This window comes from Rhizobium jaguaris, from assembly GCF_003627755.1.
Classification (GTDB): Bacteria; Pseudomonadota; Alphaproteobacteria; order Rhizobiales; family Rhizobiaceae; genus Rhizobium; species Rhizobium jaguaris.
Window position 1 is genome coordinate 1139773 of sequence record NZ_CP032694.1, and the last position, 54565, is coordinate 1194337.

Annotated in this window: 58 protein-coding genes and 5 pseudogenes (2 of these 63 running past the window's edge); 30 read left to right on the forward strand and 33 right to left on the reverse strand. The window is 59.9% G+C overall.

What is annotated here, in order from left to right:
• On the forward strand, window positions 1-498 hold the 3' portion of the coding sequence (locus CCGE525_RS05485; protein ID WP_120703404.1) for a sigma-54-dependent Fis family transcriptional regulator. 1398 nt of this gene lie to the left of the window's left edge; the window shows 498 of its 1896 coding nt (coding positions 1399-1896); its start codon lies off the left edge, out of view; the stop codon is at window positions 496-498.
• 45 nt (window positions 499-543) lie between these two features.
• On the opposite strand, the gene dxs is transcribed toward CCGE525_RS05485, so the two are convergent.
• The 4 genes from dxs to CCGE525_RS05505 all read right to left on the reverse strand — a co-directional run bounded on the left by dxs (window position 544) and on the right by CCGE525_RS05505 (window position 4934).
• Window positions 544-2460 (reverse strand): 1-deoxy-D-xylulose-5-phosphate synthase, encoded by a 1917-nt coding sequence (dxs, locus tag CCGE525_RS05490; RefSeq protein ID WP_120703405.1) that lies wholly within the window; start codon window positions 2458-2460, stop codon window positions 544-546.
• Window positions 2461-2585: 125 nt separating this feature from the next.
• A complete protein-coding gene (locus CCGE525_RS05495; protein WP_120703406.1) occupies window positions 2586-3509 on the reverse strand; it encodes a pirin family protein in 924 nt (307 codons plus the stop codon).
• A 229-nt stretch (window positions 3510-3738) separates the two neighbouring features.
• Window positions 3739-3990: an exodeoxyribonuclease VII small subunit gene (locus tag CCGE525_RS05500; RefSeq protein ID WP_104825003.1), complete on the reverse strand. Its 252-nt coding sequence runs from the start codon at window positions 3988-3990 to the stop codon at window positions 3739-3741.
• Between the two features lie 2 nt (window positions 3991-3992).
• Entirely contained in the window at window positions 3993-4934 is a 942-nt protein-coding gene (locus CCGE525_RS05505) for a histone deacetylase family protein (RefSeq protein WP_120706270.1), read from the reverse strand.
• A 169-nt stretch (window positions 4935-5103) separates the two neighbouring features.
• Here CCGE525_RS05505 and CCGE525_RS05510 point away from each other — a divergent pair, with 169 nt between their 5' ends.
• Window positions 5104-5505 (forward strand): acyl-CoA thioesterase, encoded by a 402-nt coding sequence (locus CCGE525_RS05510; protein WP_120703407.1) that lies wholly within the window; start codon window positions 5104-5106, stop codon window positions 5503-5505.
• Between the two features lie 74 nt (window positions 5506-5579).
• Here CCGE525_RS05510 and CCGE525_RS05515 read toward each other — a convergent pair whose 3' ends face one another.
• The 3 genes from CCGE525_RS05515 to CCGE525_RS05525 are packed head-to-tail and all read right to left on the reverse strand — an operon-like array spanning window position 5580 to window position 7451.
• The gene (locus tag CCGE525_RS05515) at window positions 5580-6143 is read right to left on the reverse strand and encodes a biotin transporter BioY (RefSeq protein WP_120706271.1); all 564 of its coding nucleotides are present in this window, start codon (window positions 6141-6143) and stop codon (window positions 5580-5582) included.
• 28 nt (window positions 6144-6171) lie between these two features.
• A complete protein-coding gene (locus CCGE525_RS05520; protein ID WP_120703408.1) occupies window positions 6172-6774 on the reverse strand; it encodes an energy-coupling factor transporter transmembrane component T family protein in 603 nt (200 codons plus the stop codon).
• Entirely contained in the window at window positions 6774-7451 is a 678-nt protein-coding gene (locus CCGE525_RS05525) for an energy-coupling factor ABC transporter ATP-binding protein (RefSeq protein WP_120706272.1), read from the reverse strand. The genes CCGE525_RS05520 and CCGE525_RS05525 overlap by 1 nt, the downstream gene beginning before the upstream one ends.
• 81 nt (window positions 7452-7532) lie before the next feature.
• Here CCGE525_RS05525 and CCGE525_RS05530 point away from each other — a divergent pair, with 81 nt between their 5' ends.
• Window positions 7533-8726, forward strand: a complete 1194-nt coding sequence (locus CCGE525_RS05530) for a winged helix-turn-helix domain-containing protein (RefSeq protein ID WP_120703409.1) — start codon at window positions 7533-7535, stop codon at window positions 8724-8726.
• 300 nt (window positions 8727-9026) lie between these two features.
• Here CCGE525_RS05530 and ribB read toward each other — a convergent pair whose 3' ends face one another.
• Together ribB and aroC are read right to left on the reverse strand one after the other, a co-directional pair.
• Window positions 9027-10130, reverse strand: a complete 1104-nt coding sequence (gene ribB, locus CCGE525_RS05535) for a 3,4-dihydroxy-2-butanone-4-phosphate synthase (RefSeq protein WP_120703410.1) — start codon at window positions 10128-10130, stop codon at window positions 9027-9029.
• Between the two features lie 11 nt (window positions 10131-10141).
• A complete protein-coding gene (aroC, locus tag CCGE525_RS05540; protein ID WP_120706273.1) occupies window positions 10142-11239 on the reverse strand; it encodes a chorismate synthase in 1098 nt (365 codons plus the stop codon).
• Window positions 11240-11548: 309 nt separating this feature from the next.
• Here aroC and CCGE525_RS05545 point away from each other — a divergent pair, with 309 nt between their 5' ends.
• Window positions 11549-11809 carry a DUF1344 domain-containing protein gene (locus CCGE525_RS05545; RefSeq protein WP_120706274.1) on the forward strand — a complete coding sequence of 87 codons (261 nt, stop codon included), beginning with the start codon at window positions 11549-11551 and terminating at the stop codon, window positions 11807-11809.
• A gap of 32 nt (window positions 11810-11841) precedes the next feature.
• On the opposite strand, the gene CCGE525_RS05550 is transcribed toward CCGE525_RS05545, so the two are convergent.
• From CCGE525_RS05550 to CCGE525_RS05560, 3 genes are all read right to left on the reverse strand, one after another.
• Window positions 11842-12438 carry a histidine phosphatase family protein gene (locus tag CCGE525_RS05550; protein ID WP_120703411.1) on the reverse strand — a complete coding sequence of 199 codons (597 nt, stop codon included), beginning with the start codon at window positions 12436-12438 and terminating at the stop codon, window positions 11842-11844.
• 18 nt (window positions 12439-12456) lie between these two features.
• Window positions 12457-13275, reverse strand: coding sequence for an enoyl-ACP reductase FabI (gene fabI / locus CCGE525_RS05555; protein WP_120703412.1), 819 nt, complete (start codon window positions 13273-13275; stop codon window positions 12457-12459).
• 122 nt (window positions 13276-13397) lie between these two features.
• A complete protein-coding gene (locus CCGE525_RS05560; protein WP_120706275.1) occupies window positions 13398-14570 on the reverse strand; it encodes a DnaJ C-terminal domain-containing protein in 1173 nt (390 codons plus the stop codon).
• A gap of 462 nt (window positions 14571-15032) precedes the next feature.
• Between CCGE525_RS05560 and CCGE525_RS05565 the strand changes: the two genes are divergently transcribed.
• Entirely contained in the window at window positions 15033-16037 is a 1005-nt protein-coding gene (locus CCGE525_RS05565; RefSeq protein ID WP_120703413.1) for an ornithine cyclodeaminase family protein, read from the forward strand.
• Between the two features lie 29 nt (window positions 16038-16066).
• A complete protein-coding gene (locus CCGE525_RS05570; protein ID WP_120703414.1) occupies window positions 16067-17590 on the forward strand; it encodes an HAL/PAL/TAL family ammonia-lyase in 1524 nt (507 codons plus the stop codon).
• 15 nt (window positions 17591-17605) lie between these two features.
• Here CCGE525_RS05570 and CCGE525_RS05575 read toward each other — a convergent pair whose 3' ends face one another.
• On the reverse strand, window positions 17606-18064 hold the full coding sequence (locus CCGE525_RS05575) for an RT0821/Lpp0805 family surface protein (protein ID WP_120703415.1): 459 nt from the start codon (window positions 18062-18064) through the stop codon (window positions 17606-17608).
• Window positions 18065-18127: 63 nt separating this feature from the next.
• On the opposite strand from CCGE525_RS05575, the gene pdxH reads away from it, so the two are divergent.
• Window positions 18128-18748: a pyridoxamine 5'-phosphate oxidase gene (gene pdxH / locus CCGE525_RS05580; RefSeq protein ID WP_120703416.1), complete on the forward strand. Its 621-nt coding sequence runs from the start codon at window positions 18128-18130 to the stop codon at window positions 18746-18748.
• A 119-nt stretch (window positions 18749-18867) separates the two neighbouring features.
• On the opposite strand, the pseudogene CCGE525_RS05590 reads toward pdxH, so the two are convergent.
• Window positions 18868-19913: pseudogene (locus CCGE525_RS05590) on the reverse strand (polysaccharide deacetylase family protein).
• Window positions 19914-20141: 228 nt separating this feature from the next.
• Between CCGE525_RS05590 and CCGE525_RS05595 the strand changes: the two are divergent.
• Entirely contained in the window at window positions 20142-21443 is a 1302-nt protein-coding gene (locus CCGE525_RS05595; protein ID WP_120703418.1) for a D-alanyl-D-alanine carboxypeptidase family protein, read from the forward strand.
• A 112-nt stretch (window positions 21444-21555) separates the two neighbouring features.
• Window positions 21556-21861 (forward strand): nucleoside triphosphate pyrophosphohydrolase family protein, encoded by a 306-nt coding sequence (locus tag CCGE525_RS05600; RefSeq protein ID WP_120706276.1) that lies wholly within the window; start codon window positions 21556-21558, stop codon window positions 21859-21861.
• Window positions 21862-21890: 29 nt separating this feature from the next.
• Here the strand turns inward: CCGE525_RS05600 and tldD are convergent, their stop codons facing one another.
• The gene (gene tldD, locus CCGE525_RS05605) at window positions 21891-23306 is read right to left on the reverse strand and encodes a metalloprotease TldD (protein ID WP_120703419.1); all 1416 of its coding nucleotides are present in this window, start codon (window positions 23304-23306) and stop codon (window positions 21891-21893) included.
• Between the two features lie 63 nt (window positions 23307-23369).
• Window positions 23370-24001, reverse strand: a pseudogene (locus CCGE525_RS05610) (invasion associated locus B family protein).
• 338 nt (window positions 24002-24339) lie between these two features.
• Here CCGE525_RS05610 and coxB point away from each other — a divergent pair.
• The 7 genes from coxB (at window position 24340) to CCGE525_RS05640 (ending at window position 30691) form a co-directional block, all read left to right on the forward strand.
• Entirely contained in the window at window positions 24340-25230 is an 891-nt protein-coding gene (gene coxB, locus CCGE525_RS05615; RefSeq protein WP_120703420.1) for a cytochrome c oxidase subunit II, read from the forward strand.
• A 14-nt stretch (window positions 25231-25244) separates the two neighbouring features.
• On the forward strand, window positions 25245-26939 hold the full coding sequence (ctaD, locus tag CCGE525_RS05620; RefSeq protein ID WP_120703421.1) for a cytochrome c oxidase subunit I: 1695 nt from the start codon (window positions 25245-25247) through the stop codon (window positions 26937-26939).
• A gap of 57 nt (window positions 26940-26996) precedes the next feature.
• Window positions 26997-27956 (forward strand): heme o synthase, encoded by a 960-nt coding sequence (locus CCGE525_RS05625; protein WP_120703422.1) that lies wholly within the window; start codon window positions 26997-26999, stop codon window positions 27954-27956.
• Window positions 27953-28093, forward strand: a complete 141-nt coding sequence (locus tag CCGE525_RS38235; RefSeq protein WP_162950095.1) for a hypothetical protein — start codon at window positions 27953-27955, stop codon at window positions 28091-28093. Before CCGE525_RS05625 ends, CCGE525_RS38235 begins: the two co-directional genes overlap by 4 nt.
• Before the next feature lie 9 nt (window positions 28094-28102).
• Window positions 28103-28714 (forward strand): cytochrome c oxidase assembly protein, encoded by a 612-nt coding sequence (locus tag CCGE525_RS05630; protein WP_120703423.1) that lies wholly within the window; start codon window positions 28103-28105, stop codon window positions 28712-28714.
• A 61-nt stretch (window positions 28715-28775) separates the two neighbouring features.
• Complete coding sequence (locus CCGE525_RS05635) at window positions 28776-29654, forward strand: cytochrome c oxidase subunit 3 (protein ID WP_120703424.1); 879 nt, start codon at window positions 28776-28778, stop codon at window positions 29652-29654.
• Between the two features lie 407 nt (window positions 29655-30061).
• Complete coding sequence (locus tag CCGE525_RS05640; protein WP_245472092.1) at window positions 30062-30691, forward strand: MBL fold metallo-hydrolase; 630 nt, start codon at window positions 30062-30064, stop codon at window positions 30689-30691.
• Window positions 30692-30781: 90 nt separating this feature from the next.
• On the opposite strand, the gene CCGE525_RS05645 is transcribed toward CCGE525_RS05640, so the two are convergent.
• On the reverse strand, window positions 30782-31432 hold the full coding sequence (locus tag CCGE525_RS05645) for a chloramphenicol phosphotransferase CPT family protein (RefSeq protein ID WP_120703426.1): 651 nt from the start codon (window positions 31430-31432) through the stop codon (window positions 30782-30784).
• A gap of 272 nt (window positions 31433-31704) precedes the next feature.
• Between CCGE525_RS05645 and CCGE525_RS05650 the strand changes: the two genes are divergently transcribed.
• From CCGE525_RS05650 to rnhA, 5 genes are all read left to right on the forward strand, one after another.
• Window positions 31705-32124 carry a DUF983 domain-containing protein gene (locus CCGE525_RS05650; protein ID WP_120703427.1) on the forward strand — a complete coding sequence of 140 codons (420 nt, stop codon included), beginning with the start codon at window positions 31705-31707 and terminating at the stop codon, window positions 32122-32124.
• Between the two features lie 7 nt (window positions 32125-32131).
• The gene (locus tag CCGE525_RS05655; protein ID WP_120703428.1) at window positions 32132-32878 is read left to right on the forward strand and encodes an SURF1 family protein; all 747 of its coding nucleotides are present in this window, start codon (window positions 32132-32134) and stop codon (window positions 32876-32878) included.
• 163 nt (window positions 32879-33041) lie between these two features.
• Complete coding sequence (gene ispH, locus CCGE525_RS05660; protein ID WP_120703429.1) at window positions 33042-34049, forward strand: 4-hydroxy-3-methylbut-2-enyl diphosphate reductase; 1008 nt, start codon at window positions 33042-33044, stop codon at window positions 34047-34049.
• A gap of 198 nt (window positions 34050-34247) precedes the next feature.
• Window positions 34248-35213, forward strand: coding sequence for a homoserine kinase (locus CCGE525_RS05665; protein WP_120703430.1), 966 nt, complete (start codon window positions 34248-34250; stop codon window positions 35211-35213).
• Window positions 35210-35650 (forward strand): ribonuclease HI, encoded by a 441-nt coding sequence (gene rnhA, locus CCGE525_RS05670; protein WP_120703431.1) that lies wholly within the window; start codon window positions 35210-35212, stop codon window positions 35648-35650. Before CCGE525_RS05665 ends, rnhA begins: the two co-directional genes overlap by 4 nt.
• Window positions 35651-35898: 248 nt before the next feature.
• On the opposite strand, the gene CCGE525_RS05675 is transcribed toward rnhA, so the two are convergent.
• From CCGE525_RS05675 to CCGE525_RS05685, 3 genes are all read right to left on the reverse strand, one after another.
• The gene (locus CCGE525_RS05675; RefSeq protein ID WP_120703432.1) at window positions 35899-36120 is read right to left on the reverse strand and encodes a hypothetical protein; all 222 of its coding nucleotides are present in this window, start codon (window positions 36118-36120) and stop codon (window positions 35899-35901) included.
• 67 nt (window positions 36121-36187) lie between these two features.
• A complete protein-coding gene (locus CCGE525_RS05680; RefSeq protein WP_120703433.1) occupies window positions 36188-36598 on the reverse strand; it encodes an SRPBCC family protein in 411 nt (136 codons plus the stop codon).
• Complete coding sequence (locus CCGE525_RS05685) at window positions 36595-36918, reverse strand: ArsR/SmtB family transcription factor (RefSeq protein ID WP_120703434.1); 324 nt, start codon at window positions 36916-36918, stop codon at window positions 36595-36597. Before CCGE525_RS05685 ends, CCGE525_RS05680 begins: the two co-directional genes overlap by 4 nt.
• Window positions 36919-37105: 187 nt before the next feature.
• Between CCGE525_RS05685 and CCGE525_RS05690 the strand changes: the two genes are divergently transcribed.
• On the forward strand, window positions 37106-37390 hold the full coding sequence (locus CCGE525_RS05690) for an acylphosphatase (RefSeq protein ID WP_120703435.1): 285 nt from the start codon (window positions 37106-37108) through the stop codon (window positions 37388-37390).
• Between the two features lie 88 nt (window positions 37391-37478).
• Here CCGE525_RS05690 and CCGE525_RS05695 read toward each other — a convergent pair whose 3' ends face one another.
• Complete coding sequence (locus CCGE525_RS05695) at window positions 37479-38105, reverse strand: TetR/AcrR family transcriptional regulator (RefSeq protein ID WP_120703436.1); 627 nt, start codon at window positions 38103-38105, stop codon at window positions 37479-37481.
• A 153-nt stretch (window positions 38106-38258) separates the two neighbouring features.
• Between CCGE525_RS05695 and CCGE525_RS05700 the strand changes: the two genes are divergently transcribed.
• Window positions 38259-39290, forward strand: a complete 1032-nt coding sequence (locus CCGE525_RS05700; protein WP_120703437.1) for an aldo/keto reductase — start codon at window positions 38259-38261, stop codon at window positions 39288-39290.
• Window positions 39291-39373: 83 nt separating this feature from the next.
• Here the strand turns inward: CCGE525_RS05700 and CCGE525_RS05705 are convergent, their stop codons facing one another.
• Window positions 39374-40678 (reverse strand): COG3904 family protein, encoded by a 1305-nt coding sequence (locus tag CCGE525_RS05705; protein WP_162950131.1) that lies wholly within the window; start codon window positions 40676-40678, stop codon window positions 39374-39376.
• A gap of 417 nt (window positions 40679-41095) precedes the next feature.
• On the opposite strand from CCGE525_RS05705, the gene CCGE525_RS05710 reads away from it, so the two are divergent.
• Window positions 41096-41404 carry a Dabb family protein gene (locus CCGE525_RS05710; protein ID WP_120703439.1) on the forward strand — a complete coding sequence of 103 codons (309 nt, stop codon included), beginning with the start codon at window positions 41096-41098 and terminating at the stop codon, window positions 41402-41404.
• 32 nt (window positions 41405-41436) lie between these two features.
• Here the strand turns inward: CCGE525_RS05710 and CCGE525_RS05715 are convergent.
• The 6 genes and pseudogenes from CCGE525_RS05715 to CCGE525_RS39525 form a co-directional block, all read right to left on the reverse strand.
• Window positions 41437-42122: pseudogene (locus tag CCGE525_RS05715) on the reverse strand (GNAT family N-acetyltransferase).
• Window positions 42119-42613, reverse strand: coding sequence for a MarR family winged helix-turn-helix transcriptional regulator (locus CCGE525_RS05720; protein WP_120703440.1), 495 nt, complete (start codon window positions 42611-42613; stop codon window positions 42119-42121). The pseudogene CCGE525_RS05715 and the gene CCGE525_RS05720 overlap by 4 nt, the downstream one beginning before the upstream one ends.
• Before the next feature lie 206 nt (window positions 42614-42819).
• Window positions 42820-43722 (reverse strand): metal ABC transporter solute-binding protein, Zn/Mn family, encoded by a 903-nt coding sequence (locus CCGE525_RS05725; RefSeq protein WP_120706277.1) that lies wholly within the window; start codon window positions 43720-43722, stop codon window positions 42820-42822.
• A 20-nt stretch (window positions 43723-43742) separates the two neighbouring features.
• Window positions 43743-44615 (reverse strand): metal ABC transporter permease, encoded by an 873-nt coding sequence (locus CCGE525_RS05730; RefSeq protein ID WP_120703441.1) that lies wholly within the window; start codon window positions 44613-44615, stop codon window positions 43743-43745.
• Window positions 44612-45394, reverse strand: a complete 783-nt coding sequence (locus CCGE525_RS05735) for a metal ABC transporter ATP-binding protein (RefSeq protein ID WP_120703442.1) — start codon at window positions 45392-45394, stop codon at window positions 44612-44614. Before CCGE525_RS05735 ends, CCGE525_RS05730 begins: the two co-directional genes overlap by 4 nt.
• Entirely contained in the window at window positions 45391-45519 is a 129-nt protein-coding gene (locus tag CCGE525_RS39525; protein WP_281024644.1) for a hypothetical protein, read from the reverse strand. Before CCGE525_RS39525 ends, CCGE525_RS05735 begins: the two co-directional genes overlap by 4 nt.
• A 177-nt stretch (window positions 45520-45696) precedes the next feature.
• On the opposite strand from CCGE525_RS39525, the gene CCGE525_RS05740 reads away from it, so the two are divergent.
• Together CCGE525_RS05740 and CCGE525_RS05745 are read left to right on the forward strand one after the other, a co-directional pair.
• Entirely contained in the window at window positions 45697-45942 is a 246-nt protein-coding gene (locus CCGE525_RS05740; RefSeq protein ID WP_120703443.1) for a type II toxin-antitoxin system ParD family antitoxin, read from the forward strand.
• Window positions 45943-46251, forward strand: a complete 309-nt coding sequence (locus tag CCGE525_RS05745; protein ID WP_120703444.1) for a type II toxin-antitoxin system RelE/ParE family toxin — start codon at window positions 45943-45945, stop codon at window positions 46249-46251.
• A 50-nt stretch (window positions 46252-46301) separates the two neighbouring features.
• On the opposite strand, the gene CCGE525_RS05750 is transcribed toward CCGE525_RS05745, so the two are convergent.
• Both CCGE525_RS05750 and CCGE525_RS05755 read right to left on the reverse strand, forming a co-directional pair.
• Window positions 46302-46787, reverse strand: coding sequence for a peroxiredoxin (locus CCGE525_RS05750; protein WP_120703445.1), 486 nt, complete (start codon window positions 46785-46787; stop codon window positions 46302-46304).
• An 82-nt stretch (window positions 46788-46869) separates the two neighbouring features.
• On the reverse strand, window positions 46870-47712 hold the full coding sequence (locus CCGE525_RS05755; protein WP_425375886.1) for a protein-disulfide reductase DsbD domain-containing protein: 843 nt from the start codon (window positions 47710-47712) through the stop codon (window positions 46870-46872).
• Window positions 47713-47918: 206 nt separating this feature from the next.
• Between CCGE525_RS05755 and CCGE525_RS05760 the strand changes: the two are divergent.
• The 4 genes and pseudogenes from CCGE525_RS05760 to CCGE525_RS05770 all read left to right on the forward strand — a co-directional run.
• Window positions 47919-48395 (forward strand): annotated as a pseudogene (locus tag CCGE525_RS05760) (YqgE/AlgH family protein); the annotation flags it as partial.
• 26 nt (window positions 48396-48421) lie between these two features.
• Window positions 48422-48487, forward strand: a pseudogene (locus tag CCGE525_RS39805) (hypothetical protein); the annotation flags it as partial.
• A 63-nt stretch (window positions 48488-48550) separates the two neighbouring features.
• The gene (locus CCGE525_RS05765) at window positions 48551-48742 is read left to right on the forward strand and encodes a CsbD family protein (protein WP_120703448.1); all 192 of its coding nucleotides are present in this window, start codon (window positions 48551-48553) and stop codon (window positions 48740-48742) included.
• A gap of 141 nt (window positions 48743-48883) precedes the next feature.
• Window positions 48884-49936: a zinc-binding metallopeptidase family protein gene (locus CCGE525_RS05770; RefSeq protein ID WP_120703449.1), complete on the forward strand. Its 1053-nt coding sequence runs from the start codon at window positions 48884-48886 to the stop codon at window positions 49934-49936.
• 63 nt (window positions 49937-49999) lie between these two features.
• Here CCGE525_RS05770 and CCGE525_RS05775 read toward each other — a convergent pair whose 3' ends face one another.
• The 3 genes in view from CCGE525_RS05775 to CCGE525_RS05785 are tightly spaced (at most 50 nt apart) and all read right to left on the reverse strand, a layout consistent with a single transcriptional unit that may run on beyond the window.
• Window positions 50000-52912: a sensor domain-containing phosphodiesterase gene (locus CCGE525_RS05775; RefSeq protein ID WP_120703450.1), complete on the reverse strand. Its 2913-nt coding sequence runs from the start codon at window positions 52910-52912 to the stop codon at window positions 50000-50002.
• Complete coding sequence (locus tag CCGE525_RS05780; RefSeq protein ID WP_120703451.1) at window positions 52909-53523, reverse strand: GNAT family N-acetyltransferase; 615 nt, start codon at window positions 53521-53523, stop codon at window positions 52909-52911. The genes CCGE525_RS05775 and CCGE525_RS05780 overlap by 4 nt, the downstream gene beginning before the upstream one ends.
• Before the next feature lie 50 nt (window positions 53524-53573).
• Window positions 53574-54565 carry the 3' portion of a M16 family metallopeptidase gene (locus CCGE525_RS05785; protein ID WP_120703452.1) on the reverse strand. It continues 307 nt past the right edge of the window, so 992 of the gene's 1299 nt are visible here — the last part of the coding sequence; its start codon lies beyond the right edge, outside the window; its stop codon occupies window positions 53574-53576.

The window sequence follows — 54565 nt, forward strand, 5'->3', positions numbered from 1 at the left end:
AACCGCGACCTTGAGCGAATGGTCACCGAGCGGCTGTTCCGCGCCGACCTGTACTACCGGCTCAACGCCTTCACCGTGCATCTGCCTCCGCTCAGAGCACGCAGCGATTTTGCAGCGATTGTGCGCTATCTGATGGAGAAAATGGCGCCCGGCATGCCTGTGACCGATGCAGCGATCGCCAATCTCTCGATGAGGCACTGGCAGGGCAATATCCGCGAACTAAAGACGGTGTTGCAGCGAGCGCTGGTACGGCGACGTACCGATTATATCGATGAGGATTGCTTTGACGAAGCCGTGCCTGCCTTAAATTCGTCTGAGGACTGCTGCGAGGAATGCCGGCGCCGCCCGCTCAGCCGTGCGAAATGCCAGGAGATACGCTCGGTCTATCGCAGGACCAATGAGAACGTCTCGCAGACCGCCCGCGCCCTCGGCCTTTCCCGGACGACGGTGTACAAACATGTCGGCTCACCGCAGGGATATCGGACGCTCGTGGAATAGGCGCCCGACGGCACGAGCACGGATTCGGCTGTTCTGAGCCGCTCCTTACCCAGCCGCACCGACAATGCGGCTACGACCCAGCGCCTTGAACACCGTCTGCACGATGCCGGCCCGGTCTAGACCGGCTTTCGCGTTCATGACCTCGGGCTTGGCCTGTTCCATCCAGATGTCCGGCATCACCAGCGTGCGAATCTTCAGCCCGTTGTCGAGCAGGCCTTCGGTGGCGAGGAACTGCATGACCTGACTGCCGAAGCCGCCGACCGAGCCTTCCTCGATGGTGATCAGTACCTCGTGGTGGCTGGCAAGCTGGCGGATGAGATCGTGGTCCAGCGGCTTGGCGAAGCGAGCGTCGGCAACCGTCGTCGGCAGGCCGGCGGCATCAAGATCTTCCGCGGCGACGAGACTGTCGGCGAGACGCGTGCCGAAGGACAGCAACGCTACTTTCGAACCCTGCTTGACGATGCGGCCCTTGCCGATCTGAAGAATTTCACCGCGTTCCGGCAGCTCGATGCCGACGCCTTCGCCGCGCGGATAACGGAAGGAGATCGGGCCAAGATCGTAGGCAGCCGCCGTGCGCACCATATGCTTCAGTTCCGCTTCATCGGAGGCGGCCATGACCACGAAACCGGGCAGGGTGGCGAGAAAGGCCGTGTCGAAGGAACCGGCATGAGTCGGTCCGTCGGCGCCGACGAAACCGGCGCGGTCGATCGGGAAGCGCACCGGCAGACCTTGGATCGCGACATCATGCACCACCTGGTCATAGGCGCGCTGCAGGAAGGTCGAATAGAGTGCCGCGAACGGCTTGAAACCCTCGGCGGCTAGGCCGGCTGCGAAAGTAACGGCATGCTGCTCAGCAATGCCGACGTCGAAACAGCGGGCCGGGAAAAATTCCTGCAGCTTGTCGAGGCCGGTGCCGTTCGGCATGGCGGCGGTGATGCCGACGATTTTGTCGTCCAGCATGGCTTCCTGCACCAGAGCATCGGCGAAGACGCTGGTGTAGCTCGGTGCGTTCGGCTTGACCTTGGCCTGGGCACCGGTGATGACGTCGAACTTGTTGACGCCGTGATATTTGTCCGCCGCTGCTTCGGCAGGGGCGTAGCCCTTGCCCTTTTGCGTCACGACATGGATCAGCACCGGGCCCTGTGCATGGTCCCGTACATTACGCAGCACCGGCAGCAGGTGGTCGAAGGAATGACCGTCGATCGGGCCGATATGATAGAAACCCATCTCCTCGAACATCGTCCCGCCGGTGACATAGCCCCGCGCGTGTTCCACGGCGCGGGTGATGGCGCGGTCGACATTTTTGCCGAGGTAGGCGGTCAGCTTTTTGCCGAAATCGCGAAAGCCCATATAGGTGCGGCCGGAGGCGAGGCGAGCGAGATAGGCGCTCATGGCCCCGGTCGGCGGTGCGATCGACATGTCGTTGTCGTTGAGGATGACGATCAGCCGGGCGTCGAGGGCGCCGGCATTGTTCAGCGCCTCATAGGCCATGCCGGCCGACATCGCGCCGTCGCCGATAACTGCAATGACGCGGCGATCGGTCTTGTCGAGTTCGGCGGCGACCGCCATGCCGAGACCGGCGGAGATCGATGTGGAGGAATGCGCCGCACCGAAGGGATCGTATTCGCTCTCCGCGCGGCGAGTAAAGCCGGAAAGCCCGCCTTCCTGGCGCAGCGTGCGGATGCGCTCGCGACGGCCGGTCAGGATCTTGTGCGGATAACACTGATGGCCGACGTCGAAGATCAGGCGATCGTTGGGCGTGTCGAAGACATTGTGGATGGCGATGGTGAGTTCGACGACGCCGAGGCCGGCGCCAAGATGTCCACCCGTGCGCGATACCGCATCGATCATCTCGTCGCGGAGTTCGCGGGCGAGTTGCGGCAAGTCTCGGTCCTCCAGCTTTCGCAGGTCGGAAGGATAGTGGACCTGGTCCAGCAGGGGTGTCTCTGGCATGTGTGTCAAGGCTGAAGCCTCTTTCTTGCTATTCTTGGGCGGCAGCCCGCCTTTATCTCAAAACAGATTGCGGCAAAAGGCGCCGAATTCAAGGAGTTCCTGAACAAGAAACATTTGGCATTGTTATGAACTCGTTAGCTTTCCGGCAAAGGAATAAACTCTTCCTCGTCTCCCGGCACGATGTCGAAACGGCCGGTGCGCCATTCTTCCTTGGCCTTTTCGATGCGTTCCTTGGAAGATGACACGAAATTCCACCAGATATAGCGCTTCGAATTGAGCGCTGCACCACCAAAAAGCATAAGATGACAGCCATTTTCGGCTGTCTCGAGGGTGATGGCGTCGCCAGGGCGGAAGACGAGGAGCTGATCCTGTTCGAAACGGTCGCCGGCAACAAGAAGCGAGCCGGAGAGAATATAAACCGCACGCTCCTCATGGCCCGCGCCGAAGGGAAACTTCGTGCCGGGCTGAAGCTGAAGGTCGACATAGAGCGTGTCTGAGAAGACCTTGACCGGCGAAGTCACGCCCTCGAAACTGCCGACGACCACGCGGCCCATCGCGCCGCCTTCTTCGATCAGCGGCAGGTCGCTTTTTTCAGTATGGGCAAAGGCTGGGTCGATCTCTTCCTTGTCGTCCGGCAGGGCAAGCCAGGTTTGCAGGCCGGATATCGACAGCGGATGGCCGCGCAGATTATACGGCGTGCGCTCGGAATGCACGATGCCGCGCCCAGCCGTCATCAGGTTGATGTCGCCGGGACGAATGACCTTTTCCGTGCCCAGGCTGTCCATGTGCCGGATTTCCCCGTCAAAAAGATAGGTGACGGTCGACAGGCCAATATGCGGATGTGGCCTCACATCCACCGCTTCGTCGGGTCTGAGCACCGCCGGACCCATACGGTCAAAGAAGATAAACGGCCCCACGAGCCGCCGCCGGCTGCTCGGGAGCGCGCGGCGGACGGAAAAGCCGCCGAGATCCGTCGTGCGCGGAATGATGAGATGCTCGATTGCGTCGCAGGCGAAGGTATCGCCGGGCAGTGGATCTTTGCCAGGAAAGAACGACATGGCGGGATCTCCATTGAGTTGCGGATTAACTTAGCCGGAAAGAGGAATAAGCGATAGCCGAAGCTGCCGAGATACCGAAGCGTGAGGTTTGCCTACCGAAAGGCACAGATGGTCGCATCATCGCCTGCTTTGCTCTTCGATACCAAGTATTGGCCGTCATGGCAGGGAGTCCAGCCGCCGATGGTCTCGCTCGACGCCGCTAGCGGTAGGTCCTGGCGAGCGTTGTGCCTTACTGTCCGTCCAGCGGCTCCGTCCCCTGCGGCTTGCCGGCCCGGTCGAGCCTGATCTTCTCGATGCGGTTCTCGGCCGCCGAGAGCAGGGCTTCGCAATGTTTCTTCAGCGCTTCGCCGCGCTCGTAGATGGCGATGGATTCGTCGAGCGCCACGTCGCCGCGTTCCAACCGCGCCACGATGCTTTCGAGCTCCGCCACGGCCTTTTCGAAGGAATAGCCGGACACATCCACTTTGGCGCTTTCGCTCATCGTCAACCCTTCATCATGCGCAGAATATGCAAGCCCGCCGATTCGGCGAGCCCTTCCAGATCATAGCCACCTTCGAGCAGGCTGACGACCCGGTTCTTCGCGCTGCGGTCGGCAGCTTCCAGGATACGCCCGGTCGCCCAGTCGAAATCCTCGCCCATCAAGTTCAGTTGCGCGAGGGGATCGCGATGGTGGGCGTCGAAGCCGGCGGAGATGATGATGAGGTCGGGGCGGAAATCATCGAGCGCCGGAAGGACTCGCGATTTGAAAGCCTCCCGGAAATGGTCGCCGCCGGTATTAGGCGAAAGCGGCGCGTTGACGATGGTATTATGCGCGCCGCGCTCGTCCTTTTTGCCGGTGCCGGGGTAAAGCGGCATTTGGTGGGTCGAACAGAAGAGCACCGACGGGTCGTCCCAGAAGATGTCCTGGGTGCCGTTGCCGTGGTGCACGTCCCAATCGACGATGGCGACACGCTCGGCCCCGTGAACCTTCTGGGCATGACGGGCGGCGATCGCCGCGTTGTTGAAGAAGCAGAAGCCCATGGCCTTGGTCTTCTCGGCATGGTGTCCGGGCGGGCGGGCCGCGACGAAGACGTTGTCGGCCGCACCCGAGAACACGTCGTCGACCGCCGCCATCGCGGCACCGACGCCGTGCAGTACCGCCTGCATCGTCTTCGGGCTGGCATAGGTGTCGGCCTCGAGCTGGTTGATTTCGCCCTCGTCGCCGCTATCAGGTATCGAGCGCAGGACGAAGGTCAGATGTTCTTCCGGATGCGCGAGCAGAACGGCGTCCTCATTGGCGAGCGGCGCCTTGCGCCGGTCCAACCGCGCGAAGTTCGGGTGCTCCAGCGCAATATTCAGCGACCGCAGCCGGTCAGGCCTCTCCGGATGACCCGGAGGGGTAAGGTGTTCAAGAAAGATCGGATGCTCGTAAAGACGTGTGCTCATGAAACCAAATCTATAGACCAGATATGACATCTGCTACAGGGACATGGGCAGTATCACCATAATGTCAACAATCCATCTTAACCACGTTAAGTGACCGCCCGTTTACTTCCTGAAGCGCGATGTTAAGCTTTCATTAAGGTGAGAGGCGCGCCGGCCAGGGTTTTGCGTGATGATGAATGTAGAACGATCCGATGTCATCGAGATGCGAGTACCGCCTCGCGATGTCGACAGGCACGGGCAGATGTTCATCGCCTCCTATATCTCCCAGGCGGAGACAGCATTGTCGAAATTCTGGCGCGCCCGGCCGCTGGTCAGCGACGAGCCCACCTATATCCCCACCAAGGCCTCCTGCTCGCTGCATCGGGCGCTGCGCTATGACGATCTCGCCCGCTTTTCGGTCAGCGTCAACAAGATCGGCGGCAAGTCCATCGGCTTCCTGGTCATGGTCGAAACCGGCAACGAACTGGCGGCGGAGGTGGAAATCCTCTGGTTGGCGGTGCGCGGCGAGGAACATGATCCCGTGGCACTGCCCGAAGATACCCGCGACTGGCTCTACAAATACCTGGACTGACTTCTTAGTTGATCACGATCCTGTCCGAAAACCGTTTCACAGTCGATGCGTGGTCCTTCAGTTAAGGATCGTCCTCAGCTCCGCTGCGGCAGCAGGGGATAGCCGACCATGACGGCGCGACCGACGAGGGCGGCGACGACAGCTTTGACTAGATCGCCGGGAATGAAGCCCATCGACCCCAGGAACGCTTTGGTGAAGCCGAGATTTGCGGCAATCGCGAGCCAGGCAATACCGAAAGCGTAGAGAACCACGACGCCGCCGGCCACTGAAGCGATGAAGAAGCCGATACCTTGGGCGAGGCCCGTCTGTTCGGCCTTCACAAGCCGCTCGGAAAGATAGCCGGTAACGTAAGCGGCGAAGATCCAGCCGATGAAGAAACCGGCGGTCGGGCCGACGAAGACGGCAAGCCCGCCGCGGCCGCCCGATAGCACCGGCAGGCCGATCGCCACCAGCACGACGACAATCAGTACCGCGATCGCACCGCGTTTCGCGCCGAGCACCACACCCGCCAGCATGACGCCGAGCGATTGCGCCGTAATCGGCACCGGGATGATGCCGATCGAGATCGGCGGCAGTAGGCCAAGCGCCACGATGATGGCCGCAAAAAGCGCGGAGAGGACGAGGTCGCGAGTGCTCATGACGGCTCCATTCGAAAACACAGTCTTTTCAATGCCGCCGAATGCCGCGGGCGTCAATCGCAGCCGCGATATTATCGGCATCGCACAAGGTCAGGATGATCAGCGGCACCAGCGCGGTAGTGATGCGGATTTTGATCCCGCGCGCCTCATGCGCCTCTCGGATGGCGCGGTAACGGTCGAGAATTTCCGGAACGAAGCGCACGACGAGGCCCACCGCAAGGCCGATATCGGCAGCCTTCAGCAGGCCGATCTTTTCCAATGGCGCGGCAAGCGCCGTGATCTCGTCCATGAAGGCGGCGATCGACGTCGTTGCCGTCACCGAGGCCGCGAAAAGCATGAGCGCGGTCAGGCGCAGCACGGTGACGATAGCGACATGGACGGGATTGAAGATCAGGCTGAACAGCGCGACGACTATGATGGTCAGAATGACCGGCCGCAGCCGCCGCAACGCTTCGCTCATCGGCAACCCGCTGCGGAAATAGAGGAGGGCGCCGCCGGCGACGGCGAGCCCGAGCAGCGTGAGGGAGCTCGTCAGGAACAATAGGATGCCGAGAGCGGCCAGCACGCCGAGCTTCACGCGTGGCGTCAATCGATGCATCCAGGTATCGGCGTCGACGTGCAATGTCTGCATCAGCCGGCCAGCTCCCTGTAGCGTGCGATGGCCTCGGTGGGCGACGTATCGGCGACGAGGCAGCCTTTGTCGAACAGCAGCACGCGATCGAAATCCTCGACCAGCGGCAGGTCATGGCTGATGACGATGACATGTTCCGGCAAGCCGGCAATGGTTGTCTGCACCAGCGCCCTGTTCCTGAGATCGAGCTGATTTGTCGGTTCATCGAGGATGAGGACGTCCGGCCCGGTGACGAGCACGGAGCAGAGAGCGGCCATCTGCAGCTCGCCGCCGGAAAGCTCATGCGCCCGCCGTGCAGCGAGATGCCGCACGCTGAACCGGTCGAGAATGCCGTCCACCGCCGCCTCGATCTCGCTCCTGCCGAGGCCGCGAGCCTTGAGACCGAAGGCGATGTCGTCGCGAATGATCGGCAGGATGATCTGGTTCTGCGGTGACTGGAAGATATAACCGACCTTGCCGAGCACCGATTTGGCGTCGGTGACGGTGTCGAGCCCGTTGACGGTGACCCGGCCGGTCGTAGGCTTCGTAAGCCCGTTGATCAGCCGCGCAAACGTTGTCTTGCCGGAGCCGTTGAGCCCGATCACGCCGATGCGCCGCTCGCTCAGCGTCAGGCTGAGCGGCGAAAGCGCAAGCCGCGGACCGAAATTCACGCCGGCACTGTCAAAGCGGATATCCATCGCGGTCCTATAGCCCATCATGAGGAATTATCAAATCAGCGGCTGTTTGAAAGCATGGGAATTAATGCCTATGATTGATGCATGACGAATCTGCTTTCAAACCGCGATGCCCGCCGTGTCTTCCTCGCCAAGCAGGGGCTTTCCAATCCGCCGAACCGCGCCTTGACCAAGGCGAGGTTGCTGCAGTTGATCCACGATATCGGCTTCGTGCAGGTCGACAGCATCGCGACCGTCGAGCGGGCGCATCACCAGATCCTGTTTTCGCGCAACCAGACCTATCGGCGCGAACATCTAACCGAGCTTCTCGAAAAAGACGGGGCGCTGTTTGAAAACTGGACCCATGACGCTTCCATCCTGCCGAGCGCTTTCTTCGTCTATTGGAAGCACCGATTTCGCCGCGAGGAACTGGCAATCGTCGAGCGCTGGCGCAAATGGCGCGGCGAGGGGTTCGAGGCCGCCTTCGAGGAGACCTATGAACGCGTCCTGAAAAACGGCGCGATCACGGCCCGCGAGATCAAGGACGAAAATCATACCTCAGGTGGCTGGTGGAATTGGCATCCGAACAAGACGGCGCTCGAATATTTCTGGCGCACCGGCAAATTCGCGATCGCCGGCCGTACCAATTTCCAGAAAGTCTACGATCTGGTCGAGCGCGTATTGCCGGAAAATGTCCACACGCCTGAAGTCGATCACGACGAATTCGTCGACTGGGCCTGCCGCAGCGCTTTGCAACGCCTGGGGTTCGCCACGTCGGGCGAGATCGCCGCTTTCTGGGATCTGGTAACGCCGCAGGAGGCTAAGACCTGGGTCGAGGCGCATCGCGGCGAACTGTCGGAAATGCTGATCGAGCCTGCAGGTGACGGCAAGCCACGCCCTTCCTTCGCCTTCATGGGTTTCCCCGCCACGCTGGACAGCTTCCCCGAAGCTCCAGCGCGCATACGCGTCCTCAGTCCGTTCGATCCGACTTTGCGCGACCGTAACCGTACCGAACGCCTGTTCGGCTTCTTCTACCGCATCGAGGTCTTCGTGCCGGAGCCGAAGCGCGAATACGGTTATTACGTCTTCCCGCTTTTGGAAGGAGACCGGCTGATCGGCCGGATTGACATGAAAGCCGACAGGAAGGCTGGCACTCTCGACGTCAAACGCTTATGGCTGGAGCCGGGTGTTAAGCCGTCTGTCGGGCGGCTGGAGAAGCTGGAAGCGGAATTGGAGCGAGTGGCGCGGTTTACCGGCGTTGAGAAGGTGGTATTTTTGGACGGGTGGCGGGCAAGCTAACTTCGAGCTGCGCAAGGTGCGGCATATGTGGGCCCTATCTCGCCCTTGGCGGGCGAGAAAGCAAATTCACTGGTTTAGGAATTGCGATACCGGAAGCTCCACACATTCAAAAGCTTAGCGCAATTTCTAAGCCATTGAAATTGCAAGAGCGGGGGTCCGTTTCTTGCTCAACTTAGTTTAGGGATTCTGTGTGTCCCTGCCGACCCCCTCTCTTACAAAAACTTAGGCTTGGATAAGGGACAGGCCCTCATCCAAGCCTAAGTTTTCGCTTTCTCGCCCGCCAGGGGCGAGAGAAATCTTTCAGCAGAGCTCCGTCTTGGCGATCTTGATGCCAAACCCTTCTAGGCCGACATAGTGCCGCTCGCGGCTGGTGAGCAGCTTGATCGAGCTGACGCCGAGGTCTTTCAGGATCTGAGCGCCGAGGCCGATTTCCAGCCATTCATTGTCGCGGGCCTGGGCTTCGGCATGGGTCTCGTGACCGGGCTGGCGGGATTTGCGGCCGTTATCGAAATGACCGACGCCCACGGAACCTTCACGGAGATAGACGATAATGCCACGGCCCTCGTCGGCGATCTTCTTCATGTAGAAGTCGACGGGACGGCGCTTGCCGAACAGGTCTTCGGCCACGCTTTCCGGATGCAGGCGCACCGGAATGTCGATGCCGTCGCGAATGTCGCCAAAGATGACGGCGAGGTGCTGCATCGGGTCCCACGGCAGCGAATAGGTGTGAGCGCGTGCCTTGCCGAACGGCGTTTCGAGATCGAAGCTGGCACCAAGTTCGATCAGCGTTTCCTTGCGCTGGCGATAAGCGATGAGGTCGGCGACTGAGACGAGCTTCAGCCCGTGCTGCTCGGCGAAATCCAACACTTGCTGGCCGCGCGTCACCGTGCCGTCGTCATTGACGAGTTCACAGATGACGCCGATCGGCGGCAGGCCGGCGAGCTTGCAGAGGTCGACGGCGGCTTCGGTATGGCCGGAGCGCATCAGCACGCCGCCCTCGCGGGCAACCAGCGGGAAGATATGGCCGGGGCGAACGAAGTCGGCCGGGCCGACGTTCGGATTGGCGAGATTGCGCACTGTCAGCGTGCGATCGTCGGCGGAAATGCCCGTGGTCGTGCCATGCCTGAAGTCGACCGAGACGGTAAAAGCCGTGGTGTGCGCCGAATCGTTTTCCGCCACCATCGCGTTGAGGTTCAGGCGCTTGGCTTCCTCGCGCGGCATCGGCGTGCAGACGATCCCAGACGTATGGCGGACGATGAAGGCCATCTTGTCGGGCGTGCAATGGACGGCGGCGACGATCAGGTCGCCTTCATTTTCGCGATCGTTATCGTCCATGACGACGACGATCTCGCCGGCCTCGAAGGCTCGGAGGGCTTCCACGACGCGCTTCTGGTCATAGGCCATGAAAAAAGTCCTTATTTCAACCGGCCGGTCTGGCCGCGGTCTCTGAGGTAATGATCGGCGATAGCGCATGCAACCATCGCCTCGCCGATCGGCACGGCGCGAATGCCGACACAGGGGTCGTGGCGGCCCTTGGTGCGGATATCGACATTGTGGCCGTCGGCGTCGATCGATCGGCGCTCCGTCAGGATCGAGGACGTCGGCTTGATGGCGAAGCGCGCGATGACGGGTTCGCCGGTGGAAATGCCGCCCAGGATGCCGCCGGCATGGTTGGACAGGAAAATGCGGTTGCCGTCATTGCCCATGCGCATTTCGTCGGCGTTTTCTTCGCCGGTCATCTCGGCGGCTGCGAAGCCATTCCCAATCTCGACGCCCTTGACCGCATTGATCGACATCAGCAGCGAAGCGATATCCTGGTCGAGCTTGCCGTAGATCGGTGCGCCAAGGCCGGCCGGTACGCCTTCGGCGACGACTTCCACCACGGCGCCGACCGAGGAGCCGGCTTTGCGGATGCCGTCGAGATAGTCCTCCCAGACCGGTACGATTTGCGGATCCGGCGAGAAGAACGGGTTCTGGTCGACCTGCGCCCAATCCCACTTGGCGCGGTTGATCTTGTGCTTGCCGATCTGCACCAGCGCGCCGCGCACGGTGACGCCAGGCACGACGAGACGCGCGATGCCGCCGGCGGCGACGCGCGCCGCGGTCTCGCGGGCCGACGAGCGCCCGCCGCCGCGATAGTCGCGAATGCCGTATTTGACGTCATAGGTATAGTCGGCATGGCCCGGGCGGTAGCGACGAGCGATTTCGCCATAATCCTTGGAGCGCTGGTCGGTGTTTTCGATCAGCATCGAGATCGGCGTCCCGGTCGATATCATCGTCTCGCCGTCCTCATCCAGCATCACCCCGGACAGTATCTTGACGAGGTCGTCTTCACGGCGCTGCGTGACGAAACGCGACTGGCCGGGCTTGCGCTTGTCGAGCCAGGCCTGGATGTCCTCAAGCTTGAAACGGAGCCCGGGAGGGCAGCCGTCGACGACGCAGCCGAGCGCCGGCCCATGGCTTTCGCCCCAGGTGGTGACGCGGAAGAGGTGACCGAATGTATTGTGTGACATGGAAGCGACCGGATTGCTGCGGCCCGGCGGCCGCGCCCTTATCTCGTGGAATTGCGGCACACTCATAGGCCAAAAAGCCGCCGAGGCAAATCTTTCTTTCCGCGGTGACCGAGCAGGCGCCGCCAGCGCCGGAATCTGCCCGGCGCCTGACGTGGTAAACGAAGATTAATCCTTGCTGTGGATTGTGAAAATACATTCATCAATTGGGCGGCGAACGCCATTGTTGCGGGCAATTTCCGCCATATTCAAAGCGCTATCTGTACCCAATCAAGATTTAACACCGAAAATGAAGTTAAAAGGGTACCGCCGATGCGCTTCTTTGTTGCGACGCTCCTGGCCACGGCAAGTTTTCTCTCCCCCGTCGCCGGCTTTGCCGAAAGCGCTGACGTGGAGGCCACCATCAAGAAGGTCGATGAGAAGAATTTCAGCATAACTTTGGACGACGGCAAGAATTATCAGGCGCCCCAGGATTTCGATTTCACCGGTCTGAAGGCAGGCGTCAAGGTCGTCGTCTTCTATACCGAGATCGACGGCAAGCGCGTTATCAACGATCTCGATATCGTACAGTGAGAATTAGACGCCGTTAGCAGGCTGACGGCATTTTAAATCCAGCCGATGAGTTTCTGCTCAGGATCGATCTTCAAGATACGGTCCTGCGGGATATCCGCTTCGGCAGCATCTTCCTTCGGAACTTCACCGATCAGCCGGAACAGCGAGCGGATAACGCCGCCATGGGTCACGCAGACCGTCGGCCGATCGACTGACGTCAGCCAGGACCCGACGCGCCAGGAGAGGATTTCATAGCTCTCCGCATCCTCGCCGGGCGGGATAAAATCCCATTTGCCGGCATTGCGCTCGGCGAGGCGCTCGGCCTCGGTCGCCTTCAAATCCTTGATGGTAAAACCTTCCCAGGCGCCGAAGGAGACTTCGACCAGCCGTTCGTCGGTGCAATAGTCCTTGGGCGGCAGCCCCATGGCGTCGCGCGCGATCTCCATGGTCTCGCGGGTGCGCCTCAGTGGGCTCGCAACAAAATCGAAAGGCCGGTTTTCGAAGGAGAGAATTTCGCCAAGCTCAACACCGTTCTGCCGCGCTTGCGCGCGGCCGATGGCGTTGAGATCGATGTCCTTCTGCCCCTGCAGCCGACGCTCGGCATTCCAGTCCGTCTGACCGTGGCGTATCACATAGATGATGGGCGGCACGGTCAGATTTCCTGTTGATCAGTCCTTAACGACCGCGATGTCCGGCGCATCCACGGCCTTCATGCCAATGGCGTGATAGCCCGAATCGACATGGTGCACTTCGCCGGTAACGGCGGTGGAAAGATCGGAGAGGAGATAAAGCGCGGAACTGCCGACTTCATCGATCGAAACCGTACGCTTCAGCGGCGCGTTATATTCGTTCCACTTCAGGATGTAGCGGAAGTCGCCGATGCCAGCTGCAGCAAGCGTCTTGATCGGGCCGGCCGAAATGGCGTTGACGCGAATGCCGCGACCGCCGAGGTCGACGGCGAGATAGCGCACGCTCGCTTCGAGAGCGGCCTTGGCAACGCCCATGACGTTGTAATTCGGCATGACCTTTTCTGCACCATAATAGGTCAGCGTGATGATCGAGCCGCCGTCGTTCATGATGCGCTCGGCGCGCTGTGCGACGGCGATCAGCGAATAGACGGAGATGTCCATGGTGCGCGCGAAATTATCGCGGCTGGTGTCGACGTAGCGGCCGGTCAGTTCGTCCTTGTCAGAGAAGGCGATGGCATGCACGACGAAATCGATCCGGCCCCATTTGGCTTCCAGCGTGTCGATGACGGCGTCGATCGTTGCGGGTTCCGTAACATCGCAATGGCCTGCCATGAAGGCGCCAAGTTCCTGGGCGAGCGGCTCGACGCGCTTCTTCAAGGCGTCGCCCTGCCACGTCAATGCGATCTCGGCACCGGCTTCCGAACAGGCCTTGGCAATACCCCACGCTATGGAACGGTTGTTTGCAACGCCGAGGATGACGCCGCGCTTGCCTGCCATGAGGCCAGTGGCTTGAGCCATATTCTGCTCCCTTGAACTTTCGATTGATCCTGCCTATGGCATAGCCCGATCCCCTGTTCAAGCATCGGAAAGATCATCAACTGTTAGGGATCGTAACAAAGGGTGCGGTTGTCACTGAAATTTCACAGAAAAAAGCCCTCGCGCATGCTGCGCATCAAATCGGTAACTTTATCATCTGGTTTTTCCCACAGCATCAAGCGCAATTCCACCACAAGATCGCCTTTTCCGCCATGCCCATCCGGTAGTCCCTCACCGGAGATTCGGACGACCTGATCCGAACCGGACCAGGGGGGGACTGTCAGCTTGACCGGACCGTTCAATCCCTCGACCGTTGTCTCATAACCGAGCACCGCATTTTCGATGGTCACGGGAAGTGTCGTATGGACGTCCAGGCCCCTAAGCGTAAAGCGGCGGTCGGTGGAGAGGTGGATGGTGATGGCCACGTCGCCGCGCTGCATGCCCTGCAATTTCAGCCCCTGGCCCTTCAGATGCACGACTTGGCCGTTGCTGATATCCGTCGTGGCCTGAAAGCGCGCCTCCCGTCCGTCTGAGAGCGGAACGGTGATCCAGTGCCCCTTTAGCATGTCATCGAGGGTGACAGTCGCTTCGGCTGCGATCTCCGGCGTCTTCTCGGGCACCCTGTCCTGCGTGGTGCCGCCGGTGATGCGGCGTACGAGCGAGCCGAGGATGCCGAAGCGCGAGCGGACGACGCCCGGGCCGGTCCCGGTTGCAAGCTGCTCTTCGTCGGCAAAGGTTTCGCCGGTCTCGCCGCTGTTCGGCTCTTGCTGCTTGCCTGCCTCCGCGACACCGGTTTCGGTCGCAGTCTGATTCGGTGTCGCGCGAGCGGCCTTGGCGCCGAAAATGCGCTCGACCATATCCTCGGGTGACTCGGTTGCGGCGGCACCGGCAGCCTGCGGGTTGGCGGCCGACGCAGCCTTCTGCGCCTTCTGAGCATTGGCACGGGCGAGCTCTTCCAGGATCTTTTCGGCGTTGGCGCGCGCGGCCTTGGCACGTTCCGCGGCTTCGCGGGCCGCCTGGCGCTGCTGTATGATGGTTTGTTCTTTGCTTTGGCCGCTCGCTTCGGCCATGCGCGCCACCTGGTCATAACGGCCGCGCTTCTGCGGGTCCTTCAACGTCTCATAGGCACGGCCGATTTCGGCAAAGCGCTCCGTTGCCGTGGGATCGCCGATATTATGGTCGGGATGGACGGCCTTGGCGAGGCTGCGCCACGCCGCCTTGATTTCGTCTGCCCCAGCATCCCTTTTTACGCCAAGCACCTTGTAAGGATCGCGCATCATTGTAACCACCGTTTTGATGGGCGTGCCCGGCCTCGTGTGACACCCCAAAAGAAAGAAAAAGATATGGATCGCGCCGCATTCCCCGCTCCCCGGAAGCAAGAAAGGTTGACGCGCACATGGTGTGATCCTGCGGGAGCAGTTGCTAATCAGTTGTTACGCCGGCCGGCGGTGTCGGTCCGATCTGCCGTGATGGTTAGCCGTTCCCTAAGCTTTGGCGCGAGATATTGCCTAGAGCATCCGCTTTCAGGTGGAATCGCCTGCAAGCGGATAAGATGCTCTAGATTCAAAAGAGTAGAGCGACCTTTGCGCGTTCAAATGAACGCGCGGCGCTCTAGGCGCCATGCCCGGCCTACGGCTGACGGTGCGGTTTCCAAGCAGGATTCACCTTGACAATAAGTATAGACAAATCGTTTCATGACGAGACGAACATGGCGACAAGCGAAAGGGGCTGGGCATCCCATGCAGGAAATCTGGATTGACTATCTGAACGCCATCGATGCCAAGGCGCTGGCGCTGACCAATGACGAGATCCTGGAGGCAGTCAGCAAGGCGCTGGATGCGCAAGGACTCGGCGAAACGGTGATCGAGCCCCGAGTGCATCTCGTGCCCGAAAGCTCCGACAAAGGGCATTTCAATGTGCTGCGTGGCTATGTGAAGCCGCTGGATTATGCCGGTGTCAAAGTGGTCGGCGATTTCGTCGATAACTACAAACAGGGCCTTCCTTCCGAAATGGCAGTGCTCAACCTTTTCGATCCGCGTACCGGCGTGCCGAAGGCGATTGTAGACGCCACCGCGATCACGGACATGCGCACCGGCGCCGTTACCGCCATCGGCGCGCGCCATCTCGCGCGCAAGGACAGCAAGGTGCTTGGCCATATCGGCGCGCGCGGCACCGCCTATTGGAATGTCCGCCTGCTCGACCATCTCTTCGATTTTGAGGAAATCCGCGTCCATTCCCGTCGCCCGGAAAGCCGCGACGCCTTTGCTGCGCGCCTGGAAAAGGACCTCGGCAAGAAGATCACCGTCACCAATAACTGGGAAGACTGCCTGAAAGGCGCCGACATCATGGTCGAGGCCAGTCGCCTGCCTGAACCGACGCCGCTCTTCAAGACGACCTGGGTCAAGAAGGGTGCCTTCGTCGTTCCGTATGGCACGATGAGCGCCCTAGAATTCGACCTGACCGACATCATGAACAAAGTCGTCGTCGACGATTGGGGCCAGTGCGGTCCGGGCCGTCCGTATGGCGCGTTGCGCCGGCACGTCGACGAGGGCAAGGTGACGGCGGAGACGCTGCATGCTGAAATCGGCCAGATCGTCTGCGGCGCACGGCCCGGCCGCGAGAGCGATGACGAGACCATCCTCTTTTGGCATCGCGGCCTCAGCACCACCGACGTTGCGCTGGGCGCGGCTATGGTCGACAAAGCGAAGCGGATGAATATCGGCCAGCGCCTGCGCTTCGCCTGAAAACGAATGCTTGAGAAACGGACAGACGGATGGATGTGGGCGCGAAAAGCGTGATCTTCGATAGGTCCAGCGCGGATATTGATGCGATCTGCGCCGTTGCGCGCAACAGCTTCGAGGTCACGATTGGCGCAGATGCGATCGCTGGCATCGAAGCCGCCTATGCCTGTCTTGTTCGCCATGCCGGCGAGGGCAAGGCGATCTATGGAGTCAGCACCGGCCTGGGCGCTGCGGTGGATACGCGCCTCGATCTCACGAAGGATTCCGGTCAACACCGTATTCCGCGCCCTCGCGCCGTCGGCGTCGGACGCTTTGCCGAAGCGGACCAGGCCCGCGCCATGATGGCGGCGCGCTTGGCCCGCTTCTGCCACGGCTATTCAGGTGTGTCGCCTGAGGTCGCGCAAGCGCTTGCCGGTATGCTCAATTGCTCCGTGCATCCGAAGGTGCCGATGACCGGCTCGATCGGCGAAGCGGATCTTCCGCCGCTTGCGCATATCGCCCTTGTATTAGTCGGTGAAGGCACCGCCATCCTCCCGGATGGGCGCGAGGTCTCCGGCGCCGATGCACTTGCGGCTGCTGGGCTTGCGCAGCCATCCTTCGGCATCAAGGATGGACTGTCGCTGATCTCTTCCAACGCTGCGTCCGTCGGCCTCGCCTGTCTGCTGCTGCAGGACATCAGACGCGTTTTCGAGGCGCATATCGGCGCGGCCGCGCTGTCCTACGAAGGATTTCGCGCCAGTCTCGATCCACTTGATCCGTTGGCGAGCCGCTTGCGGCCCGGCCCCGGTCAGGGCGACGTCGCTGCCGCGGTCCGGTCGCTGCTTGAAGGGGGCGATCTCACAAAACAAGGTGCTGCGCGACGTCTTCAGGACCCGCTCAGCCTTCGCTGCGTGCCATCGGTCTCCGGCGCCGCTTTACATGCGCTGAGGGGGGCATGGGCCGCTACCGAGCTGGAGCTCCGCTCCAGTGACGACAATCCATCGGTACTTGCCGCCGAAGATGTCGTATTGCCGACCGGCAATTTCGATCCGACCCATATGGTGCTGGCTTTCGACACGCTGGCGCTGGCGCTCGCGCGCCTGGCCGCCATGGCGGCCGAACGGATCATGAAGTTGTTATCGCCTGGCTTCTCGGATCTACCGCGCTTTCTCGCCCCGGAAGGTGTCGGCACCAACGGCTTTGGCGCGCTGCAAAAGACCGTTGCGGCGCTGACGGCGGAGATCGGCCATCTGGCGATGCCCATGCCCTTTGCGGTCACTCCGGTCGCCGATCGTGTCGAGGATTATGCCTCGCTCGCCATGTCGGTGATCGACAAGACCGGACGGCTTGTGGAGAAGCTGCGATATCTGACCGCGATCGAGCTGATCGTGGCGGCTCGCGCCGTCGATCTGCGCGGCGCGATGGAGTTGGGTGAGGGGACCAAAGCTTTGTTTGCTGCCGTCCGCTCGATCGCCCCGCCGCTAGAGGTTGACCGTTCGCCCAGCAACGATATCTACGCGCTTGCGGATGGCATTGCCGCGGGTGCGCTTATCGGGCCGCTTTTGACTATGAAATGAGAAACGGGACGGCGATCAGCCGGCCTGTTGGAAGCTCAGCAATTGCCATTCGCCGTCAGTGAGAAGGCAGGTTTTGCCGAAGAAATTGGCTATGCCGTCATAAGAGTGGCGCGTCGTGCGGAACTGGCGGCAAACCTGTCCAGAGGCGTTGTTTTCGACGATGGTGTCGATGACACCGGCGCTTCCCGTCGATGCATTCGCCCAGGGCACGGGCTGTCCGTTCAGCTTGTTGAGATCCGCTGAAGTCACAGCATTGCGCACGGTGGTCTCGTCGGAAACGCTGTCGGCTGTTACGGGAGCGGTCGGGACCGTGCCAGTGGAAACGCTGCGGTCCACCTTCGCCGAACTCAGTGTGTCCATGCCGCCGCCAACGCAGCCGCCAAGGGTGAAAAGGGAGAAAATGGCAATCGCCATCATCGCGCCTTTTACAAGCTTGCGCTTTGTATGAACCGTCGACTTTGCTATGACTTCCACCTGAGTATCTTGGCCAGTGTTGGGGCTGGCGGTTTTTAGGAAATGCGGAGAATTTAAGCTAATATGTCGGAAAACGAGTTAACAACAGGTGACTTCACCGAACAGAACGAACCCTTCGCGCTTTTCGCCACCTGGCTGCGCGAGGCCGAAGCCACAGAGCCGAACGATCCGAACGCGGTTGCCTTGGCAACGGTCGATAAGGATGGATTGCCAAATGTCCGCATGGTTCTTCTGAAAGGTTTCGATAGTCAGGGATTCGTATTCTATACAAATTTCGAAAGCCAGAAAGGCCAAGAAATTCTTTCCCAAAAGAAAGCGGCAATGTGCTTCCACTGGAAGTCGATGCGTCGGCAGGTGCGGTTGCGCGGCCTGGTTGAAGTGGTCAGCGACAAGGAAGCCGACGAATATTTCAAGACGCGCGCCCGCGGCAGCCGCATCGGCGCTTGGGCGTCGAAGCAGTCGCGTCCGCTCGAGGGCCGTTTTGCATTGGAAAAGGCGGTCGCCGAATATACCGCCCGCTACGCGATCGGCGATATTCCGCGTCCTCCTTATTGGTCCGGCTTCCGTATCCGGCCGCTCTCGATCGAATTCTGGCATGATCGCCAGTTCCGCCTCCATGACCGCGTGGAATTCCGCCGCGACGTGCCGGAAGGTGCCTGGGAAAAGGTGCGGATGTATCCGTAACGGATTATGTCGATGCCCAAAGCATGTCGCGCAAAAGTGCGCAGCGGTTTTGCGATAGCGACATGCGCAAATTCAAGAGCCTAAAGCGCAAGAAGGAGTCTGAAAGATCGCGAAGCGCTTTAGCGCCCCATCAACCGCATGGGGATGCCGGAGGCAAGCGCCGAAGCGTATCGGGCCTTTTGGTAGTGCCCGTTCAACGATAGCCGAGGCAGATGGGTGAGGGCAGCCGCACTTGCCGCTCCGATCGTCCCAGGCCGGGTCGTGACGCCGACGGAAAATCCGAGTTCCGCCGCAAGCTTGGCTTCGCGGGGGGAAGCCGCCTCGGCGGTGCCGTAGGGATAGGCGATCGTCGCCGGCCGCCGGCCGATGATGTCGGCGATGTAATCCGCCGACAATGCCATTTCCGCCGCTGCTTCCGCTTCCGGCAAACGTGCGAGCGCCCGGTGGCTCACCGTATGGGCGCCGAGCGAGGCAAGGGGGTGACGGACAAGCTGCTTAAGTTCGTCCCGGTCCATGATCGATGCGCGCACGAGATCGAGCGGTTCCAGGCCGTTTTTTCGAGCCAGCTCGTCGATCCGCGCGACGGCCTCCGTCTCGTCGTGGCTATGAACATAGGCGGCGAAGCGGGCAAACACGGCTTGCCGCTGACCGGCTTTCTTGAGGTCGAAACTCTCCGCGCCAGTACCGAAATCAAATGTCACGCGGCTCAGCCGGTTGAGGAGGTCGGCCAGCGTTTCCCACCATAAGCTATGGGTTCGCTCCGACAGCCCCTGGGCGACGAAGACAGTGAAGGGCGCGCCGTGGCGGGAAAAGACCGGCAGCGCGTGGTCGAGATTGTCCCGATTGCCGTCATCAAGTGTGAAGGCAGCAAAGGGTGGCTTGTCGCGATCATTTGCGATACGTTCCGGCAACGCATCGACAGCGATGAAATCATAGCCGTCCCGTTTCAGCCGGATGATGACCGGTCGAGGAATTCGGGCGAAATTTCCAGATGTGCATTCGGGGCGAAGGTTCGGGGCAAGGGAGGACGGACATGATGCAGGGTGAAGATGACGCCGAGGCCGGCGACGTCGCGCATCAGGCCGAGGCTTTTCAGAATTGCGGCGGTTTCCAGCCCGCCGGAAATTGCGGCACGCTTGAGACGGATTCTGATGCCCTGTTCCATGGGAATTGACCCGGTTGAAAAATGTCCATGCTGTAGCCCATCTGGCGTTAAGTCTTGCTGAATCCACGCCATCTTTTCAATGCGTTAACCGTTATTTTACCAGCAAAGGCAAAATAGGAATTCTATCGAGGGTGTTGCCTCAATATCGCACCGAAATCAGGCTTTTGTCGCAAAGGCGCACAACGGGTTGATGCGGTGTATTGGCATTTGTTTCAGTTGGGGACGAATATGAAAAAACTTTTGATGGCCCTTTCTGCGGCCGTCTTGCTGTTGGGCGCACCAGTGGCGAGCTTTGCGGGCAGCGCCTATTTCATCATGGATGCGAAGTCCGGCAAGGTCTTGGCTTCGGATAATGCCGATGATCTTAATCATCCCGCCTCGCTCACCAAGATGATGACGCTGTACCTGACCTTCGAGGCGATCCATCGCGGCAAGCTCAGTTGGAACAGCGCGATACCGGTGTCACGCAACGCCGCCGGCAAGCCTCCGACCAAGCTCGGTTTGAAGCCGGGCAGCACTCTCACCGTCCGGGATGCCGTCGACGGCATGATCATCAAGTCCGCCAACGATGCCGCCACCGCCATGGGCGAGGCGTTGGGCGGCAGCGAAAGCGGCTTTGCCCGCATCATGACGCAGAAGGCGCGCGAGCTCGGTATGCGCCGCACCGTCTTCACCAATCCCTCAGGCTTGCCGAGCATGGAGCAGGTGACGACCGCGCGCGACATGTCGACGCTCGCCGTTGCGCTCATCAACAACTACCCTCAGGAATATCGGCTGTTTTCACAATCGGGCTTCACCTATCGGGGCCGCCCTATTCGTGGTCACAACAATCTGATGTATCGCTACGAGGGCATGGACGGCATCAAGACCGGCTACACCAATGCTTCCGGTTTCAACATCGTCAGCGCCGTGCGTCAGGGCAACCGCCGTGTCATCGGCGTAGTCATGGGCGGCGCGACTGCCCGCGGCCGCGACGCGTTCATGGCTTCGCTTCTCAATCGCTACGTGCCGAAAGCTACCTCCGCCGCCTCATCGCGCCTCGTGGCGAGTGTCGGCGGTGCAAAGCAGGTTGAAGTCGCTTCGGCGACGGATGATGTTGCGGTCGATGTCGATGCGCAAACCACGGCTACGGCGCACGCGGCCACGACGCGTAAACGCGCCGAGTTCACGCCCTCTCAAGCCCCGCTCGCTTATGCCGCCACGACGAATGTGACCGTGCCGGTGGATCGCCCGATGGCAATGGATGAAATCCAAAATGCTGGCAAACCGGTAACAGCCGGCGGCTGGCAGGTGCAGATCGCAGCCACCCCGACGGCACAGGCGGCCAAGGACCTGCTCTCCGACGCTCAGTCCAAGGCCGGTGGTGCGCTGGCCAATGCCTCGCCCTATACAGAGGCCGTCGGAAAAGGCCGCAGCACGGTCTATCGTGCCCGCTTCGTCGGCTTCGGCAGCCGCGATGACGCGAATTCCGCCTGTGCTGCGCTGAAGCGCAAGGATTTCAACTGCATGCTGTTGCCGAACAAGGGCTGAGCGGAAGTCGAGATTTGGAATTATCGAGACGGCGGGGCGCAAGCTCTGCCGTCTCGACATTTCCGGGAGAATCGTTCACTGGTGTTTTGAGAACATACAGGGAACGATGTCGATGCTCTCCGGCCTGATCCAACAATTCGAAAAAGCCTCCGCCACTTACGCCGCCGCCAATGGTTTGGAGCGCGATGCCGACTGGTTTGTTCTGAAACTGCAGGAGGAGATGGGCGAGCTCACCCAGATTTGGAACAAGGCGACCGGGCGCGGAAGACGCAAGGGCATGACCGATGAAGAGCTGGCAACGGCGCTGGCCGACGAGACCGCCGACGTGCTTGGCCATATCCTCCTCTTTGCCCATCGCAACGGCCTCGATCTTGCCGCGGCCGTCGAGCGGAAATGGCTATTCCGGCCGAGAGAATAGGGGCAGCAACGGCTCGGTAGTCTGAGCCGCTACGCCTTTGTGCCGCCGACCGTCACCTGATCCATCCTCAGATGCGGCTGTCCGACGCCGACGGGCACCCATTGACCGCCTTTGCCGCAATTGCCGATGCCGGTGTCGAGCTTCATGTCGTTGCCGATCATCGTGACGCGCTTCATCGCATCCGGGCCGTTGCCAATGAGCATGGCGCCCTTGATCGGTGCGCCGATCTTGCCGTCCTCGATCAGATAGGCCTCAGTGCAGCCGAAGACGAATTTGCCGGAGGTGATGTCCACCTGGCCGCCGCCGAAGGAGACGGCATAGATGCCCTTCTTCACCGAGGCGATGATCTCTTCCGGCGTCTTGTCGCCGCCGAGCATATAGGTGTTGGTCATGCGCGGCATGGGCGTATGGGCATAGCCCTGGCGGCGGCCGTTGCCAGTTGCCTTCATGCCCATCAGGCGGGCATTCTGCCGATCCTGCATATAGCCGACCAGCTTGCCGTTTTCGATCAGCACATTGTATGCCGAAGGCGTGCCTTCGTCGTCGACGGTGATCGAAGCGCGGCGATTTTCAATCGTGCCGTCGTCGACGACGGTAACGCCCGGTGCGGCGACCATCTGTCCCAACAGCCCGGCGAAAGCCGAGGTCTTTTTGCGGTTGAAATCACCCTCCAGCCCGTGGCCTACCGCCTCATGCAGCATGACACCCGGCCAGCCAGAGCTGAGAACGACATCCATCGCGCCGGCCGGCGCATCGATCGCTTCGAGATTGACCAGAGCCTGGCGCAAGGCTTCGTCGGCACCGCGGCGCCAATTTTCCTGCGTGATGAAATCGGCGAAGCCGATGCGGCCGCCTGTGCCGAACGAACCGGATTCCTGTCGGTCGCCTTCGCCGACCATCACCGAGATATTGATGCGCGTCATCGGCCTGATGTCGCGAACGCGATGGCCGTCGGCCCGCAGGATATCGACCACCTGCCAGCTTGCGGCGATGGAGGCCGTCACCTGACGCACTTTGCCGTCCTTGTCGCGCAGATAGCTGTCGATCTCCTGCAGCAGCTTTGCCTTGTCTTCGAAGCTCGGGCTGCCGATCGGATTCTCGTCGCTGTAAAGCACCTTGTTGGTGCGCTGAGGGGCGGCGGCGTAGGAACCTGCATAACCGCTGGTGACGGCGCGCACCGCATCGGCGGCGCGCTTCAAGGCTGCTTCCGAGAGATCGCCCGCATGGGCATAACCGACCGCTTCGCCCGCGACGGCGCGCAGGCCAAAGCCTTGCTCGGTGTTGAAGCTACCGCCTTTCATTCGTCCGTTGTCGAAGGTCAGCGATTCCGCCTGGATATGTTCGACGAAAAGTTCGCCATCGTCGGCACCGGTAAGCGCCCCGGCGACGATGCCGCGCAGCTTGGTTTCGTCGGTATCGAACAAGGTAAGGAGATCGGTATTCATGATCAGGTGCTCCGTTCAGAGCCGATGTAGGTTTCGGATGACGAGAGAGCAAGCCCTGTCGCGTTACGGAAGCGCGTCGTAGCCCTCGGCAAAGCCTTTGAGATCGACTGGGATGCCGATGCCTTCCTCCGGCGACTGGAAGACGATGAAGGTGGCGGTCGCACCGCTACGCAGCGTTTTCAGCAGCTCGTCCTCAAGCACCACTTCGGCATAGCAGCCGTCCGAGAAACAGCGCACGAAATAGGCGCGGCCGATATCCTTGCCGTCGACGTTGAGGCCGAGGCCATTCGGCAGCAGCACGCCGAGCGGGGCCAGCACGCGAAGGATCTTCGACTTGCGATCGGCGGTCTTCAGCACGACGACCGAAAGGCCGACTTCCGGCCGGTCCTCGGCAATGACGTTTTGCATCAGCGCGCACTGTTCGGTCGATGCACCCGCCGGCTTGTCGCAGACGACGGACCATGCCCGTGGCTCGAACGCACCGTACCCGGCGGTTGTGGAACCTGGCTGGTTGGAAGCTGCTGGGTATGCGCGGGCGGTTGCTGGCCCGGCTGCTGCGGTGGCTGGGTTTGCAGCGGTTGGGCCTGCTGCGCCGGTTGTGTTTGCTGTGCCTGCTGCGCCAGGACGGGCGCTGCTGCCGCGGCAGCGATGCTGGCGGTGACAAACGAAAGCCGGGCGAGGGAACGAAAACCCATGGAAACCTCTAGATTCGAATCAGTGCCGCTATTGTTGAAGCCCAGGCCGGCAAATGAAAAGCCCCGGTTGCTGGATTCCAACCGACTGCGGCGGAAATACGACCTCTATCCTATTTTGCCCAGGCAATGCGATGGACCATCATGCAATTTTTCGTATGATGATGAAATGCTTGCCATGTTTCGGCGAGCGGGGGGACTATACTTCGCGCAAAAATGCCGCACGGACAAATGTCGGGAGTTGTTGCGGAGTGCTCCAAACTGTGGTTTGAAGCGCAATGGATTGTAGGGATACTGCGTTTGAGATTGATCTGGGATCAAACGCTGGAGGGAGAGACATCGTGATTAAGAGGGCTTACGCAGCTCTGGCGGCTATCGCCTGTCTGCTTTTTGCGACCGGCAGTTATGCCGATCAGCCAAGACCGTGGGAAACCGGCCTGCAACAGGCGGCAACCGGCAACATGCATGCAATACGCTGGTTCGAAGCATACACGCTTTGGTTTATCGTTCCGATCACCCTGCTGGTGCTGGTCCTCTTGATCGTCGTCATGGTCAAGTTCCGGGCCTCGAAAAATCCCGTGCCTTCCAGAACAAGCCATAATACGCTGATCGAGGTCATCTGGACCGTGGGGCCGGTCCTCGTTCTTCTGTTCCTGGCTGTTCCGTCCTTCGATCTTCTGACCGCGCAGTTGACGTTCCCACAAAATCCTGATGTCACCGTCAAGGTGACGGCCACTCAGTGGCAGTGGAACTATGAATATGAAAACAGCGGTGCCACACCGCTGGATTTCGATTCCTTCCTCCTGAAGGACCAGGACCGAGCTGCGGCCGGCAAGGAAGATAAGTCGAAATATCCGCGGCTTCTGGCTGTCGACAACGAGTTGGTGCTGCCCGTCGGCAAGGTCGTGCGCGTCCTCGTCACTGCCGCGCCGACCGATGTCATCCATTCCTTCGCGATGCCGTCCTTCGGCATCAAGATCGACGCTATTCCAGGCCGTTTGAACGAAACCTGGTTCAAGGCCGACAATGAAGGCCTGTTCTACGGCCAGTGTTCCGAGCTTTGCGGCAAGGACCATGCATTCATGCCGATCGCCATCCGCGTCGTCTCCCAGGATCAATACCAGCAGTGGCTGGCCGCCGCTCCAAGTGACCTGAGCAAGGCAAACAAGGCCCTGATGGCCGCCGTCGATCAGCCGGCTACCGTCAACGTCGCTGAAAACACGGCTGAGTAAGAGGGATAGGGATAATGGCTGGATCTACGGCACACGACGATCATTCGCACGCTCTTCATGACGCTCACGCGCATGACGATCATCACTCTCACAAGCTCAGTTTTGCGAACCGCTGGCTTTTCTCGACGAACCACAAGGACATCGGCACCCTCTATCTGATCTTTGCGATCTTTGCCGGTGTCATCGGTTTCCTGCTGTCCGTCGCGATCCGTATGGAATTGCAGGAGCCGGGCATCCAGATCTTCAGCGGTCTGGCTTCCATGGTTTATGGCTACTCGGGCGACGCCTCCATCGATGGCGGCAAGCAGATGTACAACGTCTTCGTCACCGCCCATGCGCTGATCATGATCTTCTTCATGGTCATGCCGGCGATGATCGGCGGTTTCGCCAACTGGATGGTGCCGATCATGATCGGCGCGCCGGACATGGCTTTCCCGCGCCTAAACAACATTTCCTTCTGGCTGATCGTTCCCGCCTTCCTGCTGCTGATCCTTTCGATGTTCGTCGAAGGCCCGGCCGGCGCTTACGGCGCGGGTGGCGGCTGGACGCTGTATCCGCCGCTGTCGGGCGTCGTCGGCCATCCCGGTCCGGCGGTGGACCTGGTGATCTTCGCACTGCATATTGCCGGCGCTTCGTCGATCCTCGGTGCGATCAACTTCATCACCACCATCCTCAACATGCGCGCCCCGGGTATGACGCTGCACAAGATGCCGCTGTTTGCCTGGTCGGTGCTGATCACTGCCTTCCTGCTGCTCCTGTCGCTGCCGGTGCTCGCCGGTGCCATCACCATGGTGCTGACCGACCGCAACTTCGGCACGACCTTCTTCGCGCCGGAAGGCGGCGGCGACCCGATCCTTTACCAGCACCTGTTCTGGTTCTTCGGTCACCCCGAAGTCTACATCCTGATCCTGCCCGGCTTCGGCATGATCAGCCACATTATCTCGACCTTCTCGCGCAAGCCGATCTTCGGCTATCTCGGCATGGCCTATGCCATGGTTGCGATCGGCGCCGTCGGCTTCGTCGTATGGGCCCACCATATGTACACGGTCGGCCTGTCGCTCGACACGCAGCGCTACTTCGTCTTCGCAACGATGGTCATCGCCGTTCCGACCGGCGTGAAGGTCTTCTCCTGGATCGCGACGATGTGGGGCGGCTCGATCGAGTTCCGCACGCCGATGATCTGGGCGATCGGTTTCATCTTCCTGTTCACGGTGGGCGGCGTCACCGGCGTTCAGCTCGCCAATGCCGGTCTCGACCGCGTATGGCAGGACACCTATTACGTTGTCGCGCATTTCCACTACGTGCTGTCGCTCGGCGCCGTCTTCGCCATCTTCGCCGCCTGGTACTACTGGTTCCCGAAGATGACCGGCTATATGTACAACGAGAAGATCGGCAACGCGCATTTCTGGATCACCTTCGTCGGCGTCAACATGGTGTTCTTCCCGCAGCATTTCCTTGGTCGTGCCGGCATGCCGCGCCGCTACATCGACTATCCGGACGCTTTCGCCGGCTGGAATTTCGTTTCCTCAATCGGGTCCTATGTTGCAGCTGTCGGCCTTTGCTTCTTCTTCTGGGGTGTCATCGATGCTTTCGTGAAGAAGCGCGTTGCCGGCAACAATCCCTGGGGCGAAGGCGCGACCACTCTGGAATGGCAGCTTTCTTCGCCGCCGCCGTACCATCAGTGGGAAGAGCTGCCGCGTATCAAGTAGCTTATTTCCGGACGCCGTAATAAGCGGCGTCCGGCTTAACTGACATTGGATGAGAGAATGACGGTCATCGACAATCACGAAGTGCTCGCGAAGAAAGGCGAAACCGGCCTGTCGGAAGCGAGTGCGCGCGATTATTTCGAGCTTCTGAAACCGCGGGTCATGTCGCTGGTCGTCTTTACCGCCTTTGCCGGTCTGGTGCTGGCGCCCGGCCATATCAACCCGGTTCTCGGCGTGATCGCCATTCTCTGCATTGCAGTCGGCGCCGGCGCGTCCGGCGCGCTGAACATGTGGTATGACGCCGACATCGACGCGGTCATGAGCCGCACGGCACGCCGTCCGATCCCGGCAGGCCGCGTTAAGCCTTCCGAGGCGCTCGCCTTCGGCTTGGTACTCTCGGGCTTCTCCGTAGTGATCCTCGGGCTTGCCGTGAACTGGCTTTCGGCCGCGATTCTCGCTTTTACTATCTTTTTCTATGCCGTTATCTACACGATGTGGCTGAAGCGCTCGACGCCGCAGAATATCGTCATCGGCGGTGCCGCCGGCGCTTTCCCGCCGGTCATAGGCTGGGCCTGCGTCACCGGCAATGTGACGATCGAAAGCGTCGTGCTCTTCTTGATCATCTTCCTGTGGACGCCTGCGCATTTCTGGGCGCTGGCGCTGTTCAAGATGCGCGACTACGAAGCCGTCGGCGTGCCAATGCTGCCGAACGTTGCGGGCGTGCCGGCTACCAAGAACCAGATCGTCGCCTATGCAGTGCTAACGGCGGTCGTCGGCGTCGTGCCGGCATTCATGGGCTTGGCGAGCCTCGGCTATGGTATTGTCGCGGCCGCGCTCGGCGCGATCTTCATTTACTGTTCCATCGCCGTCTGGCGTATGCCGGACGGCGACGTGAAGATGATCCCGGCGAAGAAACTCTTCGCCTTCTCGATCTTCTATCTCTTCGCAATCTTTTCGGCACTGCTGATCGACCGGCTTGTTGCGGTGCTGATATCTAGCGGTGCGGGAGGCTGGCTGTGATCGAAGTCGTAAAGCTCACAGAAGCGCAAAAGAAATCGCGGCGAGGGCGCAACATCGCGCTCGGCCTGGTGCTCGCCGGCCTGGTGATCCTGTTCTACGCGATCACCATCATCAAGGTCGGCACCGGACACGTTTGAGGAGGCGTGATGGAGGAGGGGACAACAACCAAGGCAAGGACCGCCGGCCGCAACAACGGCCTGGTGGTTGCCATGTGCCTGAGCTTCGTGGTCGGCATGAGCGCCATGTGCGCCGCCGCCGTGCCGCTCTATCGCATCTTCTGTGAGGTGACCGGCTTCAACGGCACAACGCAGCGCGTCGACCAGGTCTCCAGCGTTATTCTCGACAAGCCGGTGACCGTCTCCTTCGACACCAATGTTGCGCCCGGCGTGCCCTGGGACTTCCAGTCGGAGCAGAAGTCGGTCACGATGAAGATCGGCGAGACGGTCCAGGTCAATTTTCTGGTCGAGAACAAGTCCGACCAGCCGACGCGCGGGCAGGCCATTTTCAACGTCACGCCGGTGGAAGCGGGCGCCTATTTCAATAAGGTGCAATGCTTCTGCTTCAACGAGACCGATCTGGCGCCGGGGGAAAAGCGCGAGATGCCGGTGGTTTTCTACGTCGATCCCGAGATCACTAAAGCGGAAGAGACCAAGACGATTACGGCGCTGACACTATCCTATACCTTCTATCCGCGCGACGGCGCGAAGCCTGTGGCTTCCAACGACGGCGCAGCGAAGGTGGTGGAAAAGAAACTTTGATGGAGACTGCTTTCGGCTAAGCCGCAAGCGATATGGGAAAAGTTATTCGGGGATTGCTGACATGGCAGAGGCGCATACGAAAAACCACGACTATCACATCATCAACCCCAGCCCGTGGCCGATCACAGCGGCCTTCGGAGCCTTCGTCATCACCTTTGGCGGCGTCTGCTTCATGCGCTACCTGAACGGTGGCACCGTGCATCTGTTCGGCCTGAACTGGGCACAGCCATGGCTGTTCTTCATCGGCTTGGCCGTAATCCTCTATGTCATGTACGGCTGGTGGTCGGACACGATAAAGGAGGCAAATGAGGGCGCGCATACCCGCGTCGTCTCGCTGCATCTGCGCTACGGCATGATCATGTTCATCGCCTCCGAGGTGATGTTCTTCGTTGCCTGGTTCTGGGCCTATTTCGACGTCAGCCTTTTCCCGAACGAAGCGATCCAGGCCTCGCGAACGGCCTTCCTCGGCGGCCAGTTCCCGCCGAAGGGCATCGAAGTCCTCGATCCCTGGCATTTGCCGATCTACAACACCATCATCCTGCTGCTTTCGGGCACGACGGTGACTTGGGCGCACCACGCTTTGCTGCACAATGACCGCAGGGGCCTGATTCAGGGGCTGATTCTGACCGTGCTGCTCGGTGCACTGTTCTCCAGTGTGCAGGCCTATGAATATGCGCATGCGCCCTTCGAATTCAGAAACACGATCTATGGCGCGACCTTCTTCATGGCCACCGGCTTCCATGGTTTCCACGTGCTGATCGGTACGATCTTCCTGCTGGTCTGCCTCATCCGCGCGATCCGCGGCGACTTCACGCCGAAGCAGCACTTCGGCTTCGAGGCGGCAGCCTGGTATTGGCACTTCGTCGACGTCGTCTGGCTGTTCCTGTTCTTCTGCATCTATATCTGGGGTAGCTGGGGCGCGCCGGTAGCGGCTGGCTGAACAGAGGACGTCCCAGCAACCGGTCTTTGACCGATTGCGAGCTGCTTGCCGTTGCGAAAGCCGGGTCTGGCCTGGGGTTTTCGTGACGGCATTTTTGTTTGCCTATCTGGTGAATGTTGATCGCCGAGGCAAGAGTAGGAGCAAAGCGTTCGACCCGATCGCTACCATCGCGCCACAAATGTCATTTTCGCCCTTCACAGCTCTTGGGCCTTATAAGGATCAATCAGGTGTCTATCTGGATCTGCAGAGCATGTGGTGCACACTCCGAGTCGCGTAGCGGCCCTCCACCGAAATGTTCCATTTGTGATGATGAACGACAGTTCGTTCCCGAGGGCGGGCAGGAATGGATCGCCCGGGAAACTCTTGCCTCCACGCATTCGAATGATTGGACCGAGCTGGAACCTAACTTGATTAGCATTGGCGTTTCTCCGGCCATCGGCATCGGTCAACGCGCGCTTTTGGTGCTATCTTCGCACGGAAATGTTCTGTGGGATTGCGTCCCTGTTCTGGATCGGAAAACGCGAGATCGCATTTTGGAACTCGGTGGCATCAAGGCCATCTGCCTGTCTCATCCACATTTTTATACTGGCATGGTGGAATGGAGCGAAGCCCTGGGCGGTGTACCGATCCTGCTACCCCAAGCCGATCTGGTATATGTCACACGCACCAGCGAACATATTCGACCTTGGCTGGGAGATCGGTACGAGGTGCTGCCCGGGATCACCCTTCACCGGCTGGGTGGACACTTTGAGGGAAGCTGTGTTTTGGAATGGGAGGCAGGTGCAGAGCAGAATGGCGCGCTGCTCGTCGGGGACACGATTCAAGTGGTTCCGGCAAAAGGATGGGTTTCTTTCATGTATTCTTTCCCCAACCTAATACCGCTGCCAGCGCGAGAGGTTCGGCGTATTGCCAGCCGAGTTGCAGACATACGCTTTGATCGCATCTACGGCGCTTGGAAAGAGAAGGTCATATCGAGCAAGGCAAGGGAAAGTGTTGCCCGTTCAGCCGAACGCTACATACGGCGGCTCGAATCATAACCGTAGGATTACGCTGAAAAACTGGCAAATCATTCGTCCGCGCAATTCTGAACGACTACGAGTCGATGTGGCCGACTTCGAGGCCTTGCCTTAGTTGCCTGCCGCGAGCCGCTCGAACGCGGTCGGGTGAGGCACGCCGCGATCCATGAGCTGCCTGATCTCGTCCGCACAGGTTTGGGCGCTTTTGATCGAGGTATCGACTTCCAGATCGTAAATGCCGGGTCGATGCACCTGCGCCTGCCAGGCGAGTATCGGTGCGGGAATAGGGGCATCGGCTGAAACTGCGACGTAATCATTGCGCCTTTCGGCGCCTTCCGCCAAACGCCGCTGCATGATGGTCTCGATCGGGCAGTGCACGCCGACGAAAAGAACGGGCAGACCGGCCAGTTGCCGGGCGCAATCCGTCAGGATTCCAAGTGGCCTTGAATAGGCGTCGTGATGGCCGAATTCGGCGACGACATTGAGCCCAAGCCGGCTATGGGCCGCGATCGAGGCATAAAGCGCTGAATAGAACGTTGACACTAGCAGCTCAAGATCAGGCCGTTCGCCACCCGGCCGCATGCCGATCCCCGGCCGGTAGCGTTGCGGAGTGATGTGTCTCACATAGGCATCGACGCCGAGATTCATCCAAGGGCGGTCGAATGTTGCCTGGATAGCGTCGACAATGCTCGATTTGCCGGATCGCGGCGCACCGTTCAAAATGATGATCCGACCGGTCTTCGTGTCTGGGTGGTTGGCCATACCCTCTTTCTATCCTCGCGATGGTGATTTTCAAGCGCAGCAATTTGACTGAAGCAATATCGCATCTTCCTCTGATCCCAGCGACACCGGTTGCAAAGAGCTGCAAAACATGGCTGCGACATCATGGTGCAGGAACGGGCCTCCTATTTCGACAGGGGCTCGGTCGGCATAATGCTTTTGGATTGGACGGGCGGCTGCATCGCGGTTACTGATGGTGATATAGACGAGAACTGAATACTCGTCGGGGAACGGCAATCGATCGAGATCAAACTTTGAGCCCAGAGCAAGACGGAAGCCCAAATCAAGGGGCAAACAGCGATAGTGCCCTCTTTCCACCGGTCGACCCGTTCAAGGTCGGCATTCAGGGATGCTGCCCGCGTTGCGGCAACGGTAAGCTCTTCGATGGGCTATTGTCGCTGAAGCCGCGTTGCGCAGCTTGTGGACTCGACTATGCCTTTGCCGATGCCGGCGACGGGCCGGCGGTCTTCGTCATCCTCATTGTCGGCTTCATCGTCATTGGTTCGGTGTTGTGGCTGCAGGTCAATTATTCGCCGCCGATCTGGGTGCATATCCTGCTGTTCGGTCCGTTGACCATCATTCTGTCGCTTCTGTCGCTGCGTTGGTGCAAGGGCATCCTGATTGCGCTGCAATATCGCAACAATGCCAGCGAAGGGCGTATCCATCGTGACTGAGGCCGCCATGCCCGCTCGCCGCGCCAATCCTTTCTGGCGGGTCGGCAAGGTGCTGATCCTGCTTGTTGCGCTCGGCATCCTTCTGGCTCTCGGTACTTGGCAAGTCGAGCGGCTGCACTGGAAGGAAGGTTTGCTCGCCGATATCGCCGCGCGCCAGGGCGCGGCCCCTGTGCCGCTGTCGACGATCGAGGCCATGGCCGCATCCGGCGGCGATATCGAATATCGCGTCGTCACAGCGACCGGTCGTTACCTCAACAATAAGGAACGGCACTTCTTCGCGACCTTCGACGGCGCTTCTGGCTTCAACATTTATACGCCGTTGCAGCTCGCGGATGGGCGCTATCTCTTCGTCAACAGAGGCTTCGTGCCCTACGACGCCAAGGAGCCGGAAATGCGCGTGCAGGGGCAGTTGACGGACGAACAGACCGTCACCGGCCTTGCCCGCGCCAAGCTCGCCGGCCAGCCCTCAGGCATGCCCGACAATGATCTGGCGAAGAACATATTCTATTGGAAAGACCTGGACGCGATGGCTGACAGCGATGGGCTTCCAAAGGATAAGGTGCTGCCCTTCTTCGTCGATGCCGACAAGACTCCCAATCCCGCGGGCTTGCCCATCGGCGGCGTCACCATCGTCGACCTGCCGAATAACCATCTGCAATATGCCGTGACATGGTATGGCCTAGCAGCGGCGCTCGTTGCCATCGTCGCCATCGCCTGGTGGCGCAAACGCCATCCAGACACGCCCCAGCAATAGATTTGCGCAATAGAATAGCTTCATTTCGATGGAATATTCGGCTAGAGCATGATCCCAAAAAGTGCGCTGCGGTTTTTGGATAAGATCATGCGCACCAAATAGAGCAAGCGGCGGGGGCGAACCTATCTATAGCTTCGCCATCGTCACTGATTTCGGAAGAGAGATGAACATAGCGGTTTCCAAATCTGACCTGACCATCCGGCTCTGCGGTCCGCGCGGCTTCTGCGCTGGCGTCGATCGCGCCATCCAGATCGTCGTGCTGGCGCTGAAGGCCTATGGCGCGCCGGTCTATGTCCGTCATGAGATCGTGCATAACCGCTATGTCGTCGAAGGGCTGGAGGCCAAGGGCGCCGTCTTCGTCGAGGAACTGGACGAGATTCCTGCGGAGCATCGCGCTCAGCCTGTTGTCTTTTCCGCCCATGGCGTACCGAAGGCCGTGCCGGCGGATGCCGATGCGCGCAATCTCTTCTATCTCGATGCCACCTGCCCACTGGTCTCCAAGGTGCACAAGCAGGCCATGCGGCATAACCGCCTCGGTCGCCATGTCATCCTCATCGGCCATGCCGGCCACCCGGAAGTGATCGGGACTATGGGCCAGCTTCCGGAGGGTGCGGTGTCTTTGATCGAGACGGTGGAGGATGCAGATGCCTATCAGCCTGCCGATCCCGACAATCTCGGCTTCGTTACGCAGACGACGCTTTCCGTCGACGACACCGCCGGTGTCATCGCGCGGTTGCAGCAGCGTTTCCCGAATCTCACAGCACCATCCGCTGATTCGATCTGCTACGCCACGACCAACCGCCAGGAAGTGGTGAAGGAAGCAGCTCCGGGCTGCGATCTCTTCATCGTTGTCGGCGCACCGAATTCGTCCAACTCCAAGCGCCTCGTCGAGGTGGCGCTCAGGGCAGGGGCTAGGAAATCCGTGCTTGTCCAGCGCGCCTCCGAGATCGATTGGGACGATATCGGTAAAGTCAAAACCGTCGGTCTCTCGGCTGGCGCATCGGCACCTGAAGTCATCGTCAACGAGATCATCGAGGCCTTCCGCGCCCGCTACAATGCTGTTGTGGAGCTTGCTGAAACGGTCAAGGAGACCGAGAATTTCCTCGTCAATCGCGAGCTGCGCAATGTCGAACTGACGGTGGCCGACATGGCCTTCGTCAATGGAGATTGAAGAATGGCCACCTCGTCCTTCGAGGCCTTGCCGCTTGCGCTGACACTGCATCGCCGGGGCATCTCAGGACGAGGTGGAGAGATTTCGCCACCAGGTGCCAAAGATCAGCCCTCATGGTGAGGAAGCCCGCAGGGCCGTCTCGGCACCACGAGGGCGGATGGTTGCGGTGGCCGGCGTGTATCAAACAGGGAATAATTCGTGGCCGTTTATACCGATATTACCGAAGACGATTTGAAGTGGTTCCTGACGGAATATGATGTCGGCACATTGCTCTCCTACAAGGGCATCGCCGAGGGCGTCGAAAACTCCAACTTCCTGCTGCATACGTCGCGCGAACCGTTGATCTTGACGCTCTATGAGAAGCGCGTCGAGAAGAGCGACCTGCCGTTTTTCCTCGGCCTGATGCAGCACCTGGCGAGCCACGGCCTTTCCTGCCCGCTGCCCTTGCCGCGCAAGGACGGCGCGTTGCTTGGCCATCTCTCCGGCCGTCCGGCGGCGCTGATCTCCTTCCTCGAAGGGATGTGGCTGCGCAAGCCCGAGGCAAAACATTGCCGTGAGGTCGGTAAGGCGCTAGCCACGATGCATGTCGCCGGCGAAGGTTTCGCCATCAAGCGGCCGAATGCGCTGTCGCTTGAAGGTTGGCAGGGGCTCTGGGAAAAATCGGAAGCGCGCGCCGACGAGGTCGAGCCCGGCCTGCAGGACGAGATCCGCAGCGAACTCGATTTCCTCGGGCGCTATTGGCCGAAGGACCTGCCGGAAGGCGTCATCCATGCCGATCTGTTCCCGGACAATGTCTTCTTCCTCGGCGACGAGCTTTCCGGCCTGATCGATTTCTATTTTGCCTGTAACGATCTGCTCGCCTACGACGTCTCGATCTGCCTCAACGCCTGGTGTTTCGAGAAAGACGGCGCTTACAACATCACCAAGGGCATGGCGCTTTTAGAAGGCTATCAGAGCGTGCGGCCGCTGTCCGACGCCGAAATCGCCGCCCTGCCGACGCTGTCGCGCGGCTCGGCGCTGCGCTTCTTCCTGACCCGCCTCTACGATTGGCTGACGACGCCTGTCGGCGCGTTGGTTACCAAGAAAGACCCGATCGAATATCTGCGCAAGCTGCGCTTCCATCGCCAGATCGCCTCGAGCGCCGAATACGGGCTCAAGGCATGAAACACGTCGATATCTTCACAGATGGAGCCTGCTCCGGCAATCCCGGTCCCGGCGGCTGGGGCGCCGTGCTTCGCTACGGCGGGGTGGAGAAGGAATTGTCCGGCGGCGAGGCGGAGACGACCAACAATCGCATGGAGCTGATGGCAGCAATTTCTGCCCTCGGCGCGCTGAAGACGCCTTGCGAGGTCGATCTCTATACCGACAGCGTCTACGTCAAGGACGGCATTACCAAGTGGATCTTCGGCTGGAAGAAGAACGGCTGGAAGACCGCCGACAAGAAGCCGGTGAAGAATGCCGAGCTGTGGCAAGCGCTTGATGACACCTATAATCGTCACAAGGTAACGCTGCATTGGATCAAGGGCCATGCGGGGCACCCGGAAAACGAGCGGGCCGACGAGTTGGCCCGCAAGGGCATGGAGCCTTTCAAGAGGAAGTAACTTTCAGTCATGGATAAAGCGAGGCATGTGCCGGGCTGGTATAGGTCGGCCACGGCCCATTCCATTTTTCACTTTTTGGTTCTGTCGACCGGGCCATAGGAAGCGTAGCTCTTGTCTGTCCAATGGGATGGCAACCGGCCAAACGGGGTGGCGAATGGTCAGTCACCGACCTCGGTGTTGAATGAATGGGGTGAGGCGCCGTGTCCAGCAATTTCTGGACGCGGCCGCCCATCCGCTGGCTATCGCCCCTATTCACCGATGCTTGCTGCACTGCGCCTTGCGGCGGTGTAGGGCAGCGCGAACATGTATAGGCCAGTGAACAATAGCAGGAAGAGCGGCGGCAGTGGCGAGTAGACCACCCAAGGTGGCGGTGTCCCGACCCCCATGGCGACGAAGTTGGCGATAACCGTCACCGTAAAGATGATGGAAAGCCAACGATGGACCTGCCGAATATACTTACTCCAATTCATTTTGCCTCCTCCAAAGGCGAGCCTATCCGCTCTTGCTTCTCGTCGCTCAAATATGGTCGATCGGATTTCAATCTGCGCGCGCTAAAACCTGCTCCAGGTTTGCGAAGAATTTCTGCCATCCGTATTGGGCGCCGACATAAGCCTGCTGCTGATCGGGCCGGAAGCCTGACTGCTCCATGCGGAGGTGGGTTCCTGCGCTTGTCGGTGTAAGCGTCCACACGACGACGCTCTCCAGACCATAGGCATCCCATGTGTAAGACAGGGTTTTGTTCGGCTCGACTTCCAGAACGCGACAATCGACGGAGCCCCAATCGGCGCTAAGCTTGAAACGGTGATCCACATTTGGCTTGAAGTCGTTCTTCATGAGCCATTCTTCGATGAGATGCGGCTGGGTGAGCGCGCGCCAAATCTTTTCCGGCGGAAAGGCGACGTCCCGCTCGACAACAACGGAGCGTATCTCGGTTGACGTTTCGTTCATTGGTCCATCCTTCTGAGTAGATCTTCAAGGTCGTCGAACCGGTTCTCCCAGAACCCGGTCATCTCGTTTGTCCAGTCTGTCAGCGGCGCCAGCGCTGCAAGCTGCGCGCTATAATGCGTCTGGCGACCTTCGGGGCGATCGCGCACCAGGCCGGCGCGCTTCAGGGCGGCAAGATGCTTTGAGACGACGGGCTGCGAAACTCCGGCCCGTGCCGTCAGCGCTGCGACAGTTTTTTCCCCCTCGCGGCACAGCCGCTCGAAAATGGCCCGGCGAGTCGGATCGGCAAGTGTTCGGAACAGCAAGTCATGTGCATTCGACATCTCAATTCATACCTATACGGCTATGAATTGACGTATAGCTGCTTGGCTATGAATGAGTCAAGCCGGGACGGGAATCGACACAATGATCCGATCGAGGAACCTTTGCCGTTCATGCGGGAAGGGGTACCATCTATCGACAGCGTTCGTTGCAATTCCCATTTTGATGTTGTTGCCAGAGGAGGCAGCTATGTCCGATGATCATGAGGCTGCTCTGGTACGGGTAACCGGCAGGGTACAGGGTGTCAGTTTCCGTGTCTGGACACGCGATGAAGCGCTGAGGCTCGGCTTGACCGGATGGGTTCGCAACGAATCGGATGGGTCTGTAGCCGCGCTGATTGTGGGATCCGATACCGCGATTTCGACCATGGTCGAACGTTTCTGGAAGGGGCCTCCTGGCGCGTCGGTTTCCCGTGTGGAGAAGCAGCCGACCGCACTCGCGGAGATGCCGACGGGATTCCGCATCGCCCACTAACAGTGCCTGTTATGGCAAACATCCAATCTCCGCTGGGTTCAAATGTGCCAATGGCGCAAGTTACGGGGAGGGTAATGCCCTGCCAGTCTCACCCGCGGTTGTGCCCATTCGCCCCATAGCGCAGGCCATCGACCAGAAGGGCGACCATCCGCCTCGCATGATCGGCTCCGACGTCGTTCGCAGATGTGCAGAGGCTTGCGACCGCGCGTAGAAGGTCATTTGGCTCGACCCCCGAACGCATTTCGCCCGCCATAGCCGCAGCGCTGAGCAATGATTCCAGCGTCGGACGGAGCCGCTTGTCGAAATAGGTCGGCAAGGCTTCGTAGGCAGGGTCACCGGAGTGCAGGGCCGCGGCCAACCCGCGTTTGGCTGAGAGGAAGTCAACGTAACGCTGCATCCACCGCGCCAGCGCTTCGCCGGGCTCGTGCTCTTTGGCCAACACGGATGCCGCATCCGCGCAGGCATCGATCTCGCGACGAAAGACTGCCTTGATGAGATCGGAGCGCTGCGGAAAGTGGCGATAGACGGTGCCGACGCCGACGCCGGCTTGCTTTGCGATTTCCCGGACTGGCGCGTCAACCCCCGACGCCGCAAAGACCGTCATGGCCGATTGCAGCAGTCCGTCGAGATTGCGCTGCGCGTCGGCTCGCACCCGCCGTTCCGTCGGGTTCGCTGCCTCCAGGGCATCATCCTGTTTGTCAAATTTATCGCCCATGCAATTTTCCATTTGCTAAACGGAACAATGTTCCGTATAAAACGGAATAACATTCCGTTTGTTTTTTAACACGGTGTGGCGGTGTTGGCCACACATCATCGCGCCAAAGGGCGGCGCTGATCACCGATCAATCCACAAAGGAAGGAATGGACTATGCGATACCGCACACTGGGAAAAACCGGCATCAAAGTCAGCCCCTTTTGCCTCGGCGCGATGATGTTCGGTGCTGCGGGCAATCCCGACCACGACGAAGGCGTCCGGATCATCCACAAGGCCTTGGACGCAGGGATCAATTTCATCGATACCGCAGATGCCTATAGTCGAGGTGAATCGGAAGAGATCGTCGGGAAGGCCCTCAAGGGGCGGCGCGACAATGTCGTGCTGGCCACCAAGGCACATCTCCCGATGGGCGACGACCCCAACCAGCAAGGCAATTCCCGGCGTTGGCTGACCCAGGAATTGGACGCTTCGTTGCGTCGCCTGCAGACCGACCATGTCGATCTCTATCAGATTCATCGGCCGGCACCGGATACCGACATCGAGGAAACTCTTTCGGCCCTCACCGATCTGATGCGGGCGGGAAAGATACGCGCGATCGGATCATCGACGTTCCCGGTCTCGGAGATCATCGAGGCCCAGTGGGTTGCAGAGCGGCGCGGGCTGGCGCGCTTCCGCACCGAACAGCCGCCCTATTCGATCCTGAACCGCGGTATCGAACGCGAGGTGCTGCCCGCCTGCGAGCGGTACGGCATGGGCGCGATGGTGTGGAGCCCGCTAGCAATGGGCATGCTCACCGGCCGTTATCGGAAGGGCCAGCCGCAGCCTGATAGCGGCCGCGCCAGACGGTTCCCCACACAGATGTCCGATGAACGCAGGCTGCATGCTGTCGAGCAGCTCATCCCTCTGGCAGAGGAGGCGGGGCTGCCGCTGACGCATATGGCGCTGGCTTTCGTGATGGCTCACCCCGGCGTCACATCGGCAATCATCGGTCCCCGGAGGATGGAGCATCTCGACGATCTGCTCGCTGGCGCCGAGGTGCGCCTGACAGACGAAATACTCGATCGGATCGACGCGATTGTCCCGCCTGGCACCGACGTCGGACCGCTAGAGGCCGCCTACAATCCACCGGCGATTTTGAAGGCGGTGTTGCGCCGCCGACCAATGGCTGACCGCGCCGCTGCGTGAGCGGGGTGGGGCCGGTGTTCTGAAGGTTCAGGGCACCGGCCGCCGGTGCGAGGAGAATAGTCCAGCGGGTAAGCGAAACCCGCTCACTGCACGAGGTCTTCGACCGAGGGAGCGACCGCACGCGCGACATCATAATCCATAGTCGCCAATAAAGTTTTGGAAGGATACCGAATGTCGTCGGTAGGAAAACGACGGACCACCTTGCTCAGCCTTTGAATATCTGGAGTCAACCAGACATCGGCACTGGCCGTTTGAGACGGGTAGCGGTTGTGCCAGTACGCACGAAAGTGCGGTCCCTCACCGCCGTCAACGTACGTACAGGACGTAAACCTTGGATAGCCTTCGACAGCATGTGGGGCTGTCCCTCTAGCCCATTTTGATTGGCTTCCCCACTTCTCAAAAGCTCCCGAAGCGGTTCTGAGGCCTTCCACCAACAGCCTTAGGCCACTAGGCTCTACGAAGTTGACGGTTTCTCGATAGATCGCGGTCTTTCTAGTATTTACATATGCTTGATTGACGATGTGACACATGTAATCTGGCTTCTTCAAGTCCAGCGAAGAGTCGGAATCCACTGGGGACGGCGTGGCTGTTTTGAGCCCGGTTCCACGAACGACATCACCCGGTTCGTCGGCGTACGAGAAGACTTTCGTAATGACGCCTGACTTGAGCGCTTCGGCGCTTTGGACGTAGTAGAGTCCTTCCGGTGTTGCTAGCCCCATCATAGCGAACACGTCATCACTGCTGACGCCCATTTCGTCGAGGTAAATGGAAAGCCTCCGCTTCAGCGCTGGATCGGCCTTCGTCGATATCTCATCGAGGTTTCTTCTTCCTGTATCCTGACGATTTGGGCCATTTGTTATCTGATGAAGGCCGATATATGCGTTAGTAGCCGCAGCGCGCACTCTGCCTCCTGCCAGGACGAATGGGCAAGCCGAGAAACAGTACGCTGCTCCAGCGCGAACTTCGCCTTCCGACCAGCCGTCCCTGACGATCTTTTCTGCACAGCGCGGCACCATCATCGGGCAATCATTTAACTGCGTCCTGCCCACCGCGGTTTCGAGGCCGGCAGCTCGGATCATACGTCCAACCGAGAGCGCCGCATCCACATCTCCGCCGCGAGACTGAAACACGACAGAAAGTTTTTGGCCTTTGAGGCTCTTCAGAAGCTCCTTAAATCGTTTGGGCGTGTCAGCCGTTATCTTGCCTTCGGCAGATATCCATTGGACGCAGATTTCCTTGCAATTGCCGCTCCGAACCAGAGCGAAATTCATCGGCCACTCTTCGGGCGCCTGTGCGGCTGCGGCGGTCGGTATGGCGGCAACCAAGGGCAGAAAAAAGCTTACGATGATCAAGCAAAAGCTTGCCAGAAAGCCTAAACGAATAGTCATGAAACGCCTCACAAATAGCAGAGTAAATGCTATTGCCTCGGGCCTCTTTGATACAACCATTTTTAGAAAAATCGCGATTGGAGACAGTGGATAATTCCACCAAAAGGGCGCTTGCGGATCGATAGGTTGAGGATTGGGAGTTGCGCACTGATTCAGACTTTGGTGGGGGCGGGAGGCTAATACGTGCACACGATACCGAAGAGTTGGCCCACAAATAGATACAGGGCTCCACTCTTGTCATAGCCTGGTCGGCACGCATTGCGAGGCTTCCGCTAACCCTGCAAAGTCATGTAATGGCCACTTCGGGCCACCTGCATACATTGTCGTCGCTGCCGAAAAGCGCGAAGACCACGACGGTGGTATCTTGCCCCACGGCCCTTTCCCTCTATGCTGCGCCAAACATCTAGGGAGATAAATATGATCCTGCATTGCGTTTTCATGAGGCTCAAATCCGCCATGACACAGGATGAGAAAAAGGCGCTCTTCGAGTCCATCGCCGCTTTGAAGCAGGTCATTCCCGGCATCATCGATGTCAAATACGGGCCGAATGTCTCTCCGGAGGGGCTACATGGCGGCTTCGTCGATGGGTTCGTGGTGACGTTTGAGAGCCCCGAAGCGCGTGATGCCTATCTCGTGCACCCAGAACACGTCGCCGTCGGTGAGCGCATCGTCTCGTCAAGCGATGGTGGTCTTGCCGGTCTGCTGGTTTTCGACCTCAATCTTTAAACAAGGAGGACCGCCGGCATGTGCCCGCGGCCTCATGCCGGCCGCCGGGGCGTGACGACTGTGAGATTCATCTCGGAGCGCAGGCGAAAACCCATCGCCTTGTAAAGCGAGACGGCCGGTGTGTTCGCTGCATAGGCATGCAGGTAGACGGTCTCGTCCCTCGCCGAGATATCGCCGGCAACGAAGCGAAAGAGCAGGGTGCCGAGGCCGCGTCCCTGAAAATCGGGATGGGTGCAAAGGCCGCTGAGTTCTGTAAAACCGGGCTGGCGCATGCGTTGGCCGGCCATAGCAACGAGGCGGCCATCGATCTTTACCCCCAAAAGGTGCCGAGGCTCTGGGCGCGGAGCGTGAAGGGACCGGGCTTGGTCAGCGTGGCCAGGGCGAGCATGTCGGCCGCATCGGCTTCCGTCAGCGGCTCGATCCGGCTGTCCGAGATCCGTTCATAGGGCCGTTCGGCGATCATCTGCACCAGCTTGTCTTCGAAGACAACCGTCAGTCCCTGGGGGATCGTGATGGGGTTGGCTTCGACGAGCGCCATGACCTCGTCGCCGGCCGGCAGGTTCGCCAGAGCTTCGAGGCTTTCGACCGTATCGTCGGCTGGGGCTGCGAAAGGCACGATGGAGGGCGGATAGCGACGGGCGCGCTCGCTGCCTTCGGCCAAAGTCGCGTGGGCGGTTTGAAGCGCGTTCCAGGCCGGACGGTCAAGAATATGGCTCATGGTTTCTGCTCCTTGTCGCGATTGCCTCGACGGACAAGCGGCGCTTCGGCAAGCCCATCCTCGATTGCTGCGAGTTGTTCCAGAAGCGGTCTGGAGATATCGCCGCAAAGCTCGGTCACCGCCTGTTCGACGCGCGGCCAGACCGATCGTTTCGAATAATCGACGAGTTCCTGTCCGTTCGGTGTCAGCGAGACCAGTCTTCGGCGCTGATCCTTGGCCGAGGCCTGCATGTCGACGTAACCTTGTTCCAGAAGCTGCGAGACGGAGCGCGTGGCACCCGGCTGAGTGATGCCGACTGCCTGGGCGAGTTCGCCGATGGTCAGCGGACCGGCGCGATCGATCGCCGCGAGAAAGGGATAATGAGCAGACTGGATGGAGACGCCGAGCTCTTCGATGATCTGCTGCGTATCGGCCTGAAGGCGTTCGCCAATACGGCGGAAACGGCTGCCGAGGCAGAGGAAGCCCAGCGATTTCACGATATCTTCAACCAAGACACGTTCCTCTCCGATTTACATAAGCTATTATATAACTTGATATGTAATTGTCGAGCTCTCCTTTGGTTGGAGCACAAAACTGTGAGTGAACCATTGCCTCGTTGACCAATGGTGGCCATGTCGGCCCGCCGGTTTTCGATCTCAGTCTTTTGAACAACGGGGCCGCGGACATGCGCCCGCAGCCCCGGTTTGTCCGGCTGGACTCAGCTTGATTTCGCCATGGCAGCAGCGAGCTGATCAACGTTATAACGGAACATTTTTTCATATGTCGGAGCAGGGCCGTTGGCCTTGGAGAGAGATTCGACATAGAGTTCGCCGCCGGGCTCAGCACCCGTGGCCTTGGCAACCTGCTTGACCAGGCGCGGATCGTTCGAGTTCTCGAAGAAATAGGTCTTCACGTGCTCGGTTTTGATTTGCTCGATCAGCTTGGCGACCCCGGCGGCCGAGGCCTCGGTTTCGGTCGAGACGCCAAGCGGCGACAGGAAGTTGACGTTGTATTCGCGGCCGAAATAGCCGAAGGCGTCATGGCTGGTCAGCACCTTGCGGCGATCTTCCGGGATCTTGTCGAACTTGCTGTGCGCATAGGCATCTAGATCGCTCAGCGTCTTGGTGTAGCGTTCGGCATTGGCCTTGAAATCGGCAGCGTCGGCCGGATCGGCTGCTATCAGCGCCTTTTCGATATTGGCGACCCAGACCTTCACATTGACCGGGCTGTTCCAGACATGCGGATCGGCGATAGTCTTGCCGTCGTCGACCATGGTGCGGGTGTTGATCCCCTCCGAGACGACAATCGGCATGCCCTTGTAGCCGGACGCGCCGATCAACCGATCCATCCAGCCTTCCAGACCTTCTCCGCTAACGAAGGTGACCTTGGCCGCATTTAGTTTCTTGGCGTCGGCCGGCGCTGGCTCGAATTCATGGGGGTCGCCGTTCGGGCCGACCAGGCTCGACACCTTCACATGGTCGCCGCCCACCTGCTTGACGACATCGGCCAGCACGGTGAACGAGGCAACGACATTCAAGGTTTCGGCAGAAGCCGGTGCGGCGATGCCGAAGGCGATGAAGGCCGGCAGCGCCGTGGAGAGAAGCAGTCTATATTTGGTCACGATAATCTCCTTGATCAAAATTAGCCCCTGAGATGGGGGCGGGGAATAAACCGGCGGGCTAGGCCAGACGGTGCGAACAGAATGGAAAAGCCATAGATCAGGCTCGCCGTGATGATGATGGTCGGGCCGGAGGCGAACTCGAGATGGTAGGAAGCGACGAGCCCGATATAGCCCGACGCGGTCGCCGTTGCCGCCGCGATTGTCATCATCGCGGGCAGGCTGCGCGACCAGAGTTGCGCGATTGCCGCCGGCAACATCATCAGCCCGACCGCCATCAACGTCCCGAGCGCCTGGAAGCTGGCCACAAGGTTAAGCACCACCAGCAGCAGGAAAAGGAAATGATAGACCGGCCCCCGACCGCCCACGGCGCGCAGAAAGCCGGGATCGAAGCACTCCATCACCAATGGCCGGTAGATGGCGGCGAGCACCAGGAGCGTCACCGTGGTGATCGCGCCGATCTGGTAGAGGGCAGGGGCGTCGATCGCTAGGATCGTACCGAAGAGCACATGCAGCAGATCGATATTAGAGCCACGCAGCGATACGATGAGTACGCCCAACGCCAGTGACGTCAGATAGAAGCTCGCGAAACTCGCGTCTTCCTGCAGTACCGTCATGCGACTGACGAGGCCGGAGAGCAGCGCCACCGATAAGCCGGCCACAAGTCCGCCTAGCCCCATCGCCGTCAGCGATAGCGAGCCAGCGATCAGATATCCGATTGCTGCGCCGGGAAGGACAGCATGACTCATGGCATCGCCCATCAGGCTCATGCGCCGGAGCATCAGGAAGACACCGATCGGTCCGGAGCCAAGGCCGAGGCAGAGGCAGGCGATGAGTGCGCGCCGCATGAAGCCGTAGTCGGCAAAGGGGGAAAGAAAGATATCATAGGCCGTCATTCGGCCGGCTCCCGCTTCGCCAATTTCCGGTGAGCAGGTTCCCGCTCCGGCGCGCAGTCTCCAGCATCCTCGTCCCAGTGCTCCGCCATGGCCCGCGCCTTGATGAGATTATCGGGGTTCATCACGTCCTCTGTCCGGCCCCAGCCAACCAGTTCGCGGGCAATCAGCAGCGTCTCGGGAAAATGCCCCCGTACCTGATCGAAATCATGCAGTACGGCAATCACCGTGCGGCCGTCGCCGTGCCAGCGCAGAACAATGTCGAGCAGGTCGCGCGTCGTGCGCTGATCGATGGCGGTAAAGGGCTCATCGAGAAGGATGATGCGGGCGTCCTGCAGCAGAAGCCGCGCGAAGAGTACGCGCTGGAATTGCCCGGCAGAGAGCGAGCCGATGTGGCGACGCTCGAAGCCCGCCAGACCCACGGCTGCGAGCGCATCCCGGGCGCGCTCCGCGTCAGCGCGCGAAAAACGACCGAAGGCACCGGAATTTTTCCAGGCGCCGAGCATGATGGTATCGGCCACCGAGATCGGAAAATGCCTGACGATGTCGGCCGCTTGTGGCAGATAGCCGAAATCATTGCGCGTCAGCTCGCCGCGATCGACAGACCCTTCCGCCGGCCTCAATTCGCCGATGATCGCCTTCAGGAGCGTCGACTTGCCTGCCCCGTTCGGCCCGGCAATCGCCGTCAGACTACCGGGCTGGAAGGCACCGGAAACGTGATGCACGGCCGGATGGCGCTCATAGGTGACGGTGAGGTTGTCAAGACGGATCGGAACACTCATGCCAATTCCACCGCCCAGCCGATCATTGTCCAGAGGATTGTGATGGCGATCGCAACGAAGGCGAGACGCGTCAATACAGAGCGCCCAATTAAGGAGGAGGCAAAGGGATCGCTGCTGAAAGGCATGCGGCAATTTCCGTAAATGTAATAACATTACGTCTTGTAAAGGAGAAAATGCGGCAAAAAAGCGGCGATGGCTATGGTTTGAGCCGCTGCTATGCAACCAACACTGTAAAATGTCGCGGGAATGCTATATATAGCGCATATATTGTTATCGGATATCGAGATTAGCGGAGCAAACCCATGAATGTCTCTATCGGAGAGCGTCTGGAAAAATTCGTCGAGAGAGCCGTGAAAGAAGGACGCTATGGTTCCGCGAGCGAGGTGGTGCGCGAAGGTCTGCGACTCGTCGAGGAACGCGAAGCAAAACTTGCTTCGCTACGCCGCACTTTGGAGGCGTCGATTGCCGCAGGCGGCGATATCTCCGATGAGGAGCTCGGTGCAGCTTTGGATGCTAAAGCTGCTGAGCTCGCCAAAGAAGGGTATTGAGTGGCGCGGCTTCGTTACACGAGAGACGCGCAAAGCGACATTCTCAATATCCTGACATTTATCACGCATGAGAGCGGTAGTCAGAAGATAGCTTTGAAATTTACGACCTCATTACGCCGCAAATGTTCTGATCTTGCGTCGCTTCCGGGCCATATGGGACGTCCTAGGCCTGAACTTAGACATGATATGCGTAGCTTTGTCTTTCGGAGCTACATAATCTTCTTTCATTATATCGACGATGTTTTTGAAGTCTTGAATGTACTCGAAGGCCATCGCGATCTCGACAGCCATTTCCATCAAGAGGATTGAGGCAAAGCAGCACTCTGAGTGGTCCTTTGCCTCTCTATTGAAATTAGCGCCTAAAGCTGCTCGATCATCGCCGCCGCGCCCGACACGATTGCCTGGCCGGGGCTTTCCTCGATGTTGAGCGCTTTCACCACGCCGTCTTCCACCAGTATCGAATAGCGCTTGGAGCGAATGCCGAGGCCGCCGGCGGAGAGGTCGATATCGAGGCCGAGCGCCTTGGTGAAAGAGCCGTCCCAGTCGGCGAGGAAATGGATCTTGCCCATGCCGCCCGAAGATTGCGCCCAGGCGCCCATGACATGCCAATCGTTGACGGCAACCACGGCGATGTCGTCGACGCCCTTGGCGAGGATGGCATCACGGTTTTCCAGATAGCCCGGCAGATGGTTCAGCGAACAGGTCGGCGTAAAGGCGCCGGGAACGGCGAAGAGCACGACGCGCTTGCCGGCGAAAAGCTGATCGGTGGTGAGTTCAACCGGACCGTCAGCGGTCTTTTCCTTGAACGTGGCGGCGGGCAGTTTATCGCCGACAGCGATGGTCATGGCACTCTCCTTAGGTTGCGATTTGGGGCGCTTGAATGGCCGCCCCGTGAGTAAAACGGTTGGTCGAAACTATAGATCCGGGCTATTCGAACGCAAGCGTGGTTTCCATGGCGCGTTCACCGTCGACGACGAGGATGCCCCAGCTTTTTCCTTTGATATCGTAGTTCTTCGGAAGCTTGCCGATGGCGATTTCGGTCGCAAAAGTCTTGCCGTCGCGTTTGCCGTTGGCCTGTTTGAAAAAGACATAACCGGCCGGGCCGGTCAGATAGATTAGCGGCGCTTCGCCGTTTGCTTCCGGCAGCGTCAGGCGCAGCGAAAGGGTCTTCGCATCTGCCGAAAGTCCGTGATTTTCGACGGCAAAGTCCGGGGAAGGGGCTTGCGGCAGCAACGCATTGGCGGCGTCCAGCAGGGCTTGCTCATGCGGAGCTGACTGGCCGGCGTCCGATAGCGGCAGCGAAAATTGGGCCTGGAAGGGGATGCAGATGTCCTTGCAGAGCCCGATGAAGGCGGTGAGGTCGAGTGTCGCCGGCTGTTTGCCATTGACGCGGAACTCGAGCGGCAAGGTCACCGGCGCGTCATAGCCGATTTCCTGGATTACGCCAACGGTGATCGGCTTGGGTGTCGGATAGCTGGTCTTTTCCAACGTGACGCCGCTTCCGGGCGCCGGGCTCACCTGTGGCGGAATACCGCTTTCGCCGGGCTCACGCCAATAGGTGATCCAGCCGGGCGCCGGCTCGATCTGCAGCGCGGCGCGGATATGGCCCTGAGCGTCCGGCGCCAGGGCCACTAGCCGCATGCGTCCGCCCTCATTGTCTATCCAGCCGCTCATGGCCGCATGGGCGGCGGTGCCGTCAGTCAGTATTGCGGCCGCGAGCGTTCCGAGCAGCGTTGTCAACAGGGGAGCGAAGGAGAGTTTTCCGATCATGGAACAAGGATTTACCGGATGGCGCGATGCTGTGCCAGAACGACGCGGACAAGAAATGATCATTTTCAGTTGATTGATTTATGACATTGCCGCATCTTCTTTTTGAGGGGCGCAGTTACAGACTGCAGTCAGGAGGTACGATGTCCCTATCGACGCTGAAGAATAAAAGCGAAAGAGGTTTTCTCGACGGCCAGTTCCTGATTGCCATGCCTGGTATGGAAGACCAGAATTTCAATCGCACGGTGATCTATATCTGTGCTCATTCCGCAGCCGGTGCCATGGGCTTCGTCATCAACCGGGCGCAAAACCTCACCTTTACCGACGTGCTGCTGCATCTCGAAATGATCAAGGACGATGATGCTATTCTTCTGCCGGCGGTCGCTCGGGATTTCCCGATCCAGACTGGCGGCCCCGTTGAAAGTGGCCGCGGTTTCGTCCTCCATTCCGACGACTATATCAGCGACAGCAGTATTCCGGTGAGCGACGATATCAGCCTGACGGCGACATTGGATATTGTTCGCGCCATTTCCAAGGGCGGCGGGCCGAAGCGCGCCACCATGCTGCTCGGCTATGCCGGCTGGGGCGCAGGTCAGTTGGAGGCGGAAATCAGCAATAACGGCTGGCTCAATTGCCCGGCCAACGAAGAGCTGATCTTCGATCGGAGCCTTGACGACAAGTATGAACGTGCCCTGGCCTTGATGGGTATCAATGCCGCCATGCTGTCGCCGCATGCGGGGCATGCCTAGCCGACCGTCCTTTTGGAACGAAATATTGATAGTGGCGTTTCCCTGTCACCGCACCGGCAACTCCGCCGGTGCCGAATGAGGAGGCGTTCGCTATGGGCAGCATGAGTGACAAGGCATCCGGCAAAGCCAACGAGATGGCTGGTAAGGCCAAACAGGTTGTCGGCAAGGCCACGAAGAGCAAGAGCATGCAGGCCGAAGGCACGGCCCAGAAAGCTAAGGGTAAGGCTCAAGTGGCGGTTGGCAAGGCCAAGGACAAAGCCAAGGGCGCAGTAGGCCGGATGTGATCCGGCAGTTCGGTATGCGTTAAGCTAAGTGCTGCGTCCTTTCGCGTGCTGTCGCATGCGCGGCGCAGTAAAAGAGCCTGTCACGAATTCGCGACAGGCTCTTTTTCATGTCTTTGGCAGCCGAGTTTTGGAGCGCGTTCCATGAGGCTTTTCGCTTGTGACCATTGTGGCCAACCGGTGCATTTTGATAACCGGCAATGCATGCGCTGCGGCCACCAGCTCGGCTTTGTTCCAGAGCTTCTTGCAATGTATGCGCTGGAGGCTGATGGGCCGAATTGGCGCTTGGTCGCCGAGCCGACACGTGTTGTCCGCTTCTGTGCCAACGCCGAACTCGATATCTGCAATTGGATGGTCGAAGCCGGAGATCCCGAACCTTTCTGCATTGCTTGTCGCCATAACCGGCTAGTGCCGAATACGGATACACAGCCGGGCACGGATCGCTGGCGACGGATCGGTCGCGCCGAGCGGCATCTGTTCTATTCGCTGCTGCGCTGGAACCTGCCGCATCCCGATCGCCAACAGGATCCACAGAGTGGGCTGGTCTTCGATTTCCTCGAGGACGAGGTGCAGGGTGGCAATGTCGTGCCGGCGAGAACCGGCCATGAGGAGGGGCTGATTGCCATCCGCGCCGCCGAGGCTGACGATGTCACGCGCGAGCAGGCGCGCACATCGATGAATGAGCCCTATCGTACGTTGCTTGGCCATTTCCGTCATGAGGCTGGCCATTTCATCTGGAACAGGCTGATCCGCGACCGCAACCAGTTCGATGCCTTTCGTGCTGTCTTTGGCGATGAGCGGGTGGACTACGGCGCAACCCTGCAGCAGCACTATGAGAATGGACCGCCGCCGAACTGGCAGGACAATTTCATCAGCGCCTATGCCAGCGCGCACCCCTGGGAAGATTTCGCCGAATGTTTCGCGCACTACCTTCACATCGTCGATACTCTAGAGACCGCCCGCTCTTTCGGCTTGGCGGTCGATCCCAACGGTTATCGCGAAATGGCAACGGCGGTCGATTTCAATCCCTATTGGGCTGAAAGCGCCGAACAGCTCGTCAGCGCCTGGATTCCCCTGAGCGTCGCGATCAACGCCATCCAGCGCAGCATGGGTCAGCCGGATTCCTATCCCTTCATCCTGTCGCCGCCGGTGGTGGCGAAGCTGGAATATCTACATGGAGTAATTAGGGGAGCGTAGCTCTTGCTAGAGCGCCGTGCGTTCATTTGAACGCACAAAGGTCGCTCTAATCTTTTGGATGCTCTAGGCGCGCTTCGTCAGCGGAAAGCGTTCCTTCAACAGCCGGATGACCGAGTCCGATCCCATCGGCGGGCCGAAGATGAAGCTCTGGCCGTAGGCGCAGCCCATCTTGGCGAGTTCGAGCGCATCCTCTTCCGATTCGATGCCTTCGGCGACGACGCGCATATTGAGTTCGCGCGCCATGGAGATCACGGAACGCAAAAGCACGGCTTTCTTGTCGCTTTCGTCACGCACCATCGCCTTGTCGAGCTTGATCGTGTCGAAGGGGAAACGGGTGAGGTAGGAGAGCGATGAATAGCCGGTGCCGAAGTCGTCGAGCGCTAGGCCGATGCCGGCTTCGCGCAGCTTGCCGAGCACGAGGCGGGCCTGTTCCGGGTTCTCCATTACCTGCGATTCGGTCAATTCGAGCTTGATGCGGTTCGGTTCGCAATGAGTTTTGGCGAGCAAAGCGCGGACATCATCGTAGAGCTCGTTGTTGAGGAGCTGCACGCTGGACAGGTTGATGGAAACAAAGAGCGGCAGGTCGCCGGTCTGGCGCTGCCAGGCCATCAGGTCGTTGGTCGCCTGTTCCATTGCGAACATGCCAAGCGGGCCGATAATATCCGAGGCTTCGGCGATCGGTATGAATTCCGACGGCGGGATATTGCCGCGTTTCGGATGCTCCCAGCGCATCAGCGCCTCGAAGCCGGCGATTTCGGCGTCTTCCAGTCGAACGATCGGCTGGTAGACCAGCGACAATTCCTTGCGCTCGACGGCACGGCGAAGGTCCGTTTCAAGCTGCAGACGGTCGGTGCCGAAGCTGCGGAATGCAGGCTGGAAAGGCTCGACGCGATTGCCGCCGGCACGCTTGGCGCGATACATGGCAAGCTCGGCGTCACTCAGCAGACCGGTGGCACTCTCCTGCTGGTCGACCCAGGACGTCAGCCCGATCGAAGCAGTCAGGATGATTTCGCGATTGGCGAAATTGATCGGCACCATGATCGCCTTGCTGATCGCATCGGCGAAATCAGCGACCTTTGCCGGGTCGCGTTCTGAAACCAGGATCAGGCCGAACTGGTCGCCGGAGAGCCGCGCCAGCGTGTCTTGCGGCTTCATCAGCCGACGAAGACGGCGTGTAAGCGCGATCAGGATATTGTCGCCAGCGGCGACACCGAGCGTATCGTTGACCAGCTTGTAGCGGTCGATATCGATCACCATCACCGTCGGACGCAGCTGGTTGCCTTCAGGCGCCAAAGTGAGAACGGCCTGCAGGCGGTCTATGAAAACTTGGCGATTGGGCAGACCGGTCAGATTGTCGTGCAGCGCGTCGTGTAGCAGCCGCTCGATCGAATTCTTCTGCTCCGTGATGTCGACGATGGTGCCGACGCAGCGGATGATCTCGCCGTTCGAGCCGAGCACCGGGCGGGCGCGGATCGACAGCCAGTGGAAATGCCCGTCTTCGGCGCGGATGCGGAATTCATGGTTCAGCCGGCCGCGGCGGTGTTCGAGCAGCACGTCGAGTGTTGCGCGGAAGCGGTCGCGATCGTCGGGATGCAGCCGCGGCAGCCAGTTGCGAGCCGCACCATGCATGGTGCCGGGCGACAGGCCGAGCTTCATCGAGATATCCGGGGTCGTCACCACACGGTCGCGCGCCACGTCCCAGTCCCAAACGGTGTCGCCGGAACCGGTAAGCGCCAGGGATTGCCGCTCGAGATCGGAGAACAGGCCCTGCTGGAATGCGCCGCCCGCGAAAGCATGCTGCATCACCGTGAAACCGATCAGCAGCACGATCAGAACGAGGCCGCCGCCGAGCGCCGGCTGGATGATGTCATTGTCGAGCTTACCCGTTATCGTCATCCAGGCGCCGAACAGCCAGACCAGGATCAGCGCCCAGGCGGGTACCAGCAGAATGGCGCGGTCATAGCGGCTGAAGCCGAGATAGATGATGAGCAGCAGACCCGCCGTCGCCGTCAGCGCCAGCGACAGCCGTGCGATACCGGCGGCGATGGATGGGTCGTAGATCGCCACGCCGAAAAGCAGGGCGAGACCGAGCACCCAGGCAAGTGTCACGTAGCCCAGATGCGCATGCCATCGATTGAGGTTCAGATAGGTGAACAGGAAGATCACCAGGCTCGACGCGAGCGCTACCTCCGCACAGGCGCGCCATATTCGCTGATCGCTGGAGGTGATGCTGATGAGTTTGCCGAGGAAACCGAAATCGACGCAGATATAGCCGAGCACTGCCCAGGCAAGCGCTGCCGTCGCCGGCAACATCGAGGTGCCCTTGACGACGAAGAGAATGGTCAGGAATACCGCCAGCAGACCGGCGATGCCGAGCACGATGCCGCGATAGAGTGTGAAGGCGTTGACAGTGTCTTTGTAAGCGTTCGGCTCCCAAAGATAGAGCTGCGGCAGATTCGGCGAGGAGAGTTCGGCGACAAAGGTGACGACCGCGCCGGGGTTCAGCGTGATGCGGAAGACGTCGGCCTCGTCGCTTGGCTGCCGGTCGAGGGCAAAGCCCTCGCTCGGCGTGATCGCGATGATGCGCTGCGAGCCGAGGTCCGGCCAGAACATTTTCGAGTTCACCAGGCGGAAGTGAGGTGCGACGATGACGCGCTCAAGCTGTTCTTCCGAGACATTGGCGAGTGCAAAGACGGCCCAGTCGCCCTGATGGTTCGGCGATGAGGACCGCACCTCGATGCGGCGGCGAATGCCGTCGGCGCCGGCGGCGGTGGAAACCTGAAAGGCCTCGCCCTGATTGGTGTAGATCTCCGTCGTCGCTGTCAGATCCAGCGCGGTGTCGTCGCGCGAAATCTTCACCGGTTCGGCGGCATGCGCCATGCCGGCAAGAAAGAACAACATGGCAGCCGTGAGGATCGCGAGGATCGCGGACGACCATTTGGTCAACGGCGGGGTTGGCGTGAGATCGGCGGTCATTGCTGGTCGGATTTTCTGCTCAGGTCGGCGTCGGACGCCAACCGGGAAAACATCACGTGATCACGCCACTGACCGTTGATTTTAAGATAACCGCGCAAATGACCTTCCCGTTGGAAACCGGCCTTTTCCAAAAGCCGCATGCTACGCTCATTATCCGGAATACAGGCTGCTTCAATACGGTGCAACTCAAGTCCCGAAAAGATGTAGGGTATAACCAACTGAAGTGCGGCGAACATATGGCCCTGGCCTGAGTGCCGCTCGCCCATCCAATAGCCGATCATGCAGCTTTGCGCGGCGCCGCGGCGGATGTAGCCGATCGTGATGCCGCCGAGCAAAGTCATATTCTCTTTAAGAAAAATAAAAAGTGGGATGGCCTGGCCGGAGCTGTATTCCTGTTTGCCACGGATGACGCGGGCTCGATAGGCGCCCTCGGTCAGTTCGTCATGGCGCCAGGTCGGCTCCCAGGGTTCCAGGAAGCGTCGGCTTTCGGCCCGCAGCCGGTGCCATTGATTGAAATCGGAGTAACGCGGCAGCCGCAGCAAATAGGTCGCGTTTTCGAGTTCGACCGCGTCCGGATGACGTGACAGAAACCGAAAGACCGATTTTTGCATTCCGCCCAGTACTCCCCGAAAGATTGAACCCATAGGCTCGCGATGCGGTCTTAGCCGCTCGCGCTTTTGGAGGCGGGGGTCGGCGATGATAAGGACGTGATGATATCTTCCATCGGCGCCAACTGTTCCAACGGCCCGATTGCCGACAGCGTCGGCACCGTGTCGAAGAACAGGCGGCCGGCAAGATCCGTCAGGCGGTCGATGGTGATGCCCTGCAACCGTTCCAGCATTTCCTGGTTGGGAATCGGCCGGCCGTAAAGCATCATTTGCCGTGCGATCTGACCGGCGCGCGCCGCTGGGCTTTCCTGTCCCATCAGCAACTGCGCACGGATCTGGGCGCGGGCGCGCTCGATTTCCTGCTGCTCGATCTGATGGGAGGATTTGTGCAGCTCATCAATGATGACCGGCACCAGTTCCGGCAGGTTCTCGCCGCCAGTTGCGGCATGGATGCCGAAAATGCCGGTATCGGAAAAGCCCCAATGAAAGGCATAGACAGAATAGCAGAGGCCGCGGAACTCGCGCACTTCCTGGAACAGCCGTGAGGACATACCCCCGCCGAGAATGTTGGCAAGGATCTGCGAACAGTAGAAGTCGCGCGTGTGGTAGGCGCGCCCCTCGAAGCCGAGCAGGATCTGCGCGTCCATGAGGTCGCGCGTCTCGCGGATATTGCCGCCGATATAGCGGGCAGGCTCGATGACGGGCGGCGCCGACGGCTTGGTCGGCAGGCTGGAGAAGCGCTCTTCGACCTGGCGTACGAAGCTTTCGTGGTCAACGGCGCCGGCGGCCACCACGAACATGCGGTCGGTTGTGTAGTTGCGGCTGAGATAGCCACGGATTTGGTCGGGCGAAAAGGAAACGACAGTCTCCGGCGTGCCCAGAATCGCCCGGCCGAGCGTCTGGCCGCGATAGGCGACTTCGGAAAATTTGTCGAAGACTACGTCGTCGGGCGTGTCGTTCGCGGCGTTGATTTCCTGCAGGATGACCTGCTTTTCGCGCTGCAACTCGTCTTCGTCAAAAGCAGATTCAGTCAGGATGTCGGCGA

What these genes read in the sequence shown, in the direction of transcription:
- CCGE525_RS05495 (WP_120703406.1), bottom strand. Translation starts at nt 3,509, where the DNA reads ATGTCGTTCTTTCCTGGCAAAGATCCACTGCCCGGCGATACCTTCGCC.
- CCGE525_RS05500 (WP_104825003.1), bottom strand. Translation starts at nt 3,990, where the DNA reads ATGAGCGAAAGCGCCAAAGTGGATGTGTCCGGCTATTCCTTCGAAAAG.
- CCGE525_RS05505 (WP_120706270.1), bottom strand. Translation starts at nt 4,934, where the DNA reads ATGAGCACACGTCTTTACGAGCATCCGATCTTTCTTGAACACCTTACC.
- CCGE525_RS05510 (WP_120703407.1), top strand. Translation starts at nt 5,104, where the DNA reads ATGATGAATGTAGAACGATCCGATGTCATCGAGATGCGAGTACCGCCT.
- CCGE525_RS05515 (WP_120706271.1), bottom strand. Translation starts at nt 6,143, where the DNA reads ATGAGCACTCGCGACCTCGTCCTCTCCGCGCTTTTTGCGGCCATCATC.
- CCGE525_RS05520 (WP_120703408.1), bottom strand. Translation starts at nt 6,774, where the DNA reads ATGCAGACATTGCACGTCGACGCCGATACCTGGATGCATCGATTGACG.
- CCGE525_RS05525 (WP_120706272.1), bottom strand. Translation starts at nt 7,451, where the DNA reads ATGGATATCCGCTTTGACAGTGCCGGCGTGAATTTCGGTCCGCGGCTT.
- CCGE525_RS05530 (WP_120703409.1), top strand. Translation starts at nt 7,533, where the DNA reads ATGACGAATCTGCTTTCAAACCGCGATGCCCGCCGTGTCTTCCTCGCC.
- ribB (WP_120703410.1), bottom strand. Translation starts at nt 10,130, where the DNA reads ATGGCCTATGACCAGAAGCGCGTCGTGGAAGCCCTCCGAGCCTTCGAG.
- aroC (WP_120706273.1), bottom strand. Translation starts at nt 11,239, where the DNA reads ATGTCACACAATACATTCGGTCACCTCTTCCGCGTCACCACCTGGGGC.
- CCGE525_RS05545 (WP_120706274.1), top strand. Translation starts at nt 11,549, where the DNA reads ATGCGCTTCTTTGTTGCGACGCTCCTGGCCACGGCAAGTTTTCTCTCC.
- fabI (WP_120703412.1), bottom strand. Translation starts at nt 13,275, where the DNA reads ATGGCTCAAGCCACTGGCCTCATGGCAGGCAAGCGCGGCGTCATCCTC.
- CCGE525_RS05560 (WP_120706275.1), bottom strand. Translation starts at nt 14,570, where the DNA reads ATGCGCGATCCTTACAAGGTGCTTGGCGTAAAAAGGGATGCTGGGGCA.
- CCGE525_RS05565 (WP_120703413.1), top strand. Translation starts at nt 15,033, where the DNA reads ATGCAGGAAATCTGGATTGACTATCTGAACGCCATCGATGCCAAGGCG.
- CCGE525_RS05570 (WP_120703414.1), top strand. Translation starts at nt 16,067, where the DNA reads ATGGATGTGGGCGCGAAAAGCGTGATCTTCGATAGGTCCAGCGCGGAT.
- pdxH (WP_120703416.1), top strand. Translation starts at nt 18,128, where the DNA reads ATGTCGGAAAACGAGTTAACAACAGGTGACTTCACCGAACAGAACGAA.
- CCGE525_RS05595 (WP_120703418.1), top strand. Translation starts at nt 20,142, where the DNA reads ATGAAAAAACTTTTGATGGCCCTTTCTGCGGCCGTCTTGCTGTTGGGC.
- CCGE525_RS05600 (WP_120706276.1), top strand. Translation starts at nt 21,556, where the DNA reads ATGCTCTCCGGCCTGATCCAACAATTCGAAAAAGCCTCCGCCACTTAC.
- tldD (WP_120703419.1), bottom strand. Translation starts at nt 23,306, where the DNA reads ATGAATACCGATCTCCTTACCTTGTTCGATACCGACGAAACCAAGCTG.
- ctaD (WP_120703421.1), top strand. Translation starts at nt 25,245, where the DNA reads ATGGCTGGATCTACGGCACACGACGATCATTCGCACGCTCTTCATGAC.
- CCGE525_RS05625 (WP_120703422.1), top strand. Translation starts at nt 26,997, where the DNA reads ATGACGGTCATCGACAATCACGAAGTGCTCGCGAAGAAAGGCGAAACC.
- CCGE525_RS05630 (WP_120703423.1), top strand. Translation starts at nt 28,103, where the DNA reads ATGGAGGAGGGGACAACAACCAAGGCAAGGACCGCCGGCCGCAACAAC.
- CCGE525_RS05635 (WP_120703424.1), top strand. Translation starts at nt 28,776, where the DNA reads ATGGCAGAGGCGCATACGAAAAACCACGACTATCACATCATCAACCCC.
- CCGE525_RS05645 (WP_120703426.1), bottom strand. Translation starts at nt 31,432, where the DNA reads ATGGCCAACCACCCAGACACGAAGACCGGTCGGATCATCATTTTGAAC.
- CCGE525_RS05655 (WP_120703428.1), top strand. Translation starts at nt 32,132, where the DNA reads ATGCCCGCTCGCCGCGCCAATCCTTTCTGGCGGGTCGGCAAGGTGCTG.
- ispH (WP_120703429.1), top strand. Translation starts at nt 33,042, where the DNA reads ATGAACATAGCGGTTTCCAAATCTGACCTGACCATCCGGCTCTGCGGT.
- rnhA (WP_120703431.1), top strand. Translation starts at nt 35,210, where the DNA reads ATGAAACACGTCGATATCTTCACAGATGGAGCCTGCTCCGGCAATCCC.
- CCGE525_RS05675 (WP_120703432.1), bottom strand. Translation starts at nt 36,120, where the DNA reads ATGAATTGGAGTAAGTATATTCGGCAGGTCCATCGTTGGCTTTCCATC.
- CCGE525_RS05680 (WP_120703433.1), bottom strand. Translation starts at nt 36,598, where the DNA reads ATGAACGAAACGTCAACCGAGATACGCTCCGTTGTTGTCGAGCGGGAC.
- CCGE525_RS05685 (WP_120703434.1), bottom strand. Translation starts at nt 36,918, where the DNA reads ATGTCGAATGCACATGACTTGCTGTTCCGAACACTTGCCGATCCGACT.
- CCGE525_RS05690 (WP_120703435.1), top strand. Translation starts at nt 37,106, where the DNA reads ATGTCCGATGATCATGAGGCTGCTCTGGTACGGGTAACCGGCAGGGTA.
- CCGE525_RS05695 (WP_120703436.1), bottom strand. Translation starts at nt 38,105, where the DNA reads ATGGGCGATAAATTTGACAAACAGGATGATGCCCTGGAGGCAGCGAAC.
- CCGE525_RS05700 (WP_120703437.1), top strand. Translation starts at nt 38,259, where the DNA reads ATGCGATACCGCACACTGGGAAAAACCGGCATCAAAGTCAGCCCCTTT.
- CCGE525_RS05705 (WP_162950131.1), bottom strand. Translation starts at nt 40,678, where the DNA reads ATGACTATTCGTTTAGGCTTTCTGGCAAGCTTTTGCTTGATCATCGTA.
- CCGE525_RS05710 (WP_120703439.1), top strand. Translation starts at nt 41,096, where the DNA reads ATGATCCTGCATTGCGTTTTCATGAGGCTCAAATCCGCCATGACACAG.
- CCGE525_RS05730 (WP_120703441.1), bottom strand. Translation starts at nt 44,615, where the DNA reads ATGACGGCCTATGATATCTTTCTTTCCCCCTTTGCCGACTACGGCTTC.
- CCGE525_RS05735 (WP_120703442.1), bottom strand. Translation starts at nt 45,394, where the DNA reads ATGAGTGTTCCGATCCGTCTTGACAACCTCACCGTCACCTATGAGCGC.
- CCGE525_RS39525 (WP_281024644.1), bottom strand. Translation starts at nt 45,519, where the DNA reads ATGCCTTTCAGCAGCGATCCCTTTGCCTCCTCCTTAATTGGGCGCTCT.
- CCGE525_RS05740 (WP_120703443.1), top strand. Translation starts at nt 45,697, where the DNA reads ATGAATGTCTCTATCGGAGAGCGTCTGGAAAAATTCGTCGAGAGAGCC.
- CCGE525_RS05750 (WP_120703445.1), bottom strand. Translation starts at nt 46,787, where the DNA reads ATGACCATCGCTGTCGGCGATAAACTGCCCGCCGCCACGTTCAAGGAA.
- CCGE525_RS05755 (WP_425375886.1), bottom strand. Translation starts at nt 47,712, where the DNA reads ATGATCGGAAAACTCTCCTTCGCTCCCCTGTTGACAACGCTGCTCGGA.
- CCGE525_RS05765 (WP_120703448.1), top strand. Translation starts at nt 48,551, where the DNA reads ATGGGCAGCATGAGTGACAAGGCATCCGGCAAAGCCAACGAGATGGCT.
- CCGE525_RS05770 (WP_120703449.1), top strand. Translation starts at nt 48,884, where the DNA reads ATGAGGCTTTTCGCTTGTGACCATTGTGGCCAACCGGTGCATTTTGAT.
- CCGE525_RS05775 (WP_120703450.1), bottom strand. Translation starts at nt 52,912, where the DNA reads ATGACCGCCGATCTCACGCCAACCCCGCCGTTGACCAAATGGTCGTCC.
- CCGE525_RS05780 (WP_120703451.1), bottom strand. Translation starts at nt 53,523, where the DNA reads ATGCAAAAATCGGTCTTTCGGTTTCTGTCACGTCATCCGGACGCGGTC.